This window comes from Pseudomonas sp. LBUM1656 (assembly GCF_059716065.1).
The window spans coordinates 4175281-4230950 of the sequence record NZ_CP166800.1 but is presented as its reverse complement, the minus strand read 5'-3'; the positions used below and the strand labels follow the sequence as shown (position 1 = coordinate 4230950).

The window sequence follows — 55670 nt, the reverse complement described above, 5'->3', positions numbered from 1 at the left end:
TGCTGATCCTCACGGCGCGCGGTTCCTGGGCCGAACGGATCGAAGGCCTCAAGGCCGGCGCCGACGACTACCTGACCAAACCGTTCCACCCCGAAGAGCTGCACCTGCGGGTCCAGGCGTTGTTGCGTCGCTCCCACGGTCAGGCCAACCAGCCGACGCTCAAGGCGGCCGGGTTGCACCTGGATGAAGGCCGTCAGTGCGTGACCCGCGACGGCGCCGACATCCAGCTGACCGCCGCTGAATTCCGCCTGTTGCGCTATTTCATGCTGCACCCCGAGCAGATCCTTTCCAAAAGCCACCTCGCCGAACACCTCTACGACGGTGAAACCGAGCGCGACTCCAACGTGCTCGAAGTTCACGTCAACCACCTGCGGCGCAAGCTCGGGCGCAGCGTGATCGAAACCCGTCGCGGCCAGGGTTACCTGTTCGGCGGGCAAGCCCAGTGAGGTCGATTCAGCGCCGCTTGAGTCTGGGGCTGATCAGCGTGATGGTGGTCGTCGGCCTGGTGCTGGCGCAAACCAGCCTGTGGTTGTTCGAAAAGGGGCTGCAGCGCTACCTCGAAGACGGTTTGCGCAACGACAGTGAAAACCTGCTGGTGGCGCTGGTTCGCGGGCCGGCGGGGTTGCAACTGGATGAGCGGCACCTGTCGCCGGCCTATCAACGGCCGTTTTCCGGGCATTACTTCCGGATCGATTTTGCCGACAAGCATTGGCGCTCTCGCTCGTTGTGGGATCAGGAACTGCCGCCACTCGACCACCCCGGCTTGCACAGCAATTTGCAACTGGGCCCGGAAGGCCAGCAATTGCTGGTGCTGCGTTCGGACTATCGCCGGCTCGGGCAATCGATCTCGATCAGCGTGGCCCAGGACTACACACCGGTGCGCGAGAGCTTCCGGCGCATGCAACAGATCGGTCTGGGCCTGGGGCTGGCGGGGTTGCTGCTGATTCTGCTGCTGCAACGCATCACCGTGCGCCGCGCCTTGCGTCCACTGGAAAAGGCCCGAGAGCAAATCGCTCAGTTGCAGCAGGGCCAGCGCTCGCAACTCGATGATCAGGTGCCGGTGGAGCTGGAGCCGCTGGTGGCGCAGATCAACCATTTGCTTGCGCACACCGAAGACAGCCTCAAGCGTTCGCGCAATGCCTTGGGCAACCTCGGGCATGCGCTGAAAACGCCGTTGGCGGTGCTGTTGAGCGTGGCTTCCAGCGAGAAGCTCGACGCCCATCCCGAGTTGCGCAAGCTCCTCAAGGCACAACTGGAGCAGGTCCAGCAGCGACTCAATCGCGAACTCAATCGCGCCCGGTTGTCCGGCGATGCGCTGCCGGGGGCGCTGTTTGACTGCGACGGGGAGCTGCCGGGGTTGCTGGCGACGTTGAACATGATTCACGGCGAACACCTGAACCTGAGTTACCGCGCACCGGCCGCTCTGCAGCTGCCGTGGGATCGCGAGGATCTGCTCGAACTGCTGGGCAATCTCTTGGATAACGCCTGCAAATGGGCGGATGCCGAGGTGCGGTTGAGTGTGGTCGAGACGGCTGAGGGGTTTGAACTCAGCGTGGAAGATGACGGGCCGGGGATTCCCGAAGCACAGCGCGAGCAGGTGCTTGACCGGGGGACGCGGCTGGATGAGCAGACGGATGGCCATGGGTTGGGGCTGGGGATTGTGCGCGACATCGTCGACACGTGGGGCGGGGTGATGAGGCTGGAAGAGAGCGAGTGGGGCGGGTTGAAAGTGCTAATCAAACTCCCCAGACGCTGAACCGATTTAATGCCCACTGAAGATCCAAATGTGGGAGCGGGCTTGCTCGCGAAAGCGGTGTGTCAGTCGACATCTCTGTTTCTGACACACTGCATTCGCGAGCAAGCCCGCTCCCACATTTGGATCTTCAGTGGATGTTCAATCCTGGGTCAGACGCGAAACTGATCCATCAAACTCTGCTGCTGATTCGCCAGGCTGTTGAGCGACTGACTCACCCGCGCCGACTCGTTCGCCTGCCCCGACAGCGACTCCGTCACATCCCGAATTGTCGCCACGTTGCTGTTGATCTCCTCGGCCACCGCGCTCTGCTCTTCGGCAGCCGACGCGATCTGCAGGTTCATGTCGCTGATCACCGTCACCGCCTCGCCGATCTGGCGCAGTGCGGTCACCGCTTGGCCAACCTGCTCGACACTGCCGTGCGCCTGGCGATGGCTGTTGTTCATCGAGCCGACCACCTCCTGCGTGCCACTCTGCAACTGCTCGATCACCAGGCGGGTTTCTTCCACCGACTCCTGGGTGCGGCGTGCCAGATTGCGCACTTCATCGGCGACCACGGCAAACCCGCGGCCGGCCTCACCGGCACGGGCCGCTTCAATGGCCGCGTTGAGCGCCAGCAGGTTGGTCTGTTCGGCGATGGCGCGGATCACTTCCAGCACCGAACCGATTTTCTCGCTGTTGGCCGCCAGGCCTTCCACTTGCACCATGGCCGCGCTCATGTCGGCGGCGAGGTTGTCGATGCTGGTGGTGGTCTGGTCGATGACGGTCAGGCCCCGGCGAGTTGCCTGGTCGGCATCTTTCGCCGCCTGGGCGGCTTGCGCGGCACTGCGGGCGACGTCCTGGGCGGTGGCGCTCATTTCGTGGGACGCGGTGGCGACCTGATCGACCTGACGGTATTGCTGCTCCATGCCGGCGCTGGTCTGCGTGGCGATGGCGGAAGATTGGTCAGCGGTGCTGCGGGCGTCCTGCACCGAGCGTTTCACTTCGGCGATGATCGGTTGCAGCTTGTCGAGGAAACGGTTGAACCAGCCGGCCAACTGGCCCAGTTCGTCCTGCTTGTCGTAGGCCAGGCGCCGCGTCAGGTCGCCTTCGCCGCTGGCGATGTCTTCGAGCATGTGCGCCACGCCGAGGATCGGTTTGGTCACGCTGCGCGCCATCAGCCACACCAGCAGCAAGCCAATCAGCGCGGCCAATACGCCGAGGCCGAGTTCGACCAGGGTGCCGCTGCGGTTGCTGTCATCAAGTTGGTCTTTCAAGGCTTCGGCGGGGCCGACCAGGACTTTTTCCGGCACGTCGAGCAACACGCCCCAGGATTTACCGTCGGGGATCGGCTGGAACGGCGACAGCACTTTCAATTGCTGATTGCTGTGCAGGCTTTCGGTTTTGCTGCGGGTGGCGAGCATGCGAATCAGCTCGGCACCGTTGGTCTTGTCCACCGCGTCCAGACGCTGGCTGAGTTTGCTGGCGTCCGGGCTGTAACCGGCAAGCAAGCCGACCGGGCTGATAATGCTGACGCTGGTCTGGCCGTCATAGAGCTTTTTGCTCGCGCCCTGACTCATGGCCTGCAGGCTGTTGAGGTTGATGTCCACCGACAGCGAGGCAATGACTTTGCCGTTGACCATCAGCGGGAACACGATGCTGGTCATCAGCACGTTCTGGCCGTCGATCACATAGAAGTACGGCTCGATCACGCACGGCTTGAGCGTGGTGCGCGGGCAAGTGAACCACGCGTTGGCCGCTTCGCCGCTGGGGCCAGCTTTGGTGTCGGCCATGTCGCTTTCCGGCAGCGCCATCGACGTCACGTTACCTGGCGTCGGTTGCGACCAGTACAGGGCAAAACGGCCCTTGTCGTTGCTGCCCAGCTCGGCCTGGCCGGCGAACAGATCGTCCTTGCCGTCCAGCGCGTTGGCTTCGAACACCAGCGACAGGCCGAGCAATTGCGGGTTGGCTTGCAGCGCCGACTTGACCTGGCGGGTCAGGTCTTCACGCAGGTCGAAGGCGTCCAGAAAGCGCTTTTCCGCCTGATCGCGCAAGAACAGCACCTGACGCGAAAAGCCGTGGCCGTATTGATAGGCGTCCATGAACTGCTGACGAATCACCAGCGCCTGGTTTTCACCCTGGGATTCGATCCGGGCCTGAGCGGCTTCGGTCAGCATCTCCATGCTCGAGGCTTTCACCATCTCGGAGCTGTGCTCCATGCGATACAGCGAAAGACCCACCAGCAGGGTCACGATGCCCGCCAGGCATAGCCCGGCCAGCAGGGTGATTTTCCATTGGATGGAAAGTTGTCTGAGCGACATGGAGAGACGTCCTTATTCGATATTTATCTGAGACTTTGCACTGTAACGGCTGCGAATTGGCTTTCTTTATCCGTACGCCCAAATAAGAAATCACACATACATGTAGCAGCTGGCGAAGCCTGCGTTCGGCTGCGTAGCAGTCGTAATCCCAGACTTCACGGTGTATCTGACACACAGCAGTGCCTGATTTCACGACTGCTGCGCAGCCGAACGCAGCCTTCGGCAGCTGCTACAAAGGTCGAGTTCGCTTTGACAAGGCATTGATGCTGCGGCAAAGTGCGCGCCCTCTAATAAAACCCATTATTCAATCCGCTGGCGGCTCTATGCAGACTGCCGGCTGAGTTCATTTCGCTTGCCCTGAGGTAACGATGATTAATGCTGTAATTGCCGCGGTCGGCGTCATGCTGATCCTCAGCCTGTCCCGCGTGCACGTAGTGATCGCGCTGATTGTCGGCGCTCTGGTCGGCGGTTTGACCGGTGGCCTGGGCATCGAGGCCACCCTTAAAGCCTTTAATAGCGGCCTCGGCGGCGGCGCGACGGTCGCGTTGTCCTATGCCTTGCTCGGCGCGTTCGCCGTGGCGATTGCCAAGTCCGGCCTGGCCCATGCCCTGGCGGACAAAGCCCTGCTGATGGTTGATCGCCAACACGCCAGTGGTGGCCGTCAGGTCAAGTGGCTGTTGATCGGTTTGCTCTGGGTGGTGGCCATCGCTTCGCAGAATATTCTGCCGATACATATCGCCTTTATTCCGCTGCTGGTACCGCCGCTTTTATATGTGCTGACCAAGCTGCAACTGGATCGCCGCTTGATCGCCTGCGTCATGACTTTCGGCCTGATCACGCCGTACATGTTCCTGCCGGTGGGCTTCGGCAACATCTTCCTGAATGAAATCCTGCTGGCCAACGTTGCACGCAGCGGCGTCGACATCAGCGGCATCAACGTCACCCATGCCATGGGTATTCCGGCACTGGGCATGGTCGTGGGCCTTGCGGTCGCGTTTATCAGCTACCGCAAGAAACGCGTCTACGACCTGGAAAAGATCGAGAAAGTCGAGCAAGTCGCGGTGGAGTACAACCCGCTCAGCCTGATGGTCGCCGGTGTAGCCATCGCGGCGGCGTTCATTATTCAGTTGCTGCTCGACTCGATGATCATCGGTGCGCTGGCAGGTTTTCTGATCTTTTCGGTGTCGGGCATCGTGAAGTGGCGCGACACCGACGACCTGTTCACCGAAGGCATGAAAATGATGGCGATGATCGGCTTCATCATGATCGCCGCCTCGGGTTTCGCCGAAGTGATGAAAGCCACCGGTGAGGTGCAAACGCTGGTTGAGACGTCGGCGGCGTGGATCGGGCACAGCAAAGGTATCGGCGCGTTGTTGATGTTGCTGGTTGGCCTGCTGGTGACCATGGGCATCGGCTCGTCGTTTTCCACCGTGCCGATCCTGGCAGCGATTTTCGTGCCGTTGTGCGTGCAACTGGGGTTCAGCCCGATCGCGATCGTGTGCATCGTCGGCACGGCCGGCGCCCTGGGGGACGCCGGTTCGCCCGCCTCGGACTCGACGCTGGGTCCGACCTCCGGCCTGAACATCGACGGCCAGCATCACCACATCTGGGACACCGTGGTCCCGACCTTCCTGCACTACAACCTGCCGCTGCTGGCGTTCGGCTGGGTGGCCGCGATGGTCCTCTAAACAGATTTCTCCTGTGGGAGCGGGCTTGCTCGCGAAAGCGGAGTGTCAGTCGACATTTTTATAACCTGACACACCGCATTCGCGAGCAAGCCCGCTCCCACAGGGGGATTGCAATTTCCCCCGGATTCAACTTTTGGTCCGGCGTGCCGTTAAAGCCTTTAACCACGCCAACAAAATCAAAAGAGTGAACCGTCATGCGCATGAGCCTGAAGGCTAAAGTCCTGTCCCTTGCCGTCCTCCCGGTGTTGCTCTTTGCGCTGGTCATCAGCCTGACCACGCTGTTCATTCTGCAGGAGCAGGCGCACAAGGAAGTCGAGGAAACCCGCCAGCGCCTGCTCAGCGATGCCAAGGCGACCCTGCAAAGCTACGTCGCCGTGGCCATGACCACGATCAAACCGCTCTACGAAGCGGCCGCCCCTGGCGATGACGCGGCGCGGGCGCAGGTGATCAAGCTGCTGTCGAGCATCACCTACGGCAAGGACGGCTACTTCTTCGGCTACGACTCCAACACCGTGCGCCTGTTCAAGGCCAACAGCCCCGATGGCGTGGGCCAAAGCTTCAAGGACAATCGAGACCCGAATGGCGTCTACGTCAACCGCGACCTGGTGAAAGTTGCCAAAGACGGCACTCACTACCTGCAATACAGCTCGCCATTGCCCGGCAACACCCAAGTGCTGGTCCCGAAACTGGGCTACACCGAATACCTGTCTAAGTGGGACATGGCGGTCGGTACGTCGGTGAACCTCGACGGTATCGAGGCGCAAGTCGCGCTGGTCGAAGCCAAGGTGCAGGACCGCATGGAAGGCGTGGTGCTGACCATTGCCGGCCTCGCGGTGGTGATGTTGCTGGTGATCGCGGCGGTCGGGCTGCTGCTGGCCAATACCATCCTGCGTCCGCTGAACCTGATGAAAGCCAACCTCGATGACATCGCGGCGGGCGAGGGTGACCTGACCCGTCGCCTGACCATCACCAGCCAGGACGAACTCGGCGAACTGGCGGGCTCGTTCAACCGTTTCGTCGACAAGATCCACGGCCTGGTGCGTCAAATCACTGAAATGACCTCGCAACTGACCGGCCTGGTGAATCAGGTTTCCGATCAGGCCCAGCGTTCGGATCAGGCCATGGAGCGTCAGCGTCACGAGACCGATCAGGTCGCCACGGCGATCAACGAGATGTCGGCGGCGGCTCAGGAAGTGGCGAAAAGCGCGCAAAACGCGGCGGTGGCGGCCCAGCAAACCGACGAAGAAGGCCAGGCCGCGAAGCGTGTGGTGGCCGGCAGCATCGTGAAAATTCATGCGTTGGTGGACGACATTCGCAGCAGCGGCGTGTCCCTCGACAGCCTGCAAAAAGACGTGTCATCGATTGTCAGCGTGCTGGGGGTGATTCGTTCGATTGCCGAGCAGACCAACTTGCTGGCGCTGAACGCCGCCATTGAAGCCGCGCGCGCCGGTGAAGCGGGTCGCGGTTTTGCGGTGGTGGCCGACGAAGTGCGGGCACTGGCCAGTCGCACGCAGATCAGCACCCAGGAAATCCAGGGCATGATCGACCGCTTGCAGGCCGGGACCCAATCGGCGGTAGAAGCGATGCGTCGCTCCAGCGAAGCGGGCGATGGCACCTCGGCCCAGGCCAATGAGGCCGGTGCATCGCTGGACACCATGGCGCAGTTGATTGGCACCATCAACTCAATGAACGCGCAAATCGCCAGTGCGGCTGAAGAGCAGACTGCCGTGGCTGAAGAGATCAACCGCAGCGTGCATCAGATCGCCGTGGCGGTGGACAACGTTGCTGACGAAACCCAACTCGGCGCGCAGACCTCACGCAGCCTCGCCGACCTCGGTCAGCGTCTGGGCAAACTGGTCGGCCAGTTCCGAATCTAAGCTGCAACTCATTCCCTGTAGCAGCTGTCGAGCAGCGCGAGGCTGCGTTCGGCTGCGCAGCAGTCGTTAAATCAGACAACGCGGTTTTCCGGGTGCATTGTGCGCGCAGAGTTTACGACTGCTGCGCCCGAGCGCGGACCGAGCCGAACGCAGGCTGCGCCAGCTGCTACAGATTGCGTTGGCGCTACGGCCTATCCCAGTAGGGCACCGCTCCAAAGCATTCCACAAAGAAATCAATCACCGTTCGCACCTTCACCGACAACCGTCGGCTGCCCGGCCACAGCACCGCAATCTGCTGCGGCTCAAGGCTGTTGGACACCTGATACTCCCCCAACACCGGCACCAGCGTGCCGTTGCGCACCGCCTCACCAATCAGCCACGACGGAAACATTACCAGCCCCAGGCCTTGTTCGGCGGCTTGCGTGAGCGTGTCGGCGTGGTTGCCGGTAATCGGCCCTTTGACTGAATAGGGCGTCCAGTCCTGCCGGTCCTTGCGGAAAAACCAGCGCTGCTGCCCGGTCACGCCCTTGTAGGCCAGGCACTGATGCGCGGCCAACTCGTCGGGATGTTGCGGCGTGCCATGGCGTTTGAGGTAGGCCGGGCTGGCGGCGACTTGAAACCGGTGCGGCGCCAGGATACGCGCCTGCATGCTCGAATCGTGCAGCGGGCCGATGCGAAACAGCAAGTCAGCTCCTTCCTGCAACGGGTCGACGTAACTGTCGGTTTGCTGGATATCCAGTTGCAGTTTCGGATAGCGCGCGCACAACTGACCGAGCCATGGCGTCAGATGGCGTTGGCCGAAGACCACCGGCGCGTTGATCCGCACCAGTCCGCTGGGTTCGCTTTGCTGTTCCTGCAAGGCTTGTTCGGCTTCCTCCAGTTGCACCAGCACCAGCCGCGCGTGATGGCCGAGCATGCGTCCCGCTTCGGTGGGCGTGACGGCGCGCGTGTGGCGGTAGAGCAATTGCTGGTTCAGGGCCTGTTCCATCAACTGGATTTGCCGGGAAATCGAAGAGGGCGCCAGGCCCTCGCGGCGGGCGACTTCGGAAAAACTGCCATGGTCGAGCACCGCGACAAACAGTCGAAGTGCCTTGAATCCCAGCTCGTTGAGGCCGTGCATGATCGATCCTGCTGTGCGAGTTGCGCAAAAGTGTTGTCCGGATGCTCCCATTTATCGCAAAGGATCGCCAGCCGATAATGCCCGCCACAACGCTCCCACAAGGGGTCTGTGTTTCATCTGATGACGGGCAGGGTTTTCCTTATGCAATCTTCTTCAATCGACATCGCTGCAACGCCAGCGACCAAACCAGGGCTGCGGCTGTTGCTGCTGCCTCTGGTCATCCTCGCCGGCATGGGCCTTTCCGTGGAGGCCGGTCTGCTCGGGCCGCTCGGAGTTCAGGTCGGGCACTTGTGGGCGACGTTGAGCATCTTCGGCGTCGGCTCGGCGATTTTGTTTCTGCTGTTGTTGTTCAGCGGCAAGCAACAAGGTCCGGCTTTTAACACGCTGCCACGCTGGCAATTGATCGGCGGTTTCCTCGGGCCGATCTACGTGGTGGTGCTGACTTTGGCCACGCCGCACATCGGGATCGCGATGACGATGATTGCGATCCTCTCCGGTCAGGTCGGCAAAAGCGTGTTGATCGATCACTTCGGCTGGTTCGGCGCTACCCGTAAAAAGGTCAACGGTGAGCGTTGGCTGGCGTTGCTGCTGATTGTTGCGGCACTTGTTCTGATCGCTCGGGGTTGATGATGAATCTGATTATTTTGTTGGCCGTGGTGGTGGGTGCCGGTGCGGTGTTGAGTATCCAGGCGGCGATTAACGGGCGCCTCGGCGAAACCGTCGGTGTGTTGCGCAGCAGTTTGCTGACCTTTGCGGTGGGCGCAGTGGTCACCGGGTTGCTGATCCTGTTTTTCGAACCGGCCCATGCCGTGAGCCTGCTGGATGTGCCGAAATGGCAACTCAGCGGGGCCTTGTTCGGCGTGGTCTACATGATAGTCATGGTCGGCGCGGTGCCACGGGTCGGCACAGCGGTGGCCACTGTGGCCGTGATCGTCGGACAATTGGGCATGGGGATGTTGATCGATAACTTCGGCTGGCTGGGTAACCCGGCGATCGAATTGTCGAGCAGCCGGATGCTGGCGATGGTGTGTCTGGCGCTGGCGTTGCTGTTCATGTACCGCAGCAGCACCCGGAGCGAGTAACGAATACCTGGTTAGCACTTGTAGCAGCTGTCGAGCCTGCGAGGCTGCGTCCGAGGACGAAGTCCTCGTAAACCTTGCGCACGCGGTTTGCCTGAATCACCGTGCCTGATTTTACGACTGCTTCGCAGCCGAACGCAGCCTCGCGCTGCTCGGCAGCTGCTACAACGGCTCCTACACTGGTGAGTGAGGTGCGCATTAGCCGCACGCGACGACCACACCCATGGAGTCAGACTCATGATCGACAGTGAAAGTAAATGCGACTGCCCCAAATGCTCCTGCAAACTGGGCGAACACCCGATAGCGCGTCACGGCAAACACTATTGCTGTGAAGCTTGCGCCAAGCACCACGAACATGGCGAGGAGTGTGCGAGCAAGGGCTGCAAGTGCGCGCACGCCAAATAGCTCATCAACAGGAAGTGGAGCCACTCGGGCTCCACTTTTTATGTCTGGTACTTCCTCCCTTTGATCCTCACCCAGCCGGTCGCCACGTCACATTTTCGATGCCGAATTTCTCCGCCAGCGGCTTGCTGGTTTTTTGCACCTTCTCTCGGCCAAAGCGGGGGATTCGTCCGACCCCTGCATCACAACTGGCCCAGTGCCAAGCCTCCGCGTTGTCCATTTTGTCCAGGCGGATAATGAAAGACTTCGGCGCGCCATGAAGGGTGTATTCAATGACGAAAAGTTTTGCGTTGTTCATAAAGCCCGTATTCCTCCCTGTGGTAATACAAGGATCGTCGGGGCTACGGAAAATTCAGTTGGATTGTCAGACGGTTGCCGCCCGTAGCGACAAAGTTGGCGGCCCGTTACCATGCAAGACCTGAAAACCCCAATGATCATTGACCATGGCCCTTGCCGCCCCTCCAGACCTGAGTGACACCGATGTGCCCGTGCAACCGCTGGCGCGTACATACCCGCGCGGCTTGTACATCGAGCCGCACGAGCATGTTTGGGGTCAGTTGCTGTACGCCATGAGCGGGGTGATGTGGGTCGAAACGCCCCATGAGGCGCTGGTGGTACCGCCGCAACGGGCGGTGTGGCTGCCGCCGGGCGTGCCGCATGGCATTCGAGTGGTCTCGGATCTGCAGATGCGCAACATCTACCTGCGGCCCTCATTGGCGGCCACGCTGGATGACAGTGTTCAGGTGATCGAAGTCGGCGGGCTGCTGCGAGAGCTGATCGTCGGGCTGGTGGAGCAGGGCGACGACGGCGCGCCCGAGTATTACGACGCACTGGTCGGCCTGGCGCTGTTGGAGCTTAGGCGGGCCCGGCGTTCGCTGATGAAAATCCCGTTGCCGGATGACTCCGACCGACGCCTGATGAACCTGTGTCAGGCGGTCATGGCCGCGCCCTCGCTGGACATCCCCTTTGAGCAACACGCGGAAAACGCCGGTGCCAGCGTGCGCACCCTGGCGCGGCTGTTCAAGGACGGCCTGGGCATGGGCTTCGCCGAATGGCGGCGCCAAGTGCAACTGGCGACCGCGGCGGCGGAGTTGATTCAGGGCGTGCCGGTCAGCACGATTGCCCGGGAACTGGGCTATTCGCCGAGCAGCTTCAGCGACATGTTCCGCCGGGAACTGGGTGTTGCGCCTTCGCAGTTTGCGACGGGCCTCAGCCTCAACGCAGATTTGTAGCAGCTGGCGAAGCCTGCGTTCGGCTGCGCAGCAGTCGTAAAACCTGCATGCACGGTTTTCCTGAAGGACCGCGTTGCCTGATTTCACGACTGCTTCGCAGCCGAACGCAGGCTTCGCCAGCTGCTACACAGTTTGCGTGCATTCCGTTAATGGCGCTTTGGCCGATATTCAGAAGCACTTGGCCGATGCCCGCCGTCACCGCTCTTTAGACTTCAGGCCTACCTTGTTTGCCCACGGAGTCTGCCATGAGCTACCTCATCTCGCTGGTCATCGGCCTGGGCGTCGGCCTGCTCTACGGTGCACTGGATTTTCGTTCTCCTGCCCCACCGGCCATTGCCCTGGTGGGCTTGCTGGGCATGCTCGTCGGCGAAAAGTTGTGGCCCATGGGCCGGCAACTGGTGGCTGGCTGGGTCTCCTGAAACCCCTTCCTTGATGCGATGGAAACTCCCATGAAAGCACTGCAGTTCGACAAGACCGGCGACCTCTCGGCCCTGCGCTACGTTGATGTTCCAACCCCTGTTCCCGGCGCCGATGAAGTGCTGGTCCAGATCAAGGCGGCGGGCCTCAACCCCAGCGATGTGAAGAACGTGCTGGGGCGTTTTCCCTACACTACGTTGCCGCGGATTCCCGGCCGGGATTTCGCCGGTGTGGTGGTTGAAGGACCGCAGGCGCTGATCGGTCAGGAGGTTTGGGGCACGGGTCGTGAATTGGGTTTCTTTGCCGACGGCTCCCATGCGCAATTCGTAAAGCTGCCGGCCAATGGCGTCGCGCTCAAACCCACCCATCTGAGCTTCGCCCAGGCCGCCAGCCTCGGTGTGCCGTACACCACGGCATGGGATGCGCTGGAACGCAGTCTGGTGACGACCGGAACGCGGCTGCTGGTGATCGGCGGCGGGGCGGTCGGCAGTGCCGCGCTGGCGTTGGCCAAAGTGCGTGGCGCCGAGGTACTGGCGGCGGCGCGCCGGCCCGAGCAGGTCAAGGATTTGCAGGCGCAGGGGTATCAGACGCTGCAACTGGATAAACCGGAAGACCTGGGTGCGCAGGTGAATGCCGTGTATGACGGCGGTGCTGACGTGATTTTCGACACCACCGGTTTCTGGCTCCCGGCTTCGGTTCCGGCGCTGGCGGCGTTTGGTCGCATTGCGATCATTGCCGCGCCGGTGGACGGCATGGTGCAGTTGCCGGCACTGGCGTTGTATCGCAAGGGTGGTTCGGTGGTGGGGATCAATTCGTTGTTGTACGGCGTGCAGGCGTGTGCGGCGATGCTGGATCAGTTCGGCAAGTTCTTTGATCAGGGGTTGTTGCCGTTGCCGGAAGGGTTGTTTGAATCGCCGCTGGAGGAGGGGTTGGAGCGGTATTCGGAGGTGAATCAAGGGGCAGGCGACAAGGTGATTTTGTTGCCGTAATCCCATCAAAATGTGGGAGCGGGCTTGCTCGCGAATAGGCCATTACACTCAACGGAAATGTTGAATGTGATGGCCTATTCGCGAGCAAGCCCGCTCCCACAGGGTTTTGTATTATCAGATCAAGCTTCGGGAACGCCGTTCTCCCACGCCGACCAGTTCTTCAAAATCTCCTGCACCAACGGATTCCCCGTCCGGTACAGGTTCTCCAGCGCCGGCACAAACCCGCCCTGATCCGCGTACTTGAGCAGGTTATCCACTTCACTCTGGCCCGGCGCCGGTCGGTCAAAATCGGAACCCGCGCGCACCACCGCCAGACGCTGCACATCCACTAACCCCTCGCGACTCGCCCGCAACAGTGCTTCGTAGGTGGAGTTGTCTTCCTGTTGCGTCGTGCAGTATTCGCCTTTGTTGTCGGTCAACAACTTGGTCCAGACCTCGGCACGCTCACTCAACCGCGTCCCGGAAAACCAGGTGTTGCCCGCCAGCGTGTCGCACTCAGTCACCACCGGCGGCTGATTGGCTGGGGCCGACGGGTACTTCTTGCGCCACGCGGCCGACTCCTTGCTCTCGCTCAGTTCGACGTTGTGAGTCAGGGCAAACGCCTTGGCCTGCAATTTCGGATTGAGCTCGAACACTTCGGTCTTGTAATCCAGCGGCGGCTTTTCGTTCGGGTCCTTGGTGTTGATGCCGATGTAACCGGTCGGCCAGTCTTTCGGCGCATCCCGGGAATCCAGTTCCCACTGGGTGCCGAATTCCACCAGGTAATGCGCCCAGGCGGCGGTGCCGATGGTCCCGTGTTTCGGGCTGATGCCGGCGATCCCGGCGATCAGGAAATAGCTTTTACGCAGGTCGAATTTTGGCGACAGGGCCAGGGCCAGTGTCGAAGCAGCGGCGTTGGTCTGGCCCATGCCGGTGACCATCAGGCACACCTGCTGCGTGTTACAGCGAATGGTCGGGTACTCGGCGGACAGGCCCGGCACCCGGACTTCCTGCTTGAGTTCCAGGCGATCGATCCAGTTTTGCGCCTCGGGGGCAAACATGGTGATCAACATCACTTTCGGCTGGATCGGTGCTTCATTCGCCCAGGCCGCGGTAGAGAGCAGGGCGGCACAGGCCAGGGATATACGCGTCATTGCATTCATAAAACCTCCAGGTTCAATCAAGCCTCAGAACTGATAACCGATGCCGGCGTAGTAACCCCAGCCATTGGAACGAGCGCGAAAGTCGCCGTCGCCGAAATTCAACTCGCTGCCATCGTCCCAGTTACCGCCGTTGTGGAAATAACGGCCGACCAGGGTGAAACGCAAGTGAGTGAACGAGTACAGCAACACGTTGGTGGCGACAGTGGCGTTGGCGGTTCGGGCCGGGTTGTCCTTGTGCAGGTCCGAGCCGAAATCGAAGTTGGTGAAGCCGATGTAGGTCAGCGACGCGCCATTGCTGAAGCTGCTGATCGGCACGATGTATTTGAGCTGGGCACGGTAGCCGTCCCACGAGTACTCGTTGCTGGCGCCGTAGTTTTCCCACTGATAACGCCCGTAGAAATTCGCCGACAAGTTGACTCGCGAGTGGGTGTCGATGTCAGTGCCCAGGCCGCTGTACAGCGTATTGGCGCGGTTGGCGCTGTTGCTGCCGTGGTCGTAGATCCAGTCGAACGCCACGTACCATTCTTTGAAGGGCCCGATGGCCAGGCTGCGGCCGGCGAGGTAGTCGATGGAGATACGTGGTTCGTGCTCCATGAACACCGGCGAGCCGTGGTCCCACACGCCTTTGTCATGACGGTTGCCAATGTCGAAGATCTTCGGGATGTCGATGTAGCCGTACAACTCGAACGGCCCCTTGCGTCCGAAGTACTCGTACTCCAGGTAAATATCGTCGGCCGGTTGCGGGCCGAAACTGATGTCCTTGCTGCCAATGACGGTCAGGTCCTGGTTGAACCAGTCCGACAGATACACACCTTTTTTCGGCGGGCTGGCTTCGGGGCTGAGGGTTTCGCCTTGGGCGGATTCTTCGGCGGGGGCAGGTTGCGCCAAAACGGTGCTGCTGAGTAGTCCTGTAACGCTGGCCAGCAGCAAGGAAACAGCAAAGGTGCGCGAGCAAGTCACGCGGCTGGACGTGCGGTGCATTAAAAGTCCCTTTTAGTGCGGATCAAAAGCCCGTTTCTTCGGGCTTGCGCGGTTATGTCGCGAAAACGTCTGTATCAGCGACTCGCAAACGTTTGCACAAGAGATGCCAATTATTTCAATTCCATGAAAAATCGATGAATTCAGGGCTTTTATTGTCGTTTCGGTCAGGTAAGCGGGCACGCTTTTTGTAGCAGCTGCCGAGCAGCGCGAGGCTGCGTTCGGCTGCGAAGCAGTCGTCAATTCAGGTAATGCGGTCTATCAGGTAAACCGCGTGCGCAGGATTCACGACTGCTGCGCAGCCGAACGCAGCCTCGCAGGCTCGGCAGCTGCTACACGGTGTGTGTGTTGCGCCTTACCTTGGTCGCCAATGCTAGACTCGCCCCCATTGTCTTCACGAGGTTATTCCCCCATGAGCGAGCCGATTCGTCTGACCCAATACAGCCATGGCGCCGGATGTGGCTGCAAGATTTCGCCCCAGGTGCTGGAGGTGATTCTGGCCGGCAGCGGAGCTCAGAATCTTGACCCCAAACTCTGGGTCGGCAATGCCTCGCGCGATGACGCAGCGGTCTACGCGATCGACGAAGAACGCGGCGTGGTCTCGACCACCGATTTCTTTATGCCGATCGTCGACGACCCGTTCGATTTCGGCCGCATCGCCGCCACCAATGCCATCAGCGACATCTACGCCATGGGCGGTGATCCATTGATGGCGATTGCGATCCTCGGCTGGCCGGTGAATGTGCTGGCGCCGGAGATCGCCCGGGAAGTGATTCGCGGCGGACGTTCAGTGTGTGACGAGGCGGGCATTCCATTGGCCGGTGGGCATTCCATCGACGCTCCGGAGCCGATCTTCGGCCTGGCCGTGACCGGGCTGGTGGAAAAACGCCACATGAAACGCAACGACACCGCCACCGCCGGCTGCCTGCTTTACCTCACCAAACCGCTGGGCATCGGCATCCTCACCACCGCCGAGAAGAAGGGCAAGTTGCGCACCGCCGACATCGGCCTGGCCCGCGACTGGATGTGCACCCTGAACAAACCCGGCAGCCGTTTCGGCAAGCTCGACGGTGTGACGGCGATGACCGACGTCACCGGTTTCGGCCTGCTGGGGCACCTGGTGGAAATGGCCGACGGCAGCAACGTCACCGCGCGCATCGAATACAACCGTGTGCCGCGGCTGCCGGGGGTCGAGTACTACCTCGATCAAGGCTGCGTGCCGGGCGGCACCTTGCGCAACTTCGACAGCTACGCCAGCAAGGTCGGGCGCGTGCAGGAACTGCATAAGCGGGTGCTGTGCGATCCGCAGACCAGCGGTGGCCTGCTGGTGGCAGTCACGCCGGAAGGCAACGAGCCGTTCCTCAAAGTGGCCGCCGAACTGGGCCTGTCCCTTGAGCCAATCGGTGAGCTGGTTGAGCGACAGACCCACGCGGTCGAGGTGTATTGATGTCCATCGACTTCACCGATTACCGCGACATCTTCCTCAACGACCGGCCGATGATGGATGCCCGTGCGCCGGTGGAATTCCACAAGGGTGCGTTCCCCGGTGTGGTCAATCTGCCGCTGATGAATGACCACGAGCGGCAACGGATCGGCACGTGCTACAAGCAGCACGGCCAGCAAGCGGCGATTACGCTGGGGCATCAACTGGTGTCCGGCGAGATCAAGGCCGAGCGCATCCAGGCCTGGGCCGATTTTGCCCGGGCCCATCCCGAAGGTTATCTGTATTGTTTTCGCGGCGGCTTGCGTTCGCAGATCGTCCAGCAGTGGCTCAAGAACGAAGCGGGTATTGAATATCCGCGCGTCGGTGGCGGCTATAAGGCCATGCGCAGCTTCTTGCTGGACACGGTCGATCAGGCCGTCGCCCAGTGCGATTTCGTGTTGCTGGGCGGCATGACGGGCACCGGCAAGACCGAAGTGCTCACACAGTTATGCAATGGCCTGGACCTCGAAGGTCACGCCAATCATCGCGGTTCCAGCTTCGGCAAACGCGCCACCGGCCAACCGTCCAATATCGACTTTGAAAACCGCCTGGCGGTGGATGTGCTGAAGAAGCGCGCCCACGGTATCGAGCAGTTTGTGCTGGAAGACGAGAGCCGCGCGATCGGCAGTTGCGCGCTGCCGTTACCGCTCTATCAGGGCATGCAACAATTTCCGATGGTCTGGCTGGAAGACAGCCTGGAAGGGCGCGTCGAACGGATCTTGCGCGATTACGTCGTGGACCTGTGTGCCGAATTCATCAGAGTGCATGGTGATGAGGGTTTTGCGCTGTTTTCCGAGCGTCTGCTGGAGAGCTTGAACAACGTGCAGAAACGTCTGGGCGGTGAACGCCACCGGCGGATGTTGATCCTGATGGAAGACGCGCTGGCGGAGCAGGCGAGCAGCGGCTCGGTGGATCTGCACCGGGGCTGGATCGAAGGGTTGCTGCGTGAGTATTACGATCCGATGTATGCGTTTCAGCGGGAGAAGAAGGGTTCGCGGATTGAGTTTGCGGGGGAGCGGGAAGCGGTTCTCGAATACTTGCGAGAGCGCGTCAATCAGCGAGGGTGAGACTATTTTTGCCGGCCCCTTCGCGAGCAAGCCCGCTCCCACATTAGACCGAGTTGTCTGAACAGACGCGGTCAACATGTGGGAGCGGGCTTGCTCGCGAAGGGGCCCTTGTAGACTCCATGAACCTTGATGTCTACAAGGTTTTCATTATGTCGGACACGTCTCCCGCCCATTATCCAGCCCCTGCTTGTAGCTATGGCTCTGCAGACTCGCCTTGCCGTTATGCCAGGTCAGCGTGAGCACAAACAACGAATCGTAGTCGCTCGACTCCCAGTCTTCAGTGATCTTCTGTTTCTTGCCCACCGCGTCGCCCGCGACCTTGTTAATCAGCTCGGGCAGATAGCCGTGGGACCAGGCCGTATAGATGACCGAGTTGTGATACTTGTCGTGGAGCAATTCGTCCGCCAGGTCGCTGGTGTCGTTGGCCGAAAAGTTGATGTTCACCGGCAAGCCGAGCTTGATCGCGCTGGGGCTGATGGTCATCAGCGGGCGGATGTAGCTGTAGGAGTTGTCCAGTTCGCCTTCCTCGACATTGCGTGTCGGGTTCGCGGCAAAGACGTAATTGGCCTTGCCGAATTTTTCCGGCAGCAAGGTGGCCAGATCGATGGCGCGGTTCAGGCCCTGGCAGTTGAGCTGGCCCAGGCCGCCTTCGGGTTTTTCCGCGTGACGCAGGAACACCAGGGTCTGGGTGCCGTCTGCCGGTTGGGCGCGGCTTTCGCTGGACTCCAGCGACAAAAACAGCGCGCTCACCGCCAGCAGGGAGGGCAGGACGACATAGGCACGTTGCTTTAAGTGATTGGCAAATTTCAAAAGGTTCATCATTGGAATAGGTGATCTTCAGCGCATTCGGTTAAGGCTGACAAACCTCTACACCGCGAGCTCCCAGCATCGGGGTGTTTTCCATGTCGTTGGGCCGGTCCGTTTCCGAAAGGGCAGTTCTCAGAGTCCTCTGAAGCCCATTTGGTTCGATTCCGGCGAGTGCGCCGCAATGTACCGGTAACCTTGCATGGGTTGTCGCAGAGGTTATCGACAGGATGTTGCGGATTTATGGACACGGTACACGTTGAGGCGCCGAAGAAAGACTGCAATGTTTTGATCTTGTTCATCAGCAAGATTGATACGCAAAAGACCCGTCTCGTCCATTATGATCAGCGCTTACTTTTCCCTGTGGATGCTTCCCATGACCGATCTGTCCGCGTTCCCGATCACCCAAAAATGGCCGGCTCAATACCCTGAGTGGATCCAGCTGTACTCCTTGCCGACCCCCAACGGCGTCAAGGTCTCGATCATGCTCGAAGAGACCGGGCTGCCCTACGAGGCTCATCGCGTCGGCTTCGACACCAACGATCAGATGTCCCCCGAGTTTCTGTCGCTGAACCCCAACAACAAGATCCCGGCGATCCTCGATCCTCACGGTCCCGATGACAAACCGCTGCCGTTGTTCGAATCCGGGGCGATTCTGATTTACCTCGCCGACAAAAGTGGCCAGTTGCTGGCACAGGAGTCGGCGGCGCGTTACGAGACGATCCAGTGGCTGATGTTTCAGATGGGCGGCATCGGGCCGATGTTTGGCCAGCTCGGTTTCTTCAATAAATTCGCCGGCAAGGACTACGAAGACAAGCGTCCGCGTGACCGTTACGTCGACGAAAGCAAACGCCTGCTGAAGGTGCTGGATGGCCGTCTGGAAGGACGCAACTGGATCATGGGCGAACGCTACACCATCGCCGATATTGCGACGTTCCCTTGGGTGCGCAACCTGATCGGCTTTTATGAAGCCGGCGATCTGGTGGGCATCAAGGATTTTCCCAACGTCACTCGGGTGCTGGAGCGCTTCCTGGCGCGGCCGGCGGTGATCCGCGGGCTGGAAATTCCCAAGTAAACCTCTTCGACTTTCTCAAGACCAAGGCAGGCAATGAGCTCATTCGATTTCAAGCAAGTGGATGTCTTCAGCCGGATTGCGCTCAAGGGCAATCCGTTGGCGGTGGTGTTCGGCGCAGACAGGCTCAGCGATGAACGCATGGCGGCGTTCGCGACCTGGACCAATCTCAGCGAAACCACGTTCATCCTCGAACCGCGCGACCCTCGCGCGGACTATCGAGTACGGATCTTCACCACCCTGAACGAGTTGCCGTTCGCCGGTCACCCGACGCTCGGTACCTGCCACGCATGGCTTGAAGCCGGTGGTGTGCCCAAGGGCGAGGAGATCATTCAGGAGTGCGGCGTTGGTCTGGTGCGGGTCCGCAGGCAAGGCGCGGAACTGGCCTTTCTCGCGCCGCCACTGATCAAGACCGGGCCGGTGGAAGCTGACGTGGTCGAGCGCGTACGTCGCGGACTGAGGCTGGAGCCAGGCGCGATTGTCCGGGCGCAGTGGGTCGACAATGGCGCCGGTTGGCTGGCAGTGATGGTCGAGGACCGCCGGCAGGTGCTGGATTTGCAACCTGATCATTCACAAATGCTTGGCCTGGCCGTCGGTGTGATTGCGCCGTGGAACCCCGAGCGTGATGGCGATGACGCGCAGTTTGAAGTGCGTGCGTTCATCTCCGGCGACGGCATGCCGGAAGACCCGGCCACCGGTAGCCTGAATGCCGGGATTGCGCAGTGGTTGCTGGCTGAAGGGCTGGCGCCGGCGACTTATGTGGTCAGCCAGGGCCTGACCATGGGGCGCGCCGGGCGCATTCAGGTGGAGCAGGTGGGGGATGACATCTGGATTGGCGGGTCTGTGGTGACCTGCATTTCCGGAACCCTGCAGCTTTAATCGCAAGCAATGTCCCCCTGTAGCAGCTGTCGAGCACCGCGAGGCAGCGTTCGGCTGCGTAGCAGCCGTAGAACCTGCAAACACGTTCTGCCTGACAGACCGCTGACGCAGCCTCGCGCTGCTCGACAGCTGCTACGGACTTTTTCGTTGCTGGGGATTATTGCCGGACCGGTAAGGGTGTGTTCTGCGCCTGAGGTTTGTGCCCCGCGCCGTTGAGGACATAAGCTTCTCCCCCCTACGACTTTCGTCTCGTTCTCCGTTTTTCAGGAACCCCTCATGTCCAGTCAGTTCCCCGAAGCACGTCCACGCCGTTTGCGCCGCAATGCGAGCCTGCGCAGCCTGTTCCAGGAAACCGAGTTCAGCCTGAACGACCTGGTGCTGCCGATTTTCGTCGAAGAAGAAATCGACGACTTCGTGCCGATCAAGAGCATGCCGGGCGTGATGCGCATTCCGGAGTCGAAACTGGCCGGTGAGATCGAGCGTTACGCCCGCGCCGGGATCAAGTCGGTGATGACGTTTGGGGTGTCCCATCATCTGGACAGCAGCGGCAGTGATACCTGGAGCGACAACGGCCTGGTGTCGCGCATGTCGCGCATTGCCAAGGATGCGGTGCCGGAGATGATCGTGATGTCCGACACCTGCTTTTGCGAATACACCGATCACGGCCATTGTGGCGTGATGCACAACCACGAAGTCGACAACGACCAGACCCTGATCAATCTCGGCAAACAAGCCGTGGCGGCAGCCCGGGCGGGGGCTGATGTGATTGCTCCGTCAGCGGCCATGGACGGGCAGGTCCAGGCTATTCGCCGGGCACTCGACGAAGCCGGTTTCACCCAGACCGCGATCATGGCGTATTCGACCAAATTCGCTTCCGCGCTCTACGGCCCGTTCCGCGAGGCCGGCGGCAGCGCGCTCAAAGGCGACCGCAAAAGCTACCAGATGAACCCGATGAACCGCCGCGAAGCGGTGCGCGAGTCGCTGATGGACGAGCAGGAAGGCGCTGATGCGTTGATGGTCAAACCGGCCGGCGCATACTTGGACATCATCCGCGACATCCGCGAGGTTTCGCGTTTGCCGCTGTCGGCGTATCAGGTCAGCGGCGAGTACGCGATGATCAAATTCGCCGCGCAGGCCGGGGCGATTGATGAAGATCGCGTGGTGCGTGAAAGCCTTGGCGCGATCAAGCGGGCGGGGGCGGACCTGATCTTCACCTACTTCGCGATGGACCTGGCGCTGGCCGGGATCTAAACCCCACCACATATCCCCTGTGGGAGCGGCGGTGCGACGATTCGACTTGCTCGCGAAGGCGGTGAGTCAGTAGACCTATTTGTTAACTGACACACCGCCTTCGCGAGCAAGTCGAATCGTCGCACCGCCGCTCCCACATTTGATTTGTGGTGATCAGGGAGAGCCAAAGTAGGGCCGGATCCCATGCTCTTTGAAATACCGCTCAATCACCTTGGGATCGGACGAGTTATCGGCAATCGCCACGTACGTATCCGGCCGCAACAGATAAAAGCCGCTATGCCCCAACCCCGCCGCTTCAAACGCCGGCCGCCAGTCGAACACGTGCAACGGCAGGTGATGCTCGTGGCACCAGGCGATCATTTCGTCGCTGGTGTCGCCATACACATGCACCTGCCAGGCCGGGTTCTTCAGCGATTCGAAATTGTCCCCCTCACCGTCGTGCGCCCAGGGCAGGCGATCGCCGCCATGAACATGGCCGGAGACACCCACGCTCAACGCTGTCCCGCGATAGTTGAGGGTGATCTGCGACACCGTACGAAACAGAAACTCGCGGGACGTCTCGAACGAGGCCATTTTCGGGATCAGGAACGGCGCCAGGCGGGTGCGCAGCAAATCGGCCATGCGCCCTTCGGCGGTGACGAAAGTGAACACGCGGTCGGTGGTGGCCACCAGTTTTCGGGCAAAAGCGATGCGTTCGGTTTCGTAGGAGTCGAGTAACGTGGCCGTGGCGCCGCCGCTCAAGACCGCCGCCAGTTTCCAGGCCAGGTTGATGGCATCGCCGATCCCGGTGTTCATGCCCTGGCCACCCGCCGGGCTGTGGACATGCGCGGCGTCGCCCAATAGAAAGGCGCGACCGTCGCGAAAGTGATCCGCCACGCGGTGATGCACCCGATAGGTCGAGAACCAGTTCACCTGATCAATCTGCACCTTCATATGCTCGATGGCGCGGCTGCTGACGTCTTCAAACTGCAGGGTTTCTGCACGGTCGGCGCGTTCGTCGCGCACCGTGCCGATCAAGCGGGCGCGGCCTTCACCGGCTAACGGAAATACCGCGAGAAAGTCCGCTTCATCCAGGTCCAGGTGCAATTCACCGTTGAACGCCGGGCCTTGGGCCTGCACATCGGCCACGTAGAAAATCTGCTGGTAGGTGCCGCCGGGAAAACCGGTGTCCAGGGTCTTGCGCACGATTGACCGGGCGCCGTCGCAACCCGCCAGGTAACACGCCTGGCAGGCCTCCTGCTGGCCATCGGGCAAACGCAATCTTGCGCTGATGCCATCGCCGGTTTCTTCAAAATCCTCCAGTTCAGTGTTGCGCTCGACCTTGATGCCGAACCCTTCGAGGCGCTCTATCAGCAGTTGCTCGTGTTCGTCCTGAGGGAACATCTCAAGAAACGCGTAAGGCGTCAGCCCCTCTCCGATGCCGGTCAATGGCAGGCGCGCCACGGGCTCGCCCTTGACCCAAAAATTCGCCGCATCCACTCGATGACCTTTCTGCACCACGGTATTGCTGAGGTCGAGCTGACGATAAAGCTCCAGCGTCCGCGCCTGGACCGCCAGCGCCCGCGACGTGGTGCCGGGAGCCGACGTCTTGTCGATAATCCGTACCCGAATCCCCAGTTTGCTCAGCCACAGCGCCAGTACCAGCCCGGTCGGGCCAGCGCCGACGATCAGTACGTCGCTACGGTTCATGAGCCTGTCCTCCTCGGTGTGTGGCTCAAGTATGGTCCAGCCCGGGGATATGAAAAGGCCGGCCGCCCAACGGAAAAAGGCCTCGCAACCTTGAAGTGGCGGGGAGATGCAGGGCAAGGGGAACGGGGCGTTGCGGCAGGAGTCATAGCCTGCGCCATGCCTTTGATCGTATGGTTAACCCGGTTCAGCAGAGTTGATGGAGCACCATGCAAGCCAATCGATTGATCATGAGCGTTGCGGTATTGTTGGTGTTGACCGGTTGCGGCACCCAGCGCACTCAGGAGTTGCCGGCTCGTAAACCCGCCGAGGTCAAGGCCGAGATCGTGCGACTGCTGCCGGCCAAAACCGTTGACCGCCAGGGCTGGGCCACGGACATCTACGCCGCGTTTGCCGCGCAGAACATCTATCCGTCCACGCAAAACCTGTGCTCGGTGCTGGCAGTCACCGAGCAAGAGTCGACCTTCCAGGTCGACCCGCCCGTGCCGGGCCTGGGCAAGATCGCCCGCGAAGAGATCGATCGCCGTGCCGCCAAAGTGCATATTCCCAGCCTGCTGGTCAGCGGTGCGCTGCAGGTCAGTTCATCCAACGGTAAAAGCTACAGCGACCGACTGAATGCGGCGCGCAGCGAAAAAGAACTCAGCGCCATTTTCGATGACTTCATCGGCATTGTGCCCATGGGGCGGACCTTGTTTGGAGGGCTCAACCCGGTGCACACCGGTGGGCCGATGCAGGTCAGCATCGACTTCGCCGAGCAACAGGCGCGGGATTATCCGTATCCCGTGGACGGCTCGATCCGTCGTGAGGTGTTCAGCCGTCGCGGCGGCATGTATTTCGGCATTGCTCACTTGCTCGGGTACCCGGTGAGCTACAAGCAACCGCTGTATCGCTTCGCCGATTTTAATGCCGGCTGGTACGCCAGCCGCAATGCGGCGTTTCAGAATGCGGTGACTCGTGCGTCTGGCATCCCTTTGGCGCTGGATGGCGACCTGGTGCGTTACGACGCGATCATGCCGGGCACTACGGAACTGGCGGTGCGTACGTTGGGCAAGCAACTGGGCATGCGCAACACGACCATTCGGGATCAATTGGAGGAGGGCAAAAACCTGCAGTTCGAGGACACTCAGCTCTATTCGCGGGTGTTTGACCTGGCGGAGCAGGCGGAAGGTCGGCGGTTGCCTAGGGCGGTGTTGCCGGGAATCGTGCTGCAAAGCCCGAAAATCACCCGCAAACTCACGACAGCATGGTTCGCCAAGAGGGTCGATGAGCGTTATCAGCGATGCATGTCCAAGGGGAATTGAAGATCAAAAGAACGCAGCCTCGTTTCACTCGACAGCTGCTACAAGGGCTTTGCATTCCCCTGTAGCAGCTGTCGAGTGAAACGAGGCTGCGTTCTTGGCGCATTAAAAGACACCGCATGAGTTTCCGATGATTGCAGGCGTAAAAAAACCCGGCTGATAAGGCCGGGTTTTTCATTGAGGACATCGGTAAAGCCATTCATTTATGCAGCGCGGCTTTCGATCAGGCGGTCAGAGCCACCTTCAGCAACGCGATTTTCGATCAGACGATCCGAGCCACCTTCAGCAACGCGATTTTCGATCAGACGATCCGAGCCACCTTCAGCAACGCGATTCTCGATCAGACGATCCGAACCACCTTCAGCGACGCGGTTTTCGATCAGACGATCCGAGCCACCTTCGGCAACGCGATTTTCGATCAGACGATCCGAGCCACCTTCGGCAACGCGATTCTCGATCAGACGATCCGAACCACCCTCAGCCACACGACTTTCAATCAGGCGATCCGAGCCGCCTTCAGCGACAACCGGGTGAGCAGAAGAAGCGGCGAAAGCGTTAACTGCGAAAACCGAGAAAGCGATGCTGAGAAGGATTTGGCGTTTCATGAGGGTGTGCTCCGGGGTGTAGTTGTTTGGTATGGAGCCGATCTTACGCCGCGGATTTTTTATGAGAACTTCATTGAGGTGATGGTGAATATCGACGGCAATGATAGGTGGCGCGATGCCCCCCACGTCAGCGTGATGGTTCAGTCGTCGGATGGCCGCGATTGGGTTGAGCGACGCTTCTACACTGGATAGCTGGCGCGTGTCTTTGTTCTTGAGGAGTCAATCATGAATGCCAGTTCCTACGTTGCTGCCCACACCGGCCTGCTGCTGGTGGATCCTTACAACGACTTCCTCAGCGAAGGCGGAAAACTCCACGGCCGCGCGCAACCGGTGGCCGACAGCGTAGGCACGCTGGCCAACCTGAAGACGGTGGTGGCTGCCGCACGCAAGGCCGGTATCCAGGTTTTCTACGTTCCGCATCACCGCGCCGAACCCGATGAACTGGCGCGCTGGAAACACCCCAGTCCCTATCAACAAGGTGCCAGCCATGCGCAAGTGTTTGCCGCCGGAACCTGGGGCGGGGAATGGCACCCGGACTTCCAGCCCGCGGCCGGTGATGTAATCGTCAAGGAACACTGGGGCGGAAGCGGTTTCGCCAACACCGATCTGGATTACCTGCTCAAACAACACGGGATCGACAAGGTTGTGGTGGTGGGAATGCTCGCCAATACGTGCATCGAAAGTACCTCCAGGTTCGCCGCCGAACTGGGCTATCACGTCACGCTGGTGCGCGACGCCACCGCCGCTTTCAGTGCTGAGGCCATGCACGCCGCGCACGAGATCAACGGGCCGACGTATGCCCATGCGATTGTCACGACGGCGGAGTTGATCGCGGCACTCGGCTGATCGCGGTCAGATGACTTTCACTGCCCGACCGATGAATTGGATCGGCCCGGTCGGCTTGCCGATCGGTGAGCCCTGCGGATTTTCCAGCGTCAGTTCGAATAGCTGGTTGGGTTGCAGTGGCGGCAATTTGTCGAGCGGGATGGACAGCGTCTGTCCCGGTTTGACCAACCCCAGTGACACCGGTCCTTGCCATCCATCGGCCTTGGTCCAGAACTCCAGCGCCTTGTCGGCCGGGACCTCGACGATGCCCAGCGGAATCAGCTGGATTTCCCGCGGGTTGCTGGCCTGGATCACCCAGCCCGGTGCCTTGTCCTGGGGGCCGACCAACACCACCAGGTAAGTCGGCTTGACGGTGGTTTGCGTCAACATCAATGCGCCGAGCAGCAACGTGGCGGCCAGCCCCGCACCGGCGAGCCCGCGCCAGAGCGGCAAGAAATTCCACCAGGATAAAGACTGAGTCGCGATGAGCGAGGGTGGCCGATTCACGTTATTCACGCTGCGCTCGATACGCTGCCAAAGGTGTGGTGACGGCGGGTGAGACCCGGCCAGATCGGTCAGACCGAGCAGTCGACGTTCCCAGGCATCCACGGCGGCCCGTAACTCAGGTTCGTCGCGCAGGCGCTGCCGGACCTGAGTGCGAAGCTCTGCGGACAGTGTGCCCAGCACATATTCGCTGGCCAGCTCATCGAGTTCTTCCGGGGTTTCATTCGTTGGTTTGCTGATCATCCCATGCACTCCCGCAATGCCGTCAGGCTCCGCTTGATCCAGGCTTTGACGGTGCCCAGCGGGGTGCTGAGTTTGTGTGAGATTTCAGCGTGAGAGTACCCGTCGACGTAGGCATGCAGGATACAGACGCGCCTTGCAGGGTCCAGTTGTTCCAGGCAGTGATGAATGCGCCCCGATTGAGCCTGACCATCGAGTGTTGCGGTGTCTTCCACCTCATCGAAATCGCCTTGAATCTCGCGGCTGTTGTCACGGATGAAGTTCAGTGCCAGATGCCGTGTCAAACTGAACATCCAGCCCCGTGCCGAGCCTCGCGCCGGATCGAACTGTACGGCGCCATTCCATATCTTGATGAAGGCGTCGTGGACGATGTCTTCCGCCAGCGCAGTGTCACGCACCAACCGTTTGGCAACGCCGAGCAGGCGCGGACTCTCCTGCACATACAAATCACGCAGGGCCTGACGTTCACCGCGGGCGCAGGCGGCGATGTGGGCTTCGTAATCGAAAAGAGTTTCGGGCAAGGACACTGTATTCAGCCGTCAATAATGGGCAGCAGCCCCGGGCCACAGGACCGGGGCCAGTGCTGAGCAGCGTAGACCAGTTTCCCGCAGGCCTTGATTTAGTTAGCCGCCCAGAAAATGTAATCCGCCTGGTACTTCACCACTTCCTGCTTGCCCTTGTTGGCGGTCGAACATTCAGTGCTCGGGGCCACACCACCTTTGAGGGCGACGCGCTGGATGTAACTGACGCCGGTCATCGCACCCTTGCCTTCAGCCGGATTGGCCTTGACCAATTGGTAGGGCAGGTTGCCCGGAGTCGAAGGCGCGACAGCCAACTGGGTGCCGGTGACTTTCGAGCCATCTTTTGCCTGCCAGGTCGCTGGCGGCCCGTAATAGGTGCCGACCTGTTTGCCGCTGCGATCATTGAGTACCGCTTTGGGGCCTACAAACAGCCATTCGGCCTGACCAGCAGGATTGATCTTGCATTCGTAAGTGATCTCGCCGACACCGGTGGTTTCGAGGGCGACCTTGTGCCCGTCCGGGACCTTGATGCTGTCGGGCACACCTGCCTGAGCGTAGGCCATGGAACCTGCGACGAAAAAACCGGTAAGGCAAATCAGCTGTTTGGCGTTCATGAATAGCGCTCCGTAAATGAGTAATCTGCTCGGCAGCCTCAGGGCTGCTACAGGTACTACCCATCGGAAAGCGATTTGGATGCAGTGGTATAAAAAGAAATTTTCCAGCATGGTCAGTATCAGATGCTACAACGAGACAATCTTGAAGGGGGTGCTTATGTATCAGCTCTACGGACACCAGAACTCCGGCGCCGCCGCGATAGAAGCCGCCCTCGAGCTCTGTGAAATCCCTTATCGCTTCATCGACGTCGAGTCGTCTGCGGAGGCTGCCAAAGCCCTGGAGAAACTCAACCCGCTCAAGCAGATTCCCACCTTGCAACTGCCCGATGGCAGCATTCTCACCGAGAGCGCGGCGATCCTGATTCATCTGGGGCTGGCGTTTCCCGAGTCGAACCTGCTGTCGAAAACGCCCGCCGAACGGGATCAGGCCATCCGCGGCCTGGTGTACATCGTCAGCAATTGCTACGCGGCCATCGGCATCATCGATTACCCCGAGCGCTGGTTGATCGAGGCGAATCAATCGGCCATGGAAAACCTCATGACCGGCGCCCGTCGACGGCTGCACTGGAGCTGGGAAGTGTTTGCCGATCAGTTCTCGGGCGAGTTGTATCTGGACGACGAGATGCCTGGCGCACTGGACGTGCTGGCGGCAGTGGTGACGCGCTGGGCGGGCAGTCGCGAGCACCTGCGCAATGCCCGACCCGGTTTTTATGCATGGCTGACACGAATCGACAACCACCCCACGCTGGCCCCGGTCTTCGCCCGGCATTGGCCCACCTGAGAAAAACACCGCAAATCCCCTTGTGGGAGCGGGCTTGCTCGCGAAGGCGGTAGGTCAGTCGACACTTGTATTGACTGACCCACCGCCTTCGCGAGCAAGCCCGCTCTCACAGGAGAATTATGGTGTTTTTGAAATCACTCGCCGCGGATGTACTGCTCCAACTGGCGAATCAATTCGGCCTGTTCGGCGATGGCTTCCTTGACCAGGTCGCCGATCGACAGCAAGCCGATCAACTTGCCGTTTTCCACCACAGGCAGGTGGCGCAGGCGTCTGTCGGACATGATGCCCAGGCAGGTATCGACGGTTTGATGGGTGTCCACGGTAATCACCGGCGACACCATGATGTCGCGCACCGGCGTGCCCACCGAAGAACGGCCATGCAGCACCAGTTTGCGCGCGTAGTCGCGCTCGCTGATGATGCCGAGCACCTCGTCATTCTCCACCACCAGCAAGGCGCCGACGTTCTTTTCGGCCATCTTCATCAGGGCTTCCAGCACCATGTGATCGGGTTTGATCTGGTGCACTTCCTGATTTTTCTGATCTTTCAACTTGAGCAGTTGGGCGACGGTTTTCATGATGGCTTCTCAGGTGTTGTCGTTGTTATTGAAGAATCGTAGACCCGGGCGCTGAGGGCAAGGCGCAAAGCGGCAGATAACGCTCAAAAAACGTCATTTGGCGGTTTTTCTTCGGTAAACCTGGAGTATTCCACAGTTATCCCCTGATTCATGGCCTCAATCAAACCCTGTGGGAGCAAGCTTGCTCGCGAAGGCGGTGGGTCATTAATAGAAGTGCCAACTGATACACCGCCTTCGCGAGCAAGCCCGCTCCCACAGGGACCGCATCCACCTCGCGGTAAGGGCTATCGAACGCAATGACGCGTAGAATTGCCGCCTGAATCAAATCTTGAGGTTGCAGTGGTGGATTTACAGCAGGGTTTCGTCCTGACCCGGCATTGGCGCGACACCCCGGCCGGTACGCAAGTCGAGTTCTGGCTGGCGACCGACACCGGTCCCCAGCATATCCGCCTGCCTCATCAACCGTCGGTGGCGTTCATCCCGGCGGCCCAGCGCGAGCAGGCCGAGGCTGTTTTACGCGGTGAAAAAAACGTCGAACTAAAGCCCCTGGCCCTTCAGGATTTTGAACACCGTCCGGTGCTCGGCCTGTATTGCCAGCAACAAGGCCAGTTGATACGCCTGGAAACCGCGCTGCGTAAAGCAGGCGTCGAGATGTTCGAAGCCGACGTGCGCCCGCCGGAACGCTACATGATGGAGCGCTTCATCACCGCGCCCGTGCTGTTCGGTGGCACGCCAGGCGACGACGGCCTGCTGCTCGACGCACAGATGAAACCGGCGCCGGATTACCGACCCAACCTCCGGCTAGTGTCCCTCGACATTGAAACCACCGCTCAGGGCGAGTTGTATTCCATCGCCCTGGAAGGCTGCGGCGAGCGCCAGGTCTACATGCTCGGTCCGCCCAATGGCGACGCCAGCGCGGTGGATTTCCAACTCGACTACTGCGATTCGCGCACCGTGCTGCTGAAAAAGCTCAACGAATGGTTCGCCCGCCATGACCCCGACGCGATCATCGGCTGGAACGTGGTGCAGTTCGACCTTCGCGTGCTGCACCAGCACGCCCGGCAGCTGGGTGTTCCGCTGAAACTGGGGCGGGGCGGCGAAGAAATGCAGTGGCGCGAGCACGGCAGTCGCAACCATTACTTCGCCTCGGCTGCTGGCCGGTTGATCATCGACGGCATCGAATCCCTGCGCTCGGCGACCTGGAGCTTCCCCTCGTTCAGCCTGGAAAACGTCGCGCAAACCCTGCTCGGCGAGGGCAAGGCGATCAGCACGCCGTATCAGCGCATGGACGAGATCAACCGCATGTTCGCCGAGGACAAACCGGCGCTCGCCACGTACAACCTCAAGGACTGCGAACTGGTAACGCGGATTTTTGCCAAGACCGAACTGCTGACCTTCTTGCTGGAGCGCGCCAGCGTCACCGGTTTGCCGGCGGACCGCAGCGGCGGTTCAGTGGCGGCGTTCACGCACCTTTACATGCCGCTGATGCACCGCCAAGGCTTCGTGGCGCCCAATCTTGGGAACAAGCCCGCGCAGGCCAGCCCCGGCGGTTTTGTCATGGACTCGCAACCGGGCTTGTATGAGTCGGTGCTGGTGCTCGACTACAAAAGCCTCTATCCGTCGATTATCCGCACCTTCCTGATCGACCCGGTCGGGCTGATCGAAGGCTTGCAACATCCCGACGACAGCGAGTCTGTACCGGGTTTTCGCGGTGCGCGTTTTTCCAGGACCCGGCACTGCCTGCCATCGATCGTCGCCCGGGTGGCCGAAGGTCGCGAGACCGCCAAGCGCGAACACAACGCGCCGCTGTCCCAAGCGCTGAAGATCATCATGAACGCCTTCTATGGCGTGCTCGGTTCCAGCGGCTGCCGCTTCTTCGACACGCGACTGGCTTCGTCCATCACCTTGCGCGGCCACGAGATCATGCTGCGCACCCGGCAGTTGATCGAAGCCCAGGGCCACACGGTGATTTATGGCGACACCGACTCGACCTTTGTCTGGCTCCGTCGCGCCCACGGCCAGGAAGAGGCCGGGCAGATCGGCCGCGCGCTGGTGGACCACGTCAACCAGTGGTGGCGCGAGCATGTGCAGCAGGAATACGGGCTGGAAAGCGCCCTGGAATTGCAGTTCGAGACCCACTACAAACGCTTTCTGATGCCGACCATTCGCGGCGCCGAGGAGGGCAGCAAGAAGCGTTACGCCGGGCTGGTCACCCGCGCCGATGGCACTGACGAGATGGTCTACAAGGGCCTGGAAACCGTGCGCACCGACTGGTCGCCGCTGGCCCGGCAATTCCAGCAGGAGCTGTACTCACGGATTTTCCATCGCCAGCCCTATCAGGATTACGTGCGCGATTACGTGCGCAAAACCCTGGCCGGCGAGTTCGACGACCGCCTGATCTACCGCAAGCGCCTGCGCCGTACGCTTGATGACTATGAACGCAACGTACCGCCCCACGTTCGCGCAGCGCGGATCGCCGATGACTACAACGACCAGCAAGGCCGCCCGCGCCAATACCAGAACGGCGGCTGGATCAGCTACGTCATCAGCGTCGCCGGGCCCGAGCCGCTGGAGATTCGCAGCGCGCCCATCGACTACGACCATTACGTCACCCGGCAATTGCAGCCGGTGGCGGATGCCATCCTGCCCTTCGTGGACGACGACTTCTCAACCTTGATTGGTGGGCAACTGGGCCTGTTTTGAGTCCAGCAGCAACAGCGTCCAATTGTCCGGAATGCCGTGGAAGTACTGGTCCAGTGCTCGATGGAACACACTGCCTTTGGGCGAAATCTGGGCGAACAGGGTCATGGATGAGTGAAACTTCAGGTTATCGGGATGTCCGAAAATCTCGGTGATCGTGCGCTGTTTGATGTCCAGGACCAATTGCGTGCAGGTTCGCAGGCGAGCGCCCAGCTTGGGATGTTCAAGGTAGGCCGCGGCTTCCTCGCGGGAGCGGATCGCATAATGTCGGGACATCTCGCTACCGCCCAGCCCGGCGAATTGCGGAAAGACGAACCACATCCAGTGCCGGCGCTTGCGGCCGGCTTTCAACTCTTCCTGGACCCACTCGAACACCGGGTCTTGCGCTTGCACAAAACGTGGCAAATTGAAGTCGTCGAGCTGATCAGTGCTTCTCATGCAGAAGCCCTCTGACAGTACCGCGATGGCTCAGACCATGGCCAACCGGTGCTTGCGTTGTGGCGCGTGAAACGCGTGGTCCAGCGCCTTCAGGTCCTCGTCTCCGAGCCGCAATTGCGCGGCCTGCGCATTCAGTTGCACATGTTCAGGTCTGACCGCCTTGGGGATGGCGATCACGTCACTTTGTCGCAGAATCCATGCCAGTGCTACCTGAGCCGGCGTCACGCTGCGGCGGGTGGCGATCTGCTTGAGCGCCGGGTGGGCCAGCATCGTTCCTCCCTGACCGATGGGACAGTATGCCATCAACGGCTGATGATGCTGTTGACACCAGGAAAGCAGGTCAAATTCGATGCCGCGCTCTTCCAGGTTGTACAGCACCTGATTGGTGGCGCAGGCCGGTGAGTTCAATTCCTCCAGATCGTCGACGTCGAAGTTGGACACGCCCCAACGGCCGATCTTGCCGTCTTCACGCAGGCGCTCGAAGGCTTCGACGGTTTCTTCAAGCGGGTACTGGCCACGCCAATGCAGCAGGTACAAATCGATGTAATCGGTGTCCAGACGGCGCAGGCTGCGTTCGCAGGCCTGGGGGATGCCTTGGCGACTGGCGTTGTGCGGGTAGACCTTGCTGACCAGAAAGACCTTGTCGCGCAAACCCGCGATGGCTTCGCCGACCACTTCTTCCGCGCCGCCTTCGGCATACATCTCGGCGGTGTCGATCAGGGTCATGCCCAACTCGATGCCCAGACGCAGCGCGGCGACTTCCTGCCTGTATTGCGAAGGATCTTCGCCCATGCGCCAGGTGCCTTGGCCGATGACCGGTACGTTGACGCCGGCCAATTCGAGGGTCCGCATGAAAACCTCCTTTTTTGAATCGATAAGTGTTCATCAGTTGGCAGCAGAATACCCCGGTGGTTCCGTAGACGTGTCGTAGCAGCTGCCGAGCAGCGCGAGGCTGCGTTCGGCTGCGGAGCAGTCGTAAACCCGGTTTACGCGGTTTTCCAGAAAGAACCGGTTGCCTGATTTTACGACTGCTCCGCAGCCGAACGCAGCCTCGCGCTGCTCGGCAGCTGCTACATGATTGGGTGATGTCGGATGTTTATTTGGCCGAAAACTTCAGCACAGTGCTCTGGGTATAAGTCTTGCCCGGGTCGAGTCGGGTGGACGGGAAGCCCGGCTGGTTCGGCGAGTCCGGGTAGTGCTGGGTCTCCAGGGTAAACGCGCCCCAATGTGGATAAACCTTGCCGCCCTTGCCCTTGACCGTGCCGTCGAGGAAGTTGCTGGTATAGAACTGCACGCCGGGTTCGGTGGTGTAGAGCTGCAAGCGGCGACCGGAGAGTGGGTCGCTGACATCGGCGGCAAGCTTGCCCACGTCACCCTTGGCGTCCAGGGCCCAGTTGAAATCGAAACCACCTTGCTTGGGCTCGGCGAATTTCAGTTGCGGGTGATCGGTCTTGATGTTTTTACCGATCGCGGTGGGCTGCGTGAAGTCCATCGGCGTACCGGCGACCGGGGCCAGTTCGCCAGTCGGAATCAGCTTGGCGGTGACCGGCGTGTAGTGGGTCGAATGCAGGGTGACGAGCTGTTTCAGCACGTCCCCGTTACCGGCACCGGCGAGGTTGAAGTAGCTGTGGTTGGTCAGGTTGAGCACGGTCGGTTTATCGGTGCTGGCCTTGTACTCGATGCGCAGCTCATTGTTCTCGGTGAGGCTGTAGGTCACCTCGGTTTTGAGATTGCCAGGGAAGCCCATTTCACCGTCCGCCGACAGATACGTCAGGGTCACGCCCACCGAATCCTTGCTTTTACTCGGCTGGGCTTTCCACACGTGCTTGTCAAACCCTTGCGGGCCGCCGTGCAGCGAGTTGGAGCCGTCATTGAGCGGCACTTGAAAGCGTTTGCCATCCAGTTCGAACGCGCCGTTGGCCAGGCGATTGCCGAAACGCCCGATGGTCGCGCCAAAGTACGCGGTGCCGCTCTGATAGCCCTGAACATCGTCAAAACCCAGCACCACGTCGTCGAGCTTGCCGTTTTTGTCCGGCACCTTGAGCGATTGCAAAATGCCGCCGTAGGTGATGACTGTGGCTTGCACACCGTGGCTATTGCGCAAGACGTATTGCTCGACGGGTGTGCCGTCGTTGGTCTTGCCGAAGGCTTTGTGTTCGCTGGACAGGCCAGCCGCTTGAGCGGTGAGGGTGGCGATCATCAGGGACAGTCCGAGGCCGGAGAGTAGGTGTCGGGATTGCAGCATGGTAAACCTTCCTTTTTTTGTTGTTTTCAAAGCGCAGATAAAATATCTAGTAGTCATACTAAATATTCAGCTGGAGAAGATTTATAGCTGTTTACTCGATAAAAGCCATTAAAAGTATGACTAAATACGCCGATTTTGTAGCAGCTGCCGAGCAGCGCGAGGCTGCGTTCGGCTGCGAAGCAGTCGTGAATTCAGATAACGCGGTGCATCAGGTAGACCGTGTGTTCAGGTTTCACGACTGCTTCGCCCGAGCGCGGACCGAGCCGAACGCAGCCTCGCGCTGCTCGGCAGCTGCTACAAAGTGGCGCCGGTGATCGGTTGGCACTGCACTTTTTCAGCTTTGGCGGCTCTATCCTTGGCCAGCCTGCGGCGATCCCCACCGTCGGCCAATGCCCAAGTTCAAGCACCCATGGCTCGAGTTTTACCCTGCTTCACGTCATCAATACGTCGCCAATGCCTGCTGCTGGCCAGCCTGTCGATGCTCTTCGCCAGCGGTTGCAGCCAGCAACAGGGCAGCGACTTTGTCAGCCAGTTCCGCGAAGGCAGCCCCCAGGAATTTCTCCAGACCAGCGTCGACCGTATGGCGACACTGGCCATGCGCGACAACCTCGACAGCCTCTACTTGCTGATGAGCAAGCTCTACCTGCGCAACCCTGATGAGTTGAAAAAATCCGGCTTCCTCGACGCCCGCACTGCCGGAAAGCAAGTGCGCCTGGCCATCGAACAACAACAGCCGCTGCCCACCCTCGGTGGCAAGAAAGACCTGGCGGCACTGAGTTATGCCATGAGCCCGGAGTTTCTCGGCGACCGGGTCGGCGCCTTCATTTACGCCATCGGCAGCATGCTGGTCACCGCCCACGGCAATCGTCTCGAGTTCTACATGACCGATGCGATCAACCCGACCTTCGTCAACAACGCCGCCCGCAACATCGAGAAAGCCACCTGGATCCTGAGCCAGCGGCAGAATAAAAACGGCGAGCCCTTGCTGTTCTCCAACGAAATTTCGGAGGAAGGCAGCAACCTGAGTTTTGCCGTGGAGTTCGGAAAGATCGTCGCACGGCTGGACCTGCTGACGCAGATGCTGGACGAGCGCTATCGGCGGATCGGCCTGAATTACGCCCAGAGTTTGCTGTTTTTGAATTTCTTGCCGGTGCAGTAGATCCACCTCCCCACACTCACTGACACCGCAGATCCCCTTGTGGGAGCGGGCTTGCTCGCGAATGCGGTCGAACATTCAACAAATTTGTTGGCTGACAGTCCGCTTTCGCGAGCAAGCCCGCTCCCATAGGGAGAGGTGAGTGCACAGGGAGATTGATGAGTTGTGGAATAACGATAGTCCGCATCGATATAAGTAGTTATAAGAAAAATCGCTATGCTGCGGGCCAGTTTTTTCATATGTTTTTTCGGGCGTGTTAATGGATTTCGTTAACTTCGGGTTGGTGGTTGCAGGATTGGTCGTCGGCTTTATCGTCGGCATGACCGGTGTGGGCGGTGGTTCGTTGATGACCCCGATTCTGCTCTGGTTCGGTATCAATCCGGCCACGGCGGTGGGCACCGACTTGCTGTACGCGGCCATTACTAAATCCAGCGGTGTGCTGGTTCATCGCAAGAACAACAACATCGACTGGGCGATTACCGGTTGGCTGACCCTCGGCAGCGTGCCGGCTGTGGCGCTGACGCTGTGGTTCCTCAGCAGTTTGCAGACTTCCCCCGATGCAATGAACGCCGTCATCAAACAGGCGCTGGGCTTCGTATTGTTTGCCACGGCACTGGCGATTTTCTTCAAGAAACGCCTGCTCGACTTCGCCCACAAACGTGCGGGTGGCCAGTACAACCCCAGCGGTTCGCGCCTGAATGTTCTAACGGTCATCACCGGTCTGGTGCTGGGCACCATGGTCGCGCTGACCTCGATTGGTGCCGGCGCTCTCGGCACCGTGGCGCTGTTCATCCTCTATCCGCTGCTGCCGACGCGGCGCCTCGTCGGTACGGAAATCGCCCACGCCGTGCCCCTGACCCTGGTCGCCGGTCTGGGTCACGCGAGCATGGGCAACATGGATTGGCACGTGCTGGGTTACTTGCTGATCGGTTCGCTGCCGGGAATTTACCTGGGCAGTCACTTGACCGGCCGCATCTCTGACGAAGTGCTGCGCCCGTGCCTGGCCACGATGCTGGTGCTGATCGGCTACAAACTGGCGTTCTGAACCGGCACGGCTTGCCGCATCAGGGACGCGTGAGAATCTCCAGCAGATGCCCGTCCGGGTCATCGAAATAAATCCGCCGACCACCGCCATAATCGTTGATCTCGTTAGGCCGTTGCTTGCCGGGATCGGCCCACCAGTGTTGCTTGCGCGCTTGCAGGCGCGCGAAGGCCGCATCGAAATCCTCCTCGCTGATCAAAAACGCGTAGTGCTGGGAAGCGATCGGTGGATCGTTGTCGTAGAAATCCAGCGACACGCCATTGTCCAACTTGACGACCAGCATTGGCCCGAACGGCTCGGGAACCGGCAGGCCTAGGGTCTCGGCGAGGTAATGGGCCGAGATCTGCTTGTCTCGGCACCAGACGATGGTGTGGTTCAACTGAGCGCTCATGGCGGGTTCCTCACGGCGGATCAGACGGCTCGTTATGAGTGATGAGATTAGTTCAGCCTGTTGCGCAATGACCGCCCTGACCTAAGCTTGGGTCAAGGCGGAACACAATTGCGGTGCGTCACCCGGAACGATCGCCGCGATGCGCAATCATTAGAGCGTGGATATCAAAAGGAGATGCGCATGCTCATCAGGTCTTTGACCCTGACTACCTTGCTGGCTTTCGCCGGCCCCTTGCTCGCCGCCGAAGACGGCTCACCGCTGGACATTGACAAGGGCAGGGCCCGGCCACTGATTGTGATTGCTCCCAGCACGGTAGACCCGGTCTGGACGAACCTGAAAAACTCGCTGAATGATCCGGCCAACAAGGAAGGTATCGCTCAGCGCAATATCAGGGTGTACACGGTGCTGAACATGTTCGGTCAACTGGACGGCAAGGACCTCGGCCAACAGGACACCATGGCCCTGATCCGCTCGCTGAAACTGGGCGCGGGGGCGCTGCCTAAAGTCATCCTGGTGGGCAAGGACGGCGAAAAGAAATTCGAGAGTTCGGGGGATGAATCAAAGTCGGTCGATCTGAAGAAAATCTTCGACACCATCGATGCCCTGCCGGCGACCGAGAAAGAAGCCGCACCGCCGACGGTCGTGACGCCCGTGGTCGCTGAACCCGCTGCTAAAGGCGCCAAGGGTGCAAAACCGGGTAAGCCGGCGAAACCGACCAAGCCTCCGGAAATGCCGGACGATTGAACGCCCCCCTGTAGCAGCTGGCGCAGCCTGCGTCCGGCTGCGCAGCAGGCGTAAAGCCTGCAGCTGCTTGCTTTCAGGCAAACCCCATTCGCTGGATTGGCGACCGCTTCGCGCTCGAACGCAGCCTCGCGCTGCTCGGCAGCTGCTACAAAAGACCGAGTATTACGCGGGGAGATGCGCTGGTTTCATTGGTCTCGGAAATTTCCTGCAAGTTCTGTCGGACTTCATGAACTGGTTTCTGTCAGAGCGCGCCGTTAGCCTTCGTCAGCCACCGCAAAACTCGCGGTCGGACGTGGGAGTCCGCAACACTGAGGGATCCAGGGACGAAAAAACCAATGGCCAGAAAGGAGCCTCGTCTATGAAGAAATTCGGCAAGAATGATCCGCAACGCCCAACCGATGCCAGTCACCTGAAGCTCGTTCGGCTGGGCGAAACGACCGGGCACGACACCAGCGTTCGCGTGCGCAAGCCCAGGCATTCCGTCCCGCTCAACCAGATCTTGTCAGTTGCCCCGGGCGTCGACACCATCACCCTCTTGCATCAGGCCTGCGAGACCCTGGCTTCGCTAAATGCTGTGATTATGAATTTTGCCGACAAGCTGGATGGCTCGAACCGGGCCATGCTAGGGGCGATTCAGCAACTGACAGGGATTGCGGAGTTGTTGGTGAATCAGGTTCGGGACAACCTTGATCCGAGGACCGATGCGCCTGACCCTCAGACGCCGACCCGGCATTGACCTGACGTAATAACGAAAATGGGCGACCTCAAAGGAGGTCGCCCATTTTTATTGCCCGAACGATATTTGTAGCAGCTGTCGAGCCTGCGAGGCTGCGTTCGGCTCGGTCCGCGCTCGGGCGAAGCAGTCGTCAAACGACCACCTGATACTTTCAGACGAGCCGCATACTCAGGATCACGACTGCTGCGCAGTCGAACGCAGCCTCGCGCTGCTCGGCAGCTGCTACAGGGGATCGGGTTTACAAGAGAACAGCTTGTTCTGGGTTACTCAGTCAGGGCACTCAATACCTTGTGAGCAATCTTGATTCGCTCCGGATTCGGGTAATTCTTGTTCGCCAGAATCACGATACCGATGTCTTTCGAAGGCACGAACGCGACATAAGCGCCGAAACCACCCGTCGACCCGGTCTTGTTGAACCATGCCGCTTCTTGCGCAGGTTGCGGCGGGTTCAGCCACTGGACTTTATGCGCCTGCATCGCCATTTCCGTCGAGTTCCCACTCAGCAACGTATCGAGGCTGACCGGATAGGGGTAGTGCTCCCAACCCAGCCCCTGCGTCATCTCGCCCACGGTGTAGTAACCGCTGTGAGTGAGGGCAATCGCTTGCGGCAAAGGCTTCTCCAGCGTCGCCGGTTTCAGGTTGGCTTCAACGTAACGAAGCAGATCCGCAGCGCTGGTTTTCACGCCATACGCTTCCGAATCCAATGCTCCCGGGCTAACCCGCATCGGCTTGCCATCCTTTCCGTAACCTTGGGCGTACAGCCCCATCTGATCCTTCGGCACCTTGAGGTAGGTGTGCTTGAGCCCAAGTTTCGGCAGCAAGGTCTTTTCCATCAACTCATCGAACGGCTGGCCCATGCTTTTCGCTGCCAGATAACCGGACAGCCCAAGGCTGGGGTTCGAATACTGGCGGTGGGTGCCCGCGGCATACACTGGTTTCCACTGCTTGAAGTAGGCGAGCATTTTGTCTGGATGATCGGCCTCGTCAGGAAATTGCAACGGCAGTCCGCCAGCGGTGTAAGTGCCGAGTTGCAACACGCTGATGTTGTCGAACGCACTGCCTTTCAACTCAGGCCACACCTGGCTGGCCCGGTCAGACAAAGTCAGTTTGCCGCTGGCCTGGGCGTAGGCCGCCAACGTGGTGGCAAAGGTTTTACTCACCGAGCCGATTTCGAACAGCGTGTCCTGACTGACCGGTTTGCCGTCCTCTTTCGAGGCCACGCCGTAGTTAAAGTAATGCTGCTGACCGTTCAAGGTGATCGCGACTGCGACGCCGGGAATATCCTGTTGTTGCATGACCGGCCCGATGGCGGCTTTCACCAGGGCGTCGAGTTGATCGTCGGATTTTGTTGCGGCCATACAGTGACTTGCACCGAGCAACAGGGCAAAAGCGCTGAAGGACGCCAGTCTTGGCAGATGAAATTTGTACATGATTGGAACCACTCTCCATGAGTTGTCGTTACTTTAACCGCTACACTCGCAACGGCAATCAAACCGGACGGCTAACGGGCGCGCCAAATCTAGGCAGTCGGGCGACATTCGACAAACGACGATATTTCGGGTTGGCCATTAGAAAAATTTGGGAGTGGACATGATTCGTCCTCATCTGCCGCTAAATGCATTGCGCGCCTTCGAGGCTTCCGCGCGCCATTTGAGCTTCACTCGGGCGGCGGTGGAGTTGTTCGTCACGCCGGCAGCGGTCAGTCATCAAGTCAAAAGCCTTGAAGCCCAGCTTAAGGTGACGCTGTTCAAACGCTTGCCCCGCGGCCTGATGCTGACCAGTGAAGGTGAAACCTTGCTGCCGGTATTGCGCGAGTCCTTCGACCGCATTGCCGAAACCCTTGAGCGATTCGAGGGCGGGCATTTTCGTGAAGTGGTCACCGTGGGTGCCGTGGGGACGTTTGCGGTGGGTTGGCTGTTGCCGCGGCTGGCGGACTTCCAGTCGAAACATCCGTTCATAGATTTGCGCCTGTCGACCAACAACAATCGGGTGGACGTGGCCGCCGAAGGGCTGGATTACGCCATCCGGTTTGGCGCCGGCGCCTGGCACGGGATCGAGGCTTTAAAGCTGATTGAAGCGCCGTTGTCGGTGCTCTGCGTTCCGGAAATAGCTGGGCAGTTGCAAGAACCCGCCGACCTGCTCAAGCAGACGCTGTTGCGTTCCTACCGCACGGACGAATGGCCCGAGTGGTTTCTGGCCGCCGGGTTGCCTGCCAATACGCCGCCGCCCAAGAGCATCGTCTTCGACTCCTCGCTCGCCATGATGGAGGCTGCGTTGCAGGGCGCAGGGATTGCCTTGGCGCCACCACTGATGTTCGCCCGGCAACTGGCAGCGGGTGCGATCGAGCAACCGTTCGACATCGGCATCACCACCGGCAGTTATTGGCTGACCCGCTTGCAGTCGCGCCCTGAAACGTCGGCGATGACAATGTTCAAGGAGTGGCTGTTGCAAGCCGCCGAGATGAATTGAAGTGAGCGCAAATCCTGTGGGTGCGGCGATCCGACTTGCTCGCGAAGGGGCCATAACATTCAACATCAATGCCGACTGTACGGACGCCTTCGCGAGCAAGCCCGCTCCCACAGGGAATGAGGTGGTTTCGAAGGATTAGCGCACCAGACTCGGCCGCTTGTTATCGAACTTCCAGCCCGGAATCAGAAACTGCATCGCCACGCTGTCATCCCGCGCGCCCAGTCCCATGCCTTTGTACAACTCATGGGCCTTGGCCAACTGATCCAGATCCAGCTCAACCCCCAGCCCCGGTTTCTTCGGCACCTGCACGCAACCATCAACAATCTGCAGCGGAGCCTTGGTCAGGCGCTGACCGTCCTGCCAGATCCAGTGCGTGTCGATCGCCGTGATTTCACCCGGCGCCGCCGCCGCGACATGGGTGAACATCGCCAGGGAAATATCGAAGTGATTGTTGGAGTGCGAGCCCCAGGTCAGGCCCCATTCGTGGCACATTTGCGCCACGCGAACCGAACCCTGCATGGTCCAGAAATGCGGGTCGGCCAGTGGAATGTCCACCGATTGCAACTGGATCGCATGGCCCATTTCCCGCCAGTCGGTGGCGATCATGTTGGTCGCGGTTTTCAGGCCCGTGGCGCGGCGGAACTCAGCCATCACTTCGCGACCCGAATAACCGTTTTCCGCCCCGCACGGGTCTTCGGCGTAAGCGAGCACGTGATGCTGATCGCGGCACAGTCGAATGGCTTCCTTGAGTGACCACGCGCCATTCGGATCGAGCGTGATGCGTGCATCGGGAAAGCGTTCGGCCAGCGCGGTGACGGCTTCGATTTCTTCGTCGCCGCTGAGCACGCCGCCCTTGAGCTTGAAATCCTTGAAGCCGTAGCGAGCGTGCGCGGCCTCGGCCAGGCGGACCACGGCGTCGGCGGTCATGGCTTTCTCGTGACGCACGCGGAACCAGTCGTTGTCGGCGTCCGGTTCGCTGCGATAGGCCAGATCGGTTTCGTTGCGATCACCGACATAAAACAGATAACCGAGCATCTTCACTTCGTCACGCTGCTGGCCTTCACCGAGCAGGGCCGCGACCGGCACGTCGAGATGCTGACCGAGCAAGTCGAGGAGGGCGGCTTCCAGGCCCGTGACCGCGTGAATGGTGATGCGCAGGTCGAAGGTCTGCAAACCGCGACCGCCGGCATCGCGATCGGCGAAGGTCTGGCGCACTTGATTGAGGATCTTCTGCCAGTTGCCGATCGGGCTGCCGACCACCAGCGAACGTGCATCTTCCAGCGTCTGGCGGATGCGCTCGCCGCCCGGCACTTCGCCGACGCCGGTGTGACCGGCGTTGTCCTTGAGGATCACGATATTGCGGGTAAAAAACGGGCCGTGGGCGCCGCTCAGATTGAGCAGCATGCCGTCGTGACCGGCCACCGGAACCACCTGCATGCTGGTGATGATCGGGGCTTTTGCGGTGTCTTGTGGGTTCATTGTCTTGTCCTTCAAAACAGAGATTCAGGCGTGATTGGGCGCTGGTTTGCCCAGTGCAACGGCCGGTGCGGTTTTCGGTGTGTTGCGTGCGGCGAAGACGATGATCGCGGCGATGATCGACGTTGCGGCCAGGCCATACAGTCCGCCCTGAATGGAGCCGGTGTGTTCTTCGAGCAGGCCGAACGTGGTCGGCGCAACGAAGCCGCCAAGGTTGCCCACCGAGTTGATCAGCGCGATCACGCCCGCCGCGATCCGTGCATCCAGATAGGCCTGAGGGATCGGCCAGAACAGCGACGATGCGGACTTGAAACCCAGCGCCGCGAAGCAGATGGCAACGAAGGCAAAGATCGGCCCGCCGGTGGTGGACATGAACATGCCGGCCGCCGCGATCAGCAGGGCAGCGGCGACCCAGGCTTGCTGGTTTTTCCACTTCGCCGATAGGGATGCGAAGGCGTACATGCCGACGATCGATAGCAACCACGGAATCGAGTTGAACAGCCCGACCTGAATGTCGCTGAGGTCGCCCATCTTCTTGATGATGCTCGGCAGCCAGAAGGTCGCGGCATAAATGGTCAGCTGGATGAAGAAGTAGATCAGGCAGAACAGGATGATCTGGCGATCCTTGAGCAGCGTGCCCAGCGACGGTTTGATCGGTGTCGCCGCTTCCCGGGCCAGTTGCTCGTCATCGATGGCTTTGACCAGCGCGTCCTGCTCGGCGCGGGTCAGCCATTTGGCGTCGTGGGGTTTGGAGTCCAGCCAGAACCACACGAACACGCACAGCCCGACTGAAAACATCCCCTCGATGAAATACATCCATTGCCAGCCGTGCATTCCGAATCCGGTGATCTGCAACAGTAACCCGGACAGCGGACCGGAGATCAGCGAAGCAATCGCCGAACCACTGAGGAAAATGGCAATGGCCTTGCCGCGCTCAACGCCTGGCAACCAGCGGGTGAAGTAATAAATCACTCCGGGAAAGAAACCGGCTTCCGCCACGCCCAGCAGGAATCGCAGGATGTAGAAGTGGGTTTCGTTCTGGATGAAGGCCATGCCCGCGGCGACCAGGCCCCAGGTCAGCATGATGCGGGTCAGCCAGATACGTGCGCCGACTTTTTGCAGAAGCATGTTGGAGGGGACTTCGAACAGCGCGTAACCGATGAAGAACAGGCCGGCACCGAGGCCGTAGGCGGCAGCGCCTATCCCTAAGTCCTGCTCCATGTGGGCGCGGACGAAGCCGATGTTCACGCGGTCAATGTAGTTGACGATGAACATGATGACGAACAGCGGCAGGACATGGCGTTTCACTTTCGAGATGGCGGATTTCAGGACCGAATCGGCTCCCTCGTGCATCCCGGATATGGATGTATTCACTTGGTTTTCTCCCACTGATTATTTTTATGCGGGGTGTGGCTGGATGTTGCTGTGTTGATAGACATCATACAACTAGGTTTTTTCGCCCTGCAAGCACCTTTATCCAGTTAAATAGCGCTTTCGTCGCGCAGTTTTGTTCTTTTTGCGGTGGTGTGTGTTCTCAATGAAGGTCATTTTTGACCATTTGTTGAGTGTTGTCATACAAGTAGAGCGTTTTTTCTCAAGATCCCAACCGAGCGCAGTGCTACGATTCCGTGAGCCCTGCTTCCGGATGATCGCCATGCAAGAAGACCTCGACGCGCCCGCGCGCAAGCGCACTCACAACCTGGCCCATGACCTGGTGGCCAAACTGAGCCAGAGCATCTTGCTCGGGCAGATGGTGCCGGGAGACAAGCTGCCGTCGGAGAACACGATTGTTCAGGAGCACGGGGTCAGTCGCACCGTGGTGCGAGAGGCGATCTCGAAGTTGCAGGCTTCAGGCCTGGTGGAAACCCGCCACGGCATCGGCACCTTTGTGATCGAGCGCGCGCCGGAGCAGGGGCTGCGATTGAATGTCGATACGGCCTTGGGGGTGCGTAGCATTCTGGAGTTGCGCATGGGCCTGGAAACCCAAGCCGCCGCGCTGGCGGCGAGCCGTCGCACCGAGCAGCAGTTAGCGCAGATGCGCGAAGCGCTCGATGATTACCAAAGCCTGCTCGCCAACAACGACAGCTGTGTCGAGGCCGACAAGCGCTTCCACCTGCTGATCGCCGAAGCCACCGGCAACGTGTGCTTCACCGAAATCATGCAGCACCTGGGCAGCGCCATGATTCCGCGGACCCGGGTCAATGCCGCCGAGCGTGGCGCGGCGGATCTGAGCAAGCTCGGGCAACTGGCCAACCTCGAGCACGAGGCAATTCTCAACGCGATCAAACGGCAAGACCCGGACGCCGCTCGCGCCGCCATGTGGCTGCACCTGACCAACAGCCGCGACCGGTTTTCGTCCGGTGGCTGACGACCGTTTGTCTAGTCGATAGCACGCCATTCAGGCGCTCGCTTCCAACGAGTACGGCCCAGATTTGCTGGACCTCATCAGTGAGGTGCGTCATGGCTAACGACTCAATGTTCCCGGATGGAACACCCAATACCGACCCGACCAGACCCATGCCCGGCACCGACGAGCCGATGCAGGATCACGATGCTCCGCCCGGCAGGGACCCTTCACTGGACCCGGCTGCCGCCGACGCTGATCGACCTGACGACTGGAAGGATCCAGCCGCTGACGAGGACGTACCGCCAGCGGATGAGCCAACCCCTTTATCGGATGACAGGCGATAAAAAGAACCCGGCCACTGTGCCGGGTTTTTTATTGAATCGTCAGCGATGGTCGGGCAGGCGGGTCGCGATGACGGTGGGCCGCCGCTCCAGATTCAACGCCAGCACACTGATGAGTACTACCACGGCCCCAACCCCGACCAGCAACGTCGGCTGCTCACCCAAGGCAAACGCCGCAATGGCGATGGCCGTTGGCGGAATCAGATACAGCGTCATGGTCGCCCGACTCAAATCAATGTGGGCCAGCACAAACGCCCAGGCCAGGTAGGCGAGGGCGCTGGGAAACACGCCCAAAGCCAACACTGCCCATTGCACATGAATCGGTGCGCTGACAACTTTGTCGGCCAACCCCGGCAGATAAATCAGCAACAGCGCCGTGCCCGACCAGACCGTAAAACAGACCAGCGTCAAGCCGTCGTAGCGTCCGCAATGATGCTTCTGCAGTGCGAAGTAAAAACTCCACGACACCGCCGCCAGCAAGATCAGCAACCCGTTCGCATCAAGGCTGCCCAGTCCGCGGTCACCCGCCACCACAATCACCACCCCGATCAATCCCGACAAAACACACCCCCAACGCCAGGCGCTGACCTGGTCCTTGAACACGAACCGCGCCATCAGGGTGCTGAACAGTGGCGTCGATTGCGCCAACACACTGGAGGCGCCGGCGCTGACACTTTGCTGGCCGATATTCAGGGCGACGTGGTGCAGGCTCACGGCAAAGAAACCAAGAACGATCAGCAGCGGCAGATCACGAAGCTTCGGCAGACTGATGCCTTTGAACACGGCGACGACGGCCATGAACACCGACGCAATCAGAAAGCGCAGCAGTGCCAGGTGACCGGGGTCATAGGCCTGCAAGCCGATGTGGATGCCGGTCGGTGAGTAACCCCAACAGGCGACGACAAACGCCATGGCCAGGAGAATTTTGAGGGCGTGCGTGGAGGGCTTCATGAACGATCACCGTTGGGTTGATGCACCGAGTATCGGAAGCCCGACCATTCGCCACAACTGACTTATACTGCGTTAACTGTTCACTTTGGGTGATGTATGGAGTTGGCACAGATTCGCATGTTCAAGACCGTGGCCGAGGTCGGCAGCATCGCCCGGGCGGCGGAGCTGTTGCATTGCGTGCCGTCGAACATCACGGCACGGATCAAGGCGCTGGAAGCCGAGCTGGGTGTGGCGCTGTTTCTGCGCGAGGGTCGAGGTTTGCGCATCAGCCCGGCGGGGCAGACGTTTCTGGCCTACGCCTCGAAGATTCTGGCACTGACCGTTGAAGCCAAACGCGCCGTGGACCCGTCGGCCGAACCCTCCGGCCCGCTGCGCATCGGCGCCATCGAATCCTCGGCCACCGGTCGCCTGCCGCGTCTGCTGGCGAAGTTTCACAAGCGGTATCCCGGCGTTGCGCTGGAACTGACCACTGGCACCTGGAGCCAACTGCTCGATGACACCCTCAATCATCGGCTCGACGGCGCGATCGTCGCGGTGGATGTCGAGCGCTCGCAACTCAAGCGCACGCCGATGTATCGCGAAGAGCTGCTGCTGATTGCCTCGACCTCCCTGGGGCCGGTGCGCGATATCGCCGACTTGCAGGACAAGACCGTGTTCATGTGGCCGCAAGGCTGTCCTTACCGGGCGGCGCTGGAGCATTGGTTGTTGCGGCAAGGGCAGGCGCTGCCGATAGTCAGCCTCGCCAGTTATGGGGCGATTGTCGGGTGTGTCAGTGCCGGGGCCGGGGTCGCGCTGGTGCCCAAAGGGGTGTTTGACCAGTACGCCAAAGGGGCGGGATGCGCGGGGTTTGAGTTTCCTGAGCTGACGGCCATCGACAACCTGTTTTACTGGCATGAAAACGCCGGGGTTCACCCCGCGCGGGAAGCGTTTGTGGCGATGTTGCGCGAGGAGTTTTTGCCTCGGTAGGCGGAGGGGATCGATCCATTCGCCGCTGGATGGAGACGCGCCGCCTGTAGGAAATTTCTTGAGCTTGAGCGAGAAGCGTCCTACATAAAATTCAAGCGAGAGGGCGCCAGACTGTCGGACTCTTTTTGCTCTCTGGATTCGGTAATGGCGACATTTGTACTTCGGTTACCTGACGGTTTACGTCAAAAACTAAAACATGCTGCCAGGGCAAACAGGCGAAGTTTGAACGGTGAAATTATCGCTCGAATGGAACGTGCATTAGCAGAGATATCCATGAGTGAACTTGATGATGACATTAGATTTTTGTTGATTCGTGAAGTACTTGCATCGGAGAACTCAACAGTCAGTACCGAAGCCTGGCCGGGTTCCGACTGATTGCTCAACTTTTTTACTGTGAGCCGTCTTGTTGTTCGGCAATCCATTCATGTCGAAGCGTAAAAGGAACGTCGTCTTTGAGTCCGATCCGTTCTAAAAGCTTGCTCGAACTGGATCCAAAACCGGCCGTTGATGTTTTCAGCAGACGCCGGGAAATCAAAGTCGTTCTAATAGACTAACGGCCCTGCTGGGAAATTTCCTACAAGACGGAAGGATGGATCCTTCGTCTGGAGCAGTAGGACGTTGCCACAATTCTGTCTTCAGTTTTGGTAGAGCAACTAGTGAAGATGGACTCACTTAGCGTTCTTGTTTTAGAAGATAAATCGATTCAGCGCGGTGTTTTGGTCAACGCTTTAAAACACTTGGGAGTCATCGATATCTTGCAAGCGGATAGTACCGAACGGGCTATGACGAAGATCAATCGACCCGGGGGCGTGGACATAGTGCTCTGCGACCTGCGAAGCACGGCCCTCAACTGCCTGGGTTTTTTGCACACCGTCGGTCAGAACGGCATGGTTCGCGCTGTCGCGCTGAGCAGCGAGGTACGGCCGGAAATGCGTCGTGCCGTGGGGCAGATGACCTGTTTTTCGAAATTGCAGTTGCTCGGGGAGTTGAGCCAGCCCATGCAGCCCGGTTCATTGCAGGGTGTGTTGCATCGCTACAGGCACCGCCGCCATTCGTCTGCCGTTGATTCGTCACCGCTGCACAAGCTGCCCGGTGAAGAAGAGGTCCGGCAGGGCCTGGTGTCGGGGGATTTCAAAGCCTGGTTCCAGCCCAAGTTCGAGATGACCAGTGGCACGGTGGTGGGGGTTGAGGCGCTGGCGCGTTGGGAACATCCTGTCAGGGGGCTGCTGCTGCCCAAAGACTTCCTGGCCGCGGTGCTGGCGTATGACCTCATTGATGAGATGTTCAAGCAAATGCTGGAGCAAGGGATGAATCTGTTACTTGCCCTGCGCGATCGTGGCCTCAGTCTGCAATTCGGATTCAATCTTCACGCTTCGCAACTGACCCGTAACGACCTGACCGACCATATTCTTGGTCGCTTGAAGTGCCACGATTTCCCGGGGTCGACCTTGTTGTTCGAAGTGGCTGAAAACGGCCTGCTCGGCGCGCCCCGGGTTGCCCAGGAAAATCTGTTGCGTCTGCGTGCAATGGGATGCGGTCTTTCAATCGATGGATTCGGCCTGGGGTTTTCCTCGCTGAAGCTGCTCTGTCAGTCACCTTTCAACCAATTGAAGCTCGCCGGCCAGCTTGTCCAGGACATTTCTGACTCGCGCACCCGGTCGATGATCACCAGTGCCCTGGCACTTTCGCGGTCCCTTAACATGAGCCTGGTCATCGAGGGGGTGAGCAGCCAGGTGATCCGAGATGCAGTGGTCGAAATCGGCTGCTCATTGGGTCAGGGTTTTCATTTGGCGCCGCCGATGGATTCGAGCCGGCTCATGCAATGGCTGCAGAACCGGGAAATACGAAAAGAATAATAACGGTCGTCGACTGGCGAGTGATGTAGAGGTGGGTGCTTCTTTGTACGGTGACATGTTCCGTTATCCTGTGATGCATGACCTTTGCGTCATCGGTTGTGTCCGGTGCGTATTACAGCGAGGTTCAAATGCATAAAGCGTTGGTTGTGGACGATCATCCATTCATTCGGGCGACGGTGAAAATTCTGCTACAGAAAGAGGAGTTCGGGCTGGTCGTCGAGGCTGATAATGGTGCGGACGCGGTGCAACTGGCTCGCCAGCATGTCCCGTCGCTGATCGTGCTGGATATCGCCATGCCGAAGCTGGACGGCCTGGAAGTCATCAGTCGGATTGTGGCGCTGAAACTTCCGTGCAAGGTACTGATATTGACCTCCCAATCGCCGGCCTTTTATGCCATGCGCTGTATGAAGGCCGGTGCGGCTGGTTATATTTCAAAAACCGACGAATTGGGCGAACTGAGCAAAGCGATCAAGGCGCTTATGGCGGGCTATACCTTTTTTCCCAATCTGTCAGGTAATTCCGTACGCCGAAATGATATCGATGCGACCGAGCTGGATATGATTCGTTGTTTGTCCGATCGTGAACTCATGATCTTGCAGCAACTTGCACGTGGCTTGAGCAACAAGGAAATCGGCGATGCAATGTTATTAAGCAACAAGACCGTCAGTACTTATAAAACCCGTTTGATCGAAAAGCTTAATGTCAAGTCGGTGGTCTATCTGGCCGACTTTGCGAAGCGGAATAACTTGATCTGAATGAGAATGCCTCTGCGTAACTACCTGCTTGCGGTGTTTGTGTTCGGCCAGTTGGGGAGTATTTCGTCGGCCCATGGCGGTGCGCAAACCTTAAAACTGTCCATTCACTCAAGTGATGAAAGCTTCATCGTTGGTTCGCAAGAACCGGACGTGCACTGGCTGCGCACCTCAAGTCCACGGCAACCGGACATTTCCGCGCTGGGTCTCAGCGCGGCCGAACAACGTTGGCTGGCCAAACACCCCCGGCTGAAAGTGGCCGTCAACGATAGCCTCGTCCCGGTATCGTTCTTCGACCAGTGGGGTGTATACCGGGGAATCAGCGCCGAAGTTCTCACTAAAATCAGTCAGCGCACCGGATTGAAGTTCGATGTGGTGCGCGGTCATTCAATGGACGAGCTGATCAGGCAGATCAAGCAGGGCGACGCCGATCTGATCGCGGCATTCAACGCCAGCGCTGAAAAGGACGCCGAGCTGCGGGTGACTCGCGCTTACCTGACCGACCCGAATGTGCTGATGAACAAGGTCGAGTCGGGCAGCCCGGGAGCGCGGGAGGCCATGGCCAGCACTTTCGGTTTGCTGTCAGTCAAGGTGGGTTTCGCCACCGACCGCAAGGCCGTGGAGCTGCTGTCGATTCTGGATAAAGCCCTGCAACACATTCCTGCGCAAGAATTCCAGGCATTGTCCGGGCATTGGCGCAACGACGAGGTCGTGGATGAGGGCATCTGGCTGCACGGCCAGTCTGTGGTTGTTCCGGGCTTCACTCTCTTCGGGCTGTTATTGCTGGCGGCCGTGGGCTGGATCGTCTACCTGCGTCGATTGATTGTGACCCGCGAAAAGGCCGAGCGGGCGCTCAACGACCAGATGGAATTCATGCGCGCCATGATCGATGGCACCCCGCACCCGATCTATGTCCGTGACCGCGAAGGGCGGCTGGTGAGTTGCAACTCGGTTTACCTTGACGTGGTGGGGGCCAGTCTCGAGAAGTTGATCGGCAAAAAAATCACCGACAGCCCGCAGCTCTTTTATGCCGACACTGCGGCCATTCATGAAGAGTACCTGAGGGTGATGGATGAGGGTTCCCGGGAGATTCAGGATCGGGTCCTGAGAAGGCGAACCGGTGTCGTCCATACGGTTTACCACTGGATCCTGCCCTATCGTTCGAGCGATGGCGTGGTCAAGGGCATGATTGGCGGCTGGATCGATATCAGCGAACGCCAGCGTCTGTTCGATGAATTGCAGAATGCGAAGAAAGGTGCCGATGACGCCAATCGAGCGAAAACCACCTTCCTGGCCACCATGAGCCATGAAATCCGCACCCCGATGAATGCCGTGATCGGCATGCTCGAACTGGCGATGAAGAAGGCGGACAAAGGCATCATGGACCGGTTCGCCATCGAGGTGGCGTCCGGCGCCGCGCGTGGGTTGCTGGACCTGATCGGCGACATTCTGGATATCGCGCGAATTGAATCCGGGCGTCTTTTCCTGGCACCGGAACGCGCAGGATTACGGGAGTTGGTGGAATCGGTGACGCGCATGTTCGAAGGCGTGGCTCGGCAAAAAGGTTTACGCCTGCTACTGGATTTTGACCCGCAGGCCAGTCGCGACGTGCTGATCGATCCGCTGCGCTTCAAGCAGATTCTGTCCAATCTGCTGAGCAACGCCATCAAGTTCACTGACGAGGGCAGCGTGCGCTTGAGCGTGCAAGCCGCACCAGGCAGCTGTGACGAGCGCCTGATGATTCATGTGCAGGTCAAGGATTCGGGGATCGGTATTTGCGCACAGGATCAAGCGCAGTTGTTCAGTCCTTTCACTCAGGCCCGCACTAATCACCAGTCGGCGCGGGGTGGTTCGGGACTTGGGCTGTCCATCAGCCGTACCCTGTGCGAAATGATGAAGGGGCAGCTGCACCTGAGCAGTGCGCCGGGCGAAGGTACGCAGGTTGATATCTCGCTCGATCTGCTCGTCTTGCAACCCTTGCCCGCAGCCACGGTGTCGGTGACTGAACTGGAGGCCCAGCAGTGGGCGTTGAACATTCTGGTGGTCGACGATTATCCGGCCAACCGTTTGTTGCTGTCGCAGCAATTGACCTATCTCGGTCATGGGGTCAGTGACGCCGAAGACGGTGCTCATGGCTTGCGTGCCTGGCGCAACGGTTCCTTCGATGTGGTGATAACCGACTGCAACATGCCGGTCATGAACGGCTATGAACTGACGCAGGTGATTCGCGATCTGGAAAAATCGTCTGGCGCCAAGCCTTGCCTGATCCTGGGGTTCACCGCCAACGCCCAGCCGGAGGAAAAGGAGCGGTGCCTGGCAGAAGGGATGGACGATTGCCTGTTCAAACCTATCAGCCTCGCGGACTTGAGTGCTCGACTGGCCTCGGTACAACCCTGCACCGAGTCATTGCCCCGAGGCGGGAATATTGTCGAGACAGGCAGCACTATCGATCTCAGCAGCTTGCAGCAACTGACCTGTGGCGATCCCTGCGCCATCGACCATCTGCTGGGCGATCTGGCCGTGAGTAACGAAGAGGACATGCTGCGTCTGATCAGGTTGTTCGGCGAGCATGACCTGCCGGGGCTTTGCGATCTGGCGCACCGGGTCAAGGGTGGGGCGCGAATCATCAAGGCCTACGGCTTGATCGTCTGTTGCGAGCAGCTGGAAGCGGTCTGCACGGGGGGCGAGTCGGCATCGTTGACGGAAGCGGTCGATGCCTTGCAGCAAGCCATGGAGCAATTGGCCCAAACCCTCGAGGTGCACCGGTGTGCGGACGTTCAGCAACTGACTGCGGTTGCCGAGTGATTGTCGGAAAAATCCTACATACAGGCAGAAATTTCCTAAAGATCCGCATCGGCCAAGTCCCGACAATGCGTTCACATCTTCGATTGTGAGCCCCTGCCAATGCCCATGCGTCCGTTACGTATCCTCGTTCTTGGTGCCCCCCACTTTCAGCGATTGATCTCGGGCAAAATGCGGTCGCAGCCAGATTGCCAGGAGATCTTCGAAGTGGCTGACTGGGTACAGGCCCTGGCGATAATCGAACAGGTGGGGCCGGTGGATATCACGCTGTGCGACCTGCGTTTCGAGGGGGTGAATAACCTGGAGCTGCTGCAGAGCGTCGGTCGATCAGGCCTGATGGGGGCGATCATCATCTGCAGTCCACTGCCGGCAGACGTGCTTCGGGCGGTGAGACAGATCGTTTCGCCGCTGGGAATGATCCTGCTGGGGGACTTCAATGAATATTCACCGATGCGTCCATTGCAGGCATTGCTGGAAAAACAGAAGACAGAAACGTTCGACATACCCGTCTCGCCTCCTGTGACAGCGTTGATCCATGAAGAAGATGTGCGTCAGGCCTTTGCCCAGCGGCAATTGCAGACGTGGTTCCAGCCCAAGTTCGATCTGCTGACAGGGGAGGTTTGTAGCATCGAAACCCTGGCGCGCTGGCACCATCCTTTCAAAGGCGTCCTGCCGCCCTCCGTGTTCATTCCGGTCATCGAGCAGTGTGGTTTGCTCGATGAACTGCTGTTCATGCAACTGGAACAAGGCTTGAACCTGCAACGCCAGGCACTTGAACAGGGCGTTTCGCTGAATGTCGCCTTCAATCTGCAGGTCTCGCAACTGGCCAATGCCCATCTCATCCCCAGGATCCGTATGGTTCTGGATATTCATGACTTGCCCGGTTCAGGGCTGACGTTTGAACTGACGGAAACGGGGCTGCTCGAAGTACCGCCCGCCAGCCTGGAAAGACTGACGTGCCTGCGGATGATGGGTTGCGGTCTGTCGATCGATGACTTTGGCGCGGGGTTTTCCTCACTGCAACGGCTATGCCAGTTGCCCTTCAACGAAATCAAACTCGATGCCGGTTTTGTTCGTGGCGTGATGCACGAACCGCGTTGCCGCGCTGTTATCAGCAGCACCCTGGCGCTGGGCGATGCATTGGGCATGGCGGTGGTCGCCGAAGGCATCGAAACCGAAGAACAGCGGCGAGTGCTGCTGGAGCTCGGGTGTACGCAAGGGCAAGGCTATTGGTGCGCGCGGCCAATGCCGGGAGCGGATTTATTGCATTGGCTAACCCTGCAACAGATGCCCAGCAGCAGGTTCTCGGCCATTAACTGATCGATGGTTTGCTTGAATGCCCAGAGGTTCATGCCGTTTTTGCATAACCACAATCATCCACTCGGAAACGACATTTGCAGTATCCGGGCTCTTTCGATAGAGCGGCCATATCACTGAGTTATGAGGGCCACATTCGCGGGTGATCTGTACCATACTCTTCGTATGCATGACCCTTTGAGTCGTCGGTATTTTCCGGTTCGTCTTGCAGAGAGGTTTATATGCATAAAGCGTTGGTTGTAGACGATCATCCGTTCATTCGGGCGGCGGTAAAAGTGTTGCTTGAGCGTGAGCAATTCGAACTCATCGTCGAAGCTTCCAATGGCGTCGATGCGGTACAGATGGCTCGCCAACATGACCCGGTACTTATTCTGCTGGATATCGCCATGCCTGGCCTCGACGGGCTGGAAGTCATCAGCCGGATTCGCGCACTGAAATTGTCGAGCCGGATCCTGATATTGACTGCCCAGCCAGCGTCCTGCTATGCCATGCGCTGCATGAAGGCGGGCGCTGCCGGTTATATTTCGAAAACCGATGATTTGAGCGAATTGAGCAAAGCGATCAAAGCGCTCATGGCCGGTTATACCTACTTTCCCAACCTGGCAGGCCATTCCGTACGTCGATCTGATGTCGATTGCACCGAGATGGAGATGATCCGCGAACTGTCCGATCGTGAACTGATTATTTTGCAGCAACTTGCCCGAGGCCTGAGCAACAAGGAAATCGGTGATGCCATGTTGTTAAGCAACAAGACCGTCAGTACGTATAAAACCCGCCTGATCGAAAAGCTTAACGTTAAATCGGTGGTGTACCTGGCCGACTTTGCCAAGCGCAATAATCTGGTCTAAATGAAAACTCTTCTGCTTGACTATCTGCTTGCCGTACTTCTACTCGGTCAGTCGGGAGGTATTTCTTCAGCCCAGGCCGAGGTGCAATCCTTGAACCTCTTTGGCCGTTCGAGTGGCGAGAACTACACCGTCGTGCTGGACGAGTCGGACTGGCGCTGGTTGCGCAACAAGAATTCACTGCGCCTGGGCGTGTCAGCGCCGGACTATGCGCCCTTCGACATCATCACCAATGGCCAGGATTACGAAGGGATTACGGCTGATTACGCCGAGCGGCTGGCCACCCTGTTGCACACCAGGATCGAGGTACGTCGTTACGACTCTCGAGCCGAGGTGCTACAGGCACTCAAAGTCGGTGAACTGGACCTGGTGGGCACTGCCAACAGCTTCGATGCGACAGATCCGGCGTTAGCGCTGTCCAGTGCCTATGCGCAGGCCCCGTCGGCGCTGGTGACCCGCAGTGGCAGCCAGGTGTTGAAGCCAGACCTGGCTGACAGTCGCCTGGCCATGCTTGACCACTTTCAGCCGACGGACGCCATCAGTGCGGCCTATCCCAAGGCCCAGCTGCAGCTTCACCCCTCGGCCCAGAGCGCAATCGGTGCGGTGGCGTTTGGTCAGGCGGATGCGTACGTGGGCGATCTCATCAGCACCCACTATCTGGTGAACAAACACTACCTGAACGACGTTCGCCTGACGACGTTGCCAGGCGTGTATGCAACGCAGTTTTCCTTCGCCATACACCCGGACAACCGTCGTTTGCTGCGCATCGTCAATGCCGCCCTGGCGGTGATTCCCATCACCGATCGCATGACAATCCTGCGCCGTTGGAGCGCCGGTGACATGAGCATTACCGGTCTTAATCCACTTCAGTTCAGTGCGGCTGAACAACGCTGGCTGGAAAAACATCCGCGCCT

At 59.6% G+C, this 55670-nt stretch carries 54 protein-coding genes and 1 pseudogene (2 of these 55 only partly in view); 34 read left to right on the top strand and 21 right to left on the bottom strand.

What is annotated here, in order from left to right; genetic code table 11:
- Positions 1 to 446: the 3' portion of a response regulator transcription factor gene (locus ACA072_RS19165; RefSeq protein WP_497619843.1), read on the top strand. 223 nt of this gene lie to the left of the window's left edge; 446 of the gene's 669 nt are visible here — the last part of the coding sequence; its start codon lies beyond the left edge, outside the window; the stop codon is at positions 444 to 446.
- A complete protein-coding gene (locus ACA072_RS19160; protein WP_497619841.1) occupies positions 443 to 1756 on the top strand; it encodes a sensor histidine kinase in 1314 nt (437 codons plus the stop codon). Before ACA072_RS19165 ends, ACA072_RS19160 begins: the two co-directional genes overlap by 4 nt.
- Before the next feature lie 149 nt (positions 1757 to 1905).
- Here ACA072_RS19160 and ACA072_RS19155 read toward each other — a convergent pair whose 3' ends face one another.
- A complete protein-coding gene (locus tag ACA072_RS19155; protein ID WP_497625014.1) occupies positions 1906 to 2661 on the bottom strand; it encodes a methyl-accepting chemotaxis protein in 756 nt (251 codons plus the stop codon).
- 102 nt (positions 2662 to 2763) lie between these two features.
- Positions 2764 to 2910: pseudogene (locus ACA072_RS19150) on the bottom strand (HAMP domain-containing protein); the annotation flags it as partial.
- Positions 2911 to 4424: 1514 nt separating this feature from the next.
- On the opposite strand from ACA072_RS19150, the gene ACA072_RS19145 reads away from it, so the two are divergent.
- Both ACA072_RS19145 and ctpM read left to right on the top strand, forming a co-directional pair.
- On the top strand, positions 4425 to 5741 hold the full coding sequence (locus ACA072_RS19145) for a Na+/H+ antiporter family protein (protein WP_497625013.1): 1317 nt from the start codon (positions 4425 to 4427) through the stop codon (positions 5739 to 5741).
- A 194-nt stretch (positions 5742 to 5935) separates the two neighbouring features.
- A complete protein-coding gene (gene ctpM, locus ACA072_RS19140; RefSeq protein ID WP_497619840.1) occupies positions 5936 to 7618 on the top strand; it encodes a methyl-accepting chemotaxis protein CtpM in 1683 nt (560 codons plus the stop codon).
- Positions 7619 to 7802: 184 nt separating this feature from the next.
- Here ctpM and ACA072_RS19135 read toward each other — a convergent pair whose 3' ends face one another.
- Positions 7803 to 8738, bottom strand: a complete 936-nt coding sequence (locus ACA072_RS19135; protein WP_497619838.1) for a LysR family transcriptional regulator — start codon at positions 8736 to 8738, stop codon at positions 7803 to 7805.
- A gap of 141 nt (positions 8739 to 8879) precedes the next feature.
- Here ACA072_RS19135 and ACA072_RS19130 point away from each other — a divergent pair, with 141 nt between their 5' ends.
- The 3 genes from ACA072_RS19130 (at position 8880) to ACA072_RS19120 (ending at position 10222) form a co-directional block, all read left to right on the top strand.
- Positions 8880 to 9365, top strand: coding sequence for a DMT family transporter (locus tag ACA072_RS19130; protein ID WP_497619836.1), 486 nt, complete (start codon positions 8880 to 8882; stop codon positions 9363 to 9365).
- A complete protein-coding gene (locus ACA072_RS19125) occupies positions 9365 to 9820 on the top strand; it encodes a DMT family transporter (protein ID WP_497619835.1) in 456 nt (151 codons plus the stop codon). Before ACA072_RS19130 ends, ACA072_RS19125 begins: the two co-directional genes overlap by 1 nt.
- Positions 9821 to 10054: 234 nt before the next feature.
- A complete protein-coding gene (locus ACA072_RS19120; protein WP_461975136.1) occupies positions 10055 to 10222 on the top strand; it encodes a metallothionein in 168 nt (55 codons plus the stop codon).
- A gap of 67 nt (positions 10223 to 10289) precedes the next feature.
- Here ACA072_RS19120 and ACA072_RS19115 read toward each other — a convergent pair whose 3' ends face one another.
- Positions 10290 to 10517, bottom strand: a complete 228-nt coding sequence (locus ACA072_RS19115; RefSeq protein ID WP_010458578.1) for a DUF6555 family protein — start codon at positions 10515 to 10517, stop codon at positions 10290 to 10292.
- Between the two features lie 145 nt (positions 10518 to 10662).
- Here ACA072_RS19115 and ACA072_RS19110 point away from each other — a divergent pair, with 145 nt between their 5' ends.
- The 3 genes from ACA072_RS19110 (at position 10663) to ACA072_RS19100 (ending at position 12857) form a co-directional block, all read left to right on the top strand.
- Positions 10663 to 11451, top strand: a complete 789-nt coding sequence (locus ACA072_RS19110; protein WP_497619832.1) for an AraC family transcriptional regulator — start codon at positions 10663 to 10665, stop codon at positions 11449 to 11451.
- A 245-nt stretch (positions 11452 to 11696) separates the two neighbouring features.
- Positions 11697 to 11870: a DUF1427 family protein gene (locus ACA072_RS19105; RefSeq protein WP_154911517.1), complete on the top strand. Its 174-nt coding sequence runs from the start codon at positions 11697 to 11699 to the stop codon at positions 11868 to 11870.
- Positions 11871 to 11900: 30 nt separating this feature from the next.
- Positions 11901 to 12857 carry a quinone oxidoreductase family protein gene (locus ACA072_RS19100; RefSeq protein WP_497619831.1) on the top strand — a complete coding sequence of 319 codons (957 nt, stop codon included), beginning with the start codon at positions 11901 to 11903 and terminating at the stop codon, positions 12855 to 12857.
- Positions 12858 to 12976: 119 nt separating this feature from the next.
- On the opposite strand, the gene ACA072_RS19095 is transcribed toward ACA072_RS19100, so the two are convergent.
- Both ACA072_RS19095 and ACA072_RS19090 read right to left on the bottom strand, forming a co-directional pair.
- Positions 12977 to 13999 (bottom strand): purine-nucleoside phosphorylase, encoded by a 1023-nt coding sequence (locus ACA072_RS19095; protein WP_497619830.1) that lies wholly within the window; start codon positions 13997 to 13999, stop codon positions 12977 to 12979.
- Positions 14000 to 14023: 24 nt separating this feature from the next.
- Positions 14024 to 14980, bottom strand: coding sequence for a nucleoside-specific channel-forming protein Tsx (locus ACA072_RS19090; protein ID WP_497619829.1), 957 nt, complete (start codon positions 14978 to 14980; stop codon positions 14024 to 14026).
- Positions 14981 to 15389: 409 nt separating this feature from the next.
- Here ACA072_RS19090 and selD point away from each other — a divergent pair, with 409 nt between their 5' ends.
- Entirely contained in the window at positions 15390 to 16424 is a 1035-nt protein-coding gene (gene selD / locus ACA072_RS19085; RefSeq protein WP_497619828.1) for a selenide, water dikinase SelD, read from the top strand.
- Positions 16424 to 17527, top strand: a complete 1104-nt coding sequence (gene mnmH / locus ACA072_RS19080; protein WP_497619827.1) for a tRNA 2-selenouridine(34) synthase MnmH — start codon at positions 16424 to 16426, stop codon at positions 17525 to 17527. The genes selD and mnmH overlap by 1 nt, the downstream gene beginning before the upstream one ends.
- Before the next feature lie 147 nt (positions 17528 to 17674).
- Here the strand turns inward: mnmH and ACA072_RS19075 are convergent, their stop codons facing one another.
- A complete protein-coding gene (locus tag ACA072_RS19075) occupies positions 17675 to 18349 on the bottom strand; it encodes a histidine phosphatase family protein (RefSeq protein WP_497619825.1) in 675 nt (224 codons plus the stop codon).
- 358 nt (positions 18350 to 18707) lie between these two features.
- Here ACA072_RS19075 and ACA072_RS19070 point away from each other — a divergent pair, with 358 nt between their 5' ends.
- The 3 genes from ACA072_RS19070 to hemB all read left to right on the top strand — a co-directional run bounded on the left by ACA072_RS19070 (position 18708) and on the right by hemB (position 21533).
- A complete protein-coding gene (locus tag ACA072_RS19070) occupies positions 18708 to 19406 on the top strand; it encodes a glutathione binding-like protein (RefSeq protein ID WP_497619823.1) in 699 nt (232 codons plus the stop codon).
- Between the two features lie 33 nt (positions 19407 to 19439).
- Entirely contained in the window at positions 19440 to 20282 is an 843-nt protein-coding gene (locus ACA072_RS19065) for a PhzF family phenazine biosynthesis protein (RefSeq protein WP_497619821.1), read from the top strand.
- Between the two features lie 276 nt (positions 20283 to 20558).
- Positions 20559 to 21533 carry a porphobilinogen synthase gene (hemB, locus tag ACA072_RS19060; RefSeq protein WP_461975118.1) on the top strand — a complete coding sequence of 325 codons (975 nt, stop codon included), beginning with the start codon at positions 20559 to 20561 and terminating at the stop codon, positions 21531 to 21533.
- Positions 21534 to 21686: 153 nt separating this feature from the next.
- Here the strand turns inward: hemB and ACA072_RS19055 are convergent, their stop codons facing one another.
- Positions 21687 to 23222, bottom strand: coding sequence for an FAD-dependent oxidoreductase (locus ACA072_RS19055; RefSeq protein ID WP_497619818.1), 1536 nt, complete (start codon positions 23220 to 23222; stop codon positions 21687 to 21689).
- A 206-nt stretch (positions 23223 to 23428) separates the two neighbouring features.
- Here ACA072_RS19055 and ACA072_RS19050 point away from each other — a divergent pair, with 206 nt between their 5' ends.
- Positions 23429 to 24520 carry a DUF1615 domain-containing protein gene (locus tag ACA072_RS19050; protein ID WP_497619817.1) on the top strand — a complete coding sequence of 364 codons (1092 nt, stop codon included), beginning with the start codon at positions 23429 to 23431 and terminating at the stop codon, positions 24518 to 24520.
- Between the two features lie 200 nt (positions 24521 to 24720).
- Here the strand turns inward: ACA072_RS19050 and ACA072_RS19045 are convergent, their stop codons facing one another.
- Positions 24721 to 25122, bottom strand: a complete 402-nt coding sequence (locus tag ACA072_RS19045) for a hypothetical protein (protein ID WP_083377053.1) — start codon at positions 25120 to 25122, stop codon at positions 24721 to 24723.
- Between the two features lie 225 nt (positions 25123 to 25347).
- Here ACA072_RS19045 and ACA072_RS19040 point away from each other — a divergent pair, with 225 nt between their 5' ends.
- Positions 25348 to 25968: a cysteine hydrolase family protein gene (locus ACA072_RS19040; protein ID WP_497619815.1), complete on the top strand. Its 621-nt coding sequence runs from the start codon at positions 25348 to 25350 to the stop codon at positions 25966 to 25968.
- 6 nt (positions 25969 to 25974) lie between these two features.
- Here the strand turns inward: ACA072_RS19040 and ACA072_RS19035 are convergent, their stop codons facing one another.
- The 3 genes from ACA072_RS19035 to ACA072_RS19025 form a co-directional block, all read right to left on the bottom strand.
- Positions 25975 to 26694: an anti-sigma factor gene (locus ACA072_RS19035; RefSeq protein ID WP_497619814.1), complete on the bottom strand. Its 720-nt coding sequence runs from the start codon at positions 26692 to 26694 to the stop codon at positions 25975 to 25977.
- On the bottom strand, positions 26691 to 27212 hold the full coding sequence (locus ACA072_RS19030) for a sigma-70 family RNA polymerase sigma factor (RefSeq protein WP_497619812.1): 522 nt from the start codon (positions 27210 to 27212) through the stop codon (positions 26691 to 26693). The genes ACA072_RS19035 and ACA072_RS19030 overlap by 4 nt, the downstream gene beginning before the upstream one ends.
- 98 nt (positions 27213 to 27310) lie before the next feature.
- Positions 27311 to 27826, bottom strand: coding sequence for a DUF3455 domain-containing protein (locus ACA072_RS19025; protein WP_497619811.1), 516 nt, complete (start codon positions 27824 to 27826; stop codon positions 27311 to 27313).
- Between the two features lie 157 nt (positions 27827 to 27983).
- Here ACA072_RS19025 and ACA072_RS19020 point away from each other — a divergent pair, with 157 nt between their 5' ends.
- The gene (locus ACA072_RS19020; RefSeq protein ID WP_497619810.1) at positions 27984 to 28607 is read left to right on the top strand and encodes a glutathione S-transferase; all 624 of its coding nucleotides are present in this window, start codon (positions 27984 to 27986) and stop codon (positions 28605 to 28607) included.
- A 134-nt stretch (positions 28608 to 28741) separates the two neighbouring features.
- Here ACA072_RS19020 and ACA072_RS19015 read toward each other — a convergent pair whose 3' ends face one another.
- Positions 28742 to 29182: a CBS domain-containing protein gene (locus ACA072_RS19015; protein WP_007944798.1), complete on the bottom strand. Its 441-nt coding sequence runs from the start codon at positions 29180 to 29182 to the stop codon at positions 28742 to 28744.
- 342 nt (positions 29183 to 29524) lie between these two features.
- On the opposite strand from ACA072_RS19015, the gene ACA072_RS19010 reads away from it, so the two are divergent.
- Positions 29525 to 31885, top strand: coding sequence for a DNA polymerase II (locus ACA072_RS19010; RefSeq protein WP_497619809.1), 2361 nt, complete (start codon positions 29525 to 29527; stop codon positions 31883 to 31885).
- On the opposite strand, the gene ACA072_RS19005 is transcribed toward ACA072_RS19010, so the two are convergent.
- From ACA072_RS19005 to ACA072_RS18995, 3 genes are all read right to left on the bottom strand, one after another.
- The gene (locus ACA072_RS19005; protein ID WP_497619808.1) at positions 31850 to 32320 is read right to left on the bottom strand and encodes a DUF1810 domain-containing protein; all 471 of its coding nucleotides are present in this window, start codon (positions 32318 to 32320) and stop codon (positions 31850 to 31852) included. The two genes, ACA072_RS19010 and ACA072_RS19005, sit on opposite strands and share 36 nt — an antisense overlap.
- Before the next feature lie 30 nt (positions 32321 to 32350).
- Positions 32351 to 33172 carry an aldo/keto reductase gene (locus ACA072_RS19000; protein ID WP_497619807.1) on the bottom strand — a complete coding sequence of 274 codons (822 nt, stop codon included), beginning with the start codon at positions 33170 to 33172 and terminating at the stop codon, positions 32351 to 32353.
- Between the two features lie 244 nt (positions 33173 to 33416).
- Positions 33417 to 34565, bottom strand: coding sequence for an aldose epimerase family protein (locus ACA072_RS18995; RefSeq protein ID WP_497619806.1), 1149 nt, complete (start codon positions 34563 to 34565; stop codon positions 33417 to 33419).
- Positions 34566 to 34974: 409 nt separating this feature from the next.
- Between ACA072_RS18995 and ACA072_RS18990 the strand changes: the two genes are divergently transcribed.
- Together ACA072_RS18990 and ACA072_RS18985 are read left to right on the top strand one after the other, a co-directional pair.
- A complete protein-coding gene (locus tag ACA072_RS18990) occupies positions 34975 to 35724 on the top strand; it encodes a hypothetical protein (RefSeq protein ID WP_109629218.1) in 750 nt (249 codons plus the stop codon).
- A gap of 256 nt (positions 35725 to 35980) precedes the next feature.
- Positions 35981 to 36766: a sulfite exporter TauE/SafE family protein gene (locus ACA072_RS18985; protein WP_438662115.1), complete on the top strand. Its 786-nt coding sequence runs from the start codon at positions 35981 to 35983 to the stop codon at positions 36764 to 36766.
- Between the two features lie 19 nt (positions 36767 to 36785).
- Here ACA072_RS18985 and ACA072_RS18980 read toward each other — a convergent pair whose 3' ends face one another.
- Positions 36786 to 37154 (bottom strand): VOC family protein, encoded by a 369-nt coding sequence (locus tag ACA072_RS18980; protein ID WP_497619805.1) that lies wholly within the window; start codon positions 37152 to 37154, stop codon positions 36786 to 36788.
- A gap of 180 nt (positions 37155 to 37334) precedes the next feature.
- On the opposite strand from ACA072_RS18980, the gene ACA072_RS18975 reads away from it, so the two are divergent.
- Positions 37335 to 37898, top strand: coding sequence for a DUF4174 domain-containing protein (locus tag ACA072_RS18975; protein ID WP_497619803.1), 564 nt, complete (start codon positions 37335 to 37337; stop codon positions 37896 to 37898).
- A gap of 358 nt (positions 37899 to 38256) precedes the next feature.
- Entirely contained in the window at positions 38257 to 38634 is a 378-nt protein-coding gene (locus ACA072_RS18970; protein ID WP_497619801.1) for a DUF6124 family protein, read from the top strand.
- A 263-nt stretch (positions 38635 to 38897) separates the two neighbouring features.
- Here ACA072_RS18970 and ampC read toward each other — a convergent pair whose 3' ends face one another.
- The gene (gene ampC, locus ACA072_RS18965) at positions 38898 to 40064 is read right to left on the bottom strand and encodes a class C beta-lactamase (protein ID WP_497619799.1); all 1167 of its coding nucleotides are present in this window, start codon (positions 40062 to 40064) and stop codon (positions 38898 to 38900) included.
- Between the two features lie 160 nt (positions 40065 to 40224).
- On the opposite strand from ampC, the gene ACA072_RS18960 reads away from it, so the two are divergent.
- Positions 40225 to 41103: a LysR family transcriptional regulator gene (locus tag ACA072_RS18960; RefSeq protein WP_497619798.1), complete on the top strand. Its 879-nt coding sequence runs from the start codon at positions 40225 to 40227 to the stop codon at positions 41101 to 41103.
- Between the two features lie 135 nt (positions 41104 to 41238).
- Here ACA072_RS18960 and gudD read toward each other — a convergent pair whose 3' ends face one another.
- Positions 41239 to 42582 (bottom strand): glucarate dehydratase, encoded by a 1344-nt coding sequence (gene gudD, locus ACA072_RS18955; RefSeq protein ID WP_497619796.1) that lies wholly within the window; start codon positions 42580 to 42582, stop codon positions 41239 to 41241.
- A gap of 24 nt (positions 42583 to 42606) precedes the next feature.
- Complete coding sequence (locus ACA072_RS18950) at positions 42607 to 43953, bottom strand: MFS transporter (RefSeq protein WP_497619794.1); 1347 nt, start codon at positions 43951 to 43953, stop codon at positions 42607 to 42609.
- Positions 43954 to 44233: 280 nt separating this feature from the next.
- Here ACA072_RS18950 and ACA072_RS18945 point away from each other — a divergent pair, with 280 nt between their 5' ends.
- Positions 44234 to 44947, top strand: coding sequence for a FadR/GntR family transcriptional regulator (locus ACA072_RS18945; protein ID WP_497619792.1), 714 nt, complete (start codon positions 44234 to 44236; stop codon positions 44945 to 44947).
- A gap of 92 nt (positions 44948 to 45039) precedes the next feature.
- Positions 45040 to 45270 (top strand): hypothetical protein, encoded by a 231-nt coding sequence (locus tag ACA072_RS18940; RefSeq protein ID WP_497619790.1) that lies wholly within the window; start codon positions 45040 to 45042, stop codon positions 45268 to 45270.
- A 39-nt stretch (positions 45271 to 45309) separates the two neighbouring features.
- Here the strand turns inward: ACA072_RS18940 and ACA072_RS18935 are convergent, their stop codons facing one another.
- Entirely contained in the window at positions 45310 to 46218 is a 909-nt protein-coding gene (locus tag ACA072_RS18935) for a DMT family transporter (protein WP_497619788.1), read from the bottom strand.
- Positions 46219 to 46314: 96 nt separating this feature from the next.
- On the opposite strand from ACA072_RS18935, the gene ACA072_RS18930 reads away from it, so the two are divergent.
- From ACA072_RS18930 to ACA072_RS18895, 8 genes are all read left to right on the top strand, one after another.
- Entirely contained in the window at positions 46315 to 47184 is an 870-nt protein-coding gene (locus ACA072_RS18930; RefSeq protein ID WP_497619786.1) for a LysR substrate-binding domain-containing protein, read from the top strand.
- Between the two features lie 144 nt (positions 47185 to 47328).
- Entirely contained in the window at positions 47329 to 47559 is a 231-nt protein-coding gene (locus ACA072_RS18925) for an Arc family DNA-binding protein (RefSeq protein WP_497619785.1), read from the top strand.
- Between the two features lie 287 nt (positions 47560 to 47846).
- The gene (locus tag ACA072_RS18920) at positions 47847 to 49040 is read left to right on the top strand and encodes an EAL domain-containing response regulator (protein ID WP_497625012.1); all 1194 of its coding nucleotides are present in this window, start codon (positions 47847 to 47849) and stop codon (positions 49038 to 49040) included.
- A gap of 128 nt (positions 49041 to 49168) precedes the next feature.
- Positions 49169 to 49795, top strand: coding sequence for a response regulator (locus tag ACA072_RS18915; RefSeq protein ID WP_497619783.1), 627 nt, complete (start codon positions 49169 to 49171; stop codon positions 49793 to 49795).
- Positions 49796 to 52597, top strand: coding sequence for an ATP-binding protein (locus ACA072_RS18910; RefSeq protein ID WP_497619781.1), 2802 nt, complete (start codon positions 49796 to 49798; stop codon positions 52595 to 52597). It abuts the gene before it with no gap.
- Between the two features lie 204 nt (positions 52598 to 52801).
- A complete protein-coding gene (locus ACA072_RS18905; protein WP_497619779.1) occupies positions 52802 to 53914 on the top strand; it encodes an EAL domain-containing response regulator in 1113 nt (370 codons plus the stop codon).
- Between the two features lie 218 nt (positions 53915 to 54132).
- Positions 54133 to 54759, top strand: a complete 627-nt coding sequence (locus tag ACA072_RS18900) for a response regulator (RefSeq protein ID WP_497619777.1) — start codon at positions 54133 to 54135, stop codon at positions 54757 to 54759.
- Positions 54760 to 55670, top strand: partial view of a transporter substrate-binding domain-containing protein gene (locus ACA072_RS18895; RefSeq protein WP_497619775.1) — the 5' end (the start) only. The gene runs 2737 nt beyond the window's last position; 911 of the gene's 3648 nt are visible here — the first part of the coding sequence; it begins with the start codon at positions 54760 to 54762; its stop codon lies off the right edge, out of view.

Excerpts from the sequence above, each read along its gene's own strand:
- ACA072_RS19155 (WP_497625014.1), bottom strand. The coding sequence starts at position 2,661 with ATGGAGCAGCAATACCGTCAGGTCGATCAGGTCGCCACCGCGTCCCAC.
- ctpM (WP_497619840.1), top strand. The coding sequence starts at position 5,936 with ATGCGCATGAGCCTGAAGGCTAAAGTCCTGTCCCTTGCCGTCCTCCCG.
- ACA072_RS19135 (WP_497619838.1), bottom strand. The coding sequence starts at position 8,738 with ATGCACGGCCTCAACGAGCTGGGATTCAAGGCACTTCGACTGTTTGTC.
- ACA072_RS19130 (WP_497619836.1), top strand. The coding sequence starts at position 8,880 with ATGCAATCTTCTTCAATCGACATCGCTGCAACGCCAGCGACCAAACCA.
- ACA072_RS19125 (WP_497619835.1), top strand. The coding sequence starts at position 9,365 with ATGATGAATCTGATTATTTTGTTGGCCGTGGTGGTGGGTGCCGGTGCG.
- ACA072_RS19120 (WP_461975136.1), top strand. The coding sequence starts at position 10,055 with ATGATCGACAGTGAAAGTAAATGCGACTGCCCCAAATGCTCCTGCAAA.
- ACA072_RS19115 (WP_010458578.1), bottom strand. The coding sequence starts at position 10,517 with ATGAACAACGCAAAACTTTTCGTCATTGAATACACCCTTCATGGCGCG.
- ACA072_RS19110 (WP_497619832.1), top strand. The coding sequence starts at position 10,663 with ATGGCCCTTGCCGCCCCTCCAGACCTGAGTGACACCGATGTGCCCGTG.
- ACA072_RS19105 (WP_154911517.1), top strand. The coding sequence starts at position 11,697 with ATGAGCTACCTCATCTCGCTGGTCATCGGCCTGGGCGTCGGCCTGCTC.
- ACA072_RS19100 (WP_497619831.1), top strand. The coding sequence starts at position 11,901 with ATGAAAGCACTGCAGTTCGACAAGACCGGCGACCTCTCGGCCCTGCGC.
- ACA072_RS19095 (WP_497619830.1), bottom strand. The coding sequence starts at position 13,999 with ATGAATGCAATGACGCGTATATCCCTGGCCTGTGCCGCCCTGCTCTCT.
- ACA072_RS19090 (WP_497619829.1), bottom strand. The coding sequence starts at position 14,980 with ATGCACCGCACGTCCAGCCGCGTGACTTGCTCGCGCACCTTTGCTGTT.
- selD (WP_497619828.1), top strand. The coding sequence starts at position 15,390 with ATGAGCGAGCCGATTCGTCTGACCCAATACAGCCATGGCGCCGGATGT.
- mnmH (WP_497619827.1), top strand. The coding sequence starts at position 16,424 with ATGTCCATCGACTTCACCGATTACCGCGACATCTTCCTCAACGACCGG.
- ACA072_RS19075 (WP_497619825.1), bottom strand. The coding sequence starts at position 18,349 with ATGATGAACCTTTTGAAATTTGCCAATCACTTAAAGCAACGTGCCTAT.
- ACA072_RS19070 (WP_497619823.1), top strand. The coding sequence starts at position 18,708 with ATGACCGATCTGTCCGCGTTCCCGATCACCCAAAAATGGCCGGCTCAA.
- ACA072_RS19065 (WP_497619821.1), top strand. The coding sequence starts at position 19,440 with ATGAGCTCATTCGATTTCAAGCAAGTGGATGTCTTCAGCCGGATTGCG.
- hemB (WP_461975118.1), top strand. The coding sequence starts at position 20,559 with ATGTCCAGTCAGTTCCCCGAAGCACGTCCACGCCGTTTGCGCCGCAAT.
- ACA072_RS19055 (WP_497619818.1), bottom strand. The coding sequence starts at position 23,222 with ATGAACCGTAGCGACGTACTGATCGTCGGCGCTGGCCCGACCGGGCTG.
- ACA072_RS19050 (WP_497619817.1), top strand. The coding sequence starts at position 23,429 with ATGCAAGCCAATCGATTGATCATGAGCGTTGCGGTATTGTTGGTGTTG.
- ACA072_RS19045 (WP_083377053.1), bottom strand. The coding sequence starts at position 25,122 with ATGAAACGCCAAATCCTTCTCAGCATCGCTTTCTCGGTTTTCGCAGTT.
- ACA072_RS19040 (WP_497619815.1), top strand. The coding sequence starts at position 25,348 with ATGAATGCCAGTTCCTACGTTGCTGCCCACACCGGCCTGCTGCTGGTG.
- ACA072_RS19035 (WP_497619814.1), bottom strand. The coding sequence starts at position 26,694 with ATGATCAGCAAACCAACGAATGAAACCCCGGAAGAACTCGATGAGCTG.
- ACA072_RS19025 (WP_497619811.1), bottom strand. The coding sequence starts at position 27,826 with ATGAACGCCAAACAGCTGATTTGCCTTACCGGTTTTTTCGTCGCAGGT.
- ACA072_RS19020 (WP_497619810.1), top strand. The coding sequence starts at position 27,984 with ATGTATCAGCTCTACGGACACCAGAACTCCGGCGCCGCCGCGATAGAA.
- ACA072_RS19015 (WP_007944798.1), bottom strand. The coding sequence starts at position 29,182 with ATGAAAACCGTCGCCCAACTGCTCAAGTTGAAAGATCAGAAAAATCAG.
- ACA072_RS19005 (WP_497619808.1), bottom strand. The coding sequence starts at position 32,320 with ATGAGAAGCACTGATCAGCTCGACGACTTCAATTTGCCACGTTTTGTG.
- ACA072_RS19000 (WP_497619807.1), bottom strand. The coding sequence starts at position 33,172 with ATGCGGACCCTCGAATTGGCCGGCGTCAACGTACCGGTCATCGGCCAA.
- ACA072_RS18995 (WP_497619806.1), bottom strand. The coding sequence starts at position 34,565 with ATGCTGCAATCCCGACACCTACTCTCCGGCCTCGGACTGTCCCTGATG.
- ACA072_RS18990 (WP_109629218.1), top strand. The coding sequence starts at position 34,975 with ATGGCTCGAGTTTTACCCTGCTTCACGTCATCAATACGTCGCCAATGC.
- ACA072_RS18985 (WP_438662115.1), top strand. The coding sequence starts at position 35,981 with ATGGATTTCGTTAACTTCGGGTTGGTGGTTGCAGGATTGGTCGTCGGC.
- ACA072_RS18980 (WP_497619805.1), bottom strand. The coding sequence starts at position 37,154 with ATGAGCGCTCAGTTGAACCACACCATCGTCTGGTGCCGAGACAAGCAG.
- ACA072_RS18975 (WP_497619803.1), top strand. The coding sequence starts at position 37,335 with ATGCTCATCAGGTCTTTGACCCTGACTACCTTGCTGGCTTTCGCCGGC.
- ACA072_RS18970 (WP_497619801.1), top strand. The coding sequence starts at position 38,257 with ATGAAGAAATTCGGCAAGAATGATCCGCAACGCCCAACCGATGCCAGT.
- ampC (WP_497619799.1), bottom strand. The coding sequence starts at position 40,064 with ATGTACAAATTTCATCTGCCAAGACTGGCGTCCTTCAGCGCTTTTGCC.
- ACA072_RS18960 (WP_497619798.1), top strand. The coding sequence starts at position 40,225 with ATGATTCGTCCTCATCTGCCGCTAAATGCATTGCGCGCCTTCGAGGCT.
- gudD (WP_497619796.1), bottom strand. The coding sequence starts at position 42,582 with ATGAACCCACAAGACACCGCAAAAGCCCCGATCATCACCAGCATGCAG.
- ACA072_RS18945 (WP_497619792.1), top strand. The coding sequence starts at position 44,234 with ATGCAAGAAGACCTCGACGCGCCCGCGCGCAAGCGCACTCACAACCTG.
- ACA072_RS18940 (WP_497619790.1), top strand. The coding sequence starts at position 45,040 with ATGGCTAACGACTCAATGTTCCCGGATGGAACACCCAATACCGACCCG.
- ACA072_RS18935 (WP_497619788.1), bottom strand. The coding sequence starts at position 46,218 with ATGAAGCCCTCCACGCACGCCCTCAAAATTCTCCTGGCCATGGCGTTT.
- ACA072_RS18930 (WP_497619786.1), top strand. The coding sequence starts at position 46,315 with ATGGAGTTGGCACAGATTCGCATGTTCAAGACCGTGGCCGAGGTCGGC.
- ACA072_RS18925 (WP_497619785.1), top strand. The coding sequence starts at position 47,329 with ATGGCGACATTTGTACTTCGGTTACCTGACGGTTTACGTCAAAAACTA.
- ACA072_RS18920 (WP_497625012.1), top strand. The coding sequence starts at position 47,847 with ATGGACTCACTTAGCGTTCTTGTTTTAGAAGATAAATCGATTCAGCGC.
- ACA072_RS18915 (WP_497619783.1), top strand. The coding sequence starts at position 49,169 with ATGCATAAAGCGTTGGTTGTGGACGATCATCCATTCATTCGGGCGACG.
- ACA072_RS18910 (WP_497619781.1), top strand. The coding sequence starts at position 49,796 with ATGAGAATGCCTCTGCGTAACTACCTGCTTGCGGTGTTTGTGTTCGGC.
- ACA072_RS18900 (WP_497619777.1), top strand. The coding sequence starts at position 54,133 with ATGCATAAAGCGTTGGTTGTAGACGATCATCCGTTCATTCGGGCGGCG.